Annotated in this window: 59 protein-coding genes, 1 tRNA gene and 1 pseudogene (2 of these 61 cut by a window edge); 34 read left to right on the forward strand and 27 right to left on the reverse strand. The window is 63.3% G+C overall.

The genetic code is table 11. From position 1 onward, the window contains the following. Positions 1-547: the final stretch of an N-acetyltransferase gene (locus KTQ36_RS10490; protein ID WP_218633602.1), read on the forward strand. The gene continues 584 nt to the left of window position 1, outside the view; only the last 547 of its 1,131 coding nucleotides appear in the window; the start codon falls outside the window, past its left edge; its stop codon occupies positions 545-547. Positions 548-550: 3 nt separating this feature from the next. Here KTQ36_RS10490 and xth read toward each other — a convergent pair whose 3' ends face one another. The 3 genes from xth to KTQ36_RS10505 all read right to left on the reverse strand — a co-directional run bounded on the left by xth (position 551) and on the right by KTQ36_RS10505 (position 2,667). Continuing rightward, positions 551-1,324 (reverse strand): exodeoxyribonuclease III, encoded by a 774-nt coding sequence (gene xth, locus KTQ36_RS10495; protein WP_218633603.1) that lies wholly within the window; start codon positions 1,322-1,324, stop codon positions 551-553. Beyond that, positions 1,324-1,650, reverse strand: coding sequence for a HesB/IscA family protein (locus KTQ36_RS10500; protein WP_218633604.1), 327 nt, complete (start codon positions 1,648-1,650; stop codon positions 1,324-1,326). Before KTQ36_RS10500 ends, xth begins: the two co-directional genes overlap by 1 nt. Positions 1,651-1,752: 102 nt before the next feature. Further along, positions 1,753-2,667 (reverse strand): M23 family metallopeptidase, encoded by a 915-nt coding sequence (locus tag KTQ36_RS10505; protein ID WP_255554552.1) that lies wholly within the window; start codon positions 2,665-2,667, stop codon positions 1,753-1,755. Positions 2,668-3,066: 399 nt separating this feature from the next. On the opposite strand from KTQ36_RS10505, the gene KTQ36_RS10510 reads away from it, so the two are divergent. From KTQ36_RS10510 to KTQ36_RS10525, 4 genes are read left to right on the forward strand one after another with little or no spacing between them, the layout of a single operon-like run. After that, positions 3,067-4,182: a phosphoserine transaminase gene (locus tag KTQ36_RS10510; protein ID WP_255554553.1), complete on the forward strand. Its 1,116-nt coding sequence runs from the start codon at positions 3,067-3,069 to the stop codon at positions 4,180-4,182. Next, the gene (gene serA / locus KTQ36_RS10515) at positions 4,179-5,759 is read left to right on the forward strand and encodes a phosphoglycerate dehydrogenase (protein ID WP_218633606.1); all 1,581 of its coding nucleotides are present in this window, start codon (positions 4,179-4,181) and stop codon (positions 5,757-5,759) included. The genes KTQ36_RS10510 and serA overlap by 4 nt, the downstream gene beginning before the upstream one ends. A gap of 54 nt (positions 5,760-5,813) precedes the next feature. Then, complete coding sequence (locus KTQ36_RS10520; protein ID WP_218633607.1) at positions 5,814-7,103, forward strand: adenylosuccinate synthase; 1,290 nt, start codon at positions 5,814-5,816, stop codon at positions 7,101-7,103. A 1-nt stretch (position 7,104) separates the two neighbouring features. Further along, positions 7,105-7,839, forward strand: a complete 735-nt coding sequence (locus tag KTQ36_RS10525; RefSeq protein ID WP_218633608.1) for a class I SAM-dependent methyltransferase — start codon at positions 7,105-7,107, stop codon at positions 7,837-7,839. On the opposite strand, the gene KTQ36_RS10530 is transcribed toward KTQ36_RS10525, so the two are convergent. The 6 genes from KTQ36_RS10530 to KTQ36_RS10555 are packed head-to-tail and all read right to left on the reverse strand — an operon-like array spanning position 7,826 to position 11,715. Then, the gene (locus KTQ36_RS10530; RefSeq protein WP_218633609.1) at positions 7,826-8,185 is read right to left on the reverse strand and encodes a YkvA family protein; all 360 of its coding nucleotides are present in this window, start codon (positions 8,183-8,185) and stop codon (positions 7,826-7,828) included. The two genes, KTQ36_RS10525 and KTQ36_RS10530, sit on opposite strands and share 14 nt — an antisense overlap. Beyond that, complete coding sequence (locus tag KTQ36_RS10535) at positions 8,182-8,469, reverse strand: acylphosphatase (protein WP_218633610.1); 288 nt, start codon at positions 8,467-8,469, stop codon at positions 8,182-8,184. The genes KTQ36_RS10530 and KTQ36_RS10535 overlap by 4 nt, the downstream gene beginning before the upstream one ends. A 12-nt stretch (positions 8,470-8,481) precedes the next feature. Beyond that, on the reverse strand, positions 8,482-8,880 hold the full coding sequence (locus tag KTQ36_RS10540; protein WP_218633611.1) for a hypothetical protein: 399 nt from the start codon (positions 8,878-8,880) through the stop codon (positions 8,482-8,484). Between the two features lie 29 nt (positions 8,881-8,909). Continuing rightward, complete coding sequence (gene fabI, locus KTQ36_RS10545) at positions 8,910-9,713, reverse strand: enoyl-ACP reductase FabI (protein WP_218633612.1); 804 nt, start codon at positions 9,711-9,713, stop codon at positions 8,910-8,912. Continuing rightward, a complete protein-coding gene (locus tag KTQ36_RS10550; protein ID WP_218633613.1) occupies positions 9,710-10,753 on the reverse strand; it encodes a YihY/virulence factor BrkB family protein in 1,044 nt (347 codons plus the stop codon). The genes fabI and KTQ36_RS10550 overlap by 4 nt, the downstream gene beginning before the upstream one ends. A 14-nt stretch (positions 10,754-10,767) precedes the next feature. Continuing rightward, a complete protein-coding gene (locus tag KTQ36_RS10555; RefSeq protein ID WP_218633614.1) occupies positions 10,768-11,715 on the reverse strand; it encodes a DnaJ C-terminal domain-containing protein in 948 nt (315 codons plus the stop codon). A gap of 93 nt (positions 11,716-11,808) precedes the next feature. Here KTQ36_RS10555 and pdxH point away from each other — a divergent pair, with 93 nt between their 5' ends. The 3 genes from pdxH to KTQ36_RS10570 are packed head-to-tail and all read left to right on the forward strand — an operon-like array spanning position 11,809 to position 14,107. Beyond that, positions 11,809-12,384 carry a pyridoxamine 5'-phosphate oxidase gene (gene pdxH, locus KTQ36_RS10560; RefSeq protein ID WP_218633615.1) on the forward strand — a complete coding sequence of 192 codons (576 nt, stop codon included), beginning with the start codon at positions 11,809-11,811 and terminating at the stop codon, positions 12,382-12,384. After that, entirely contained in the window at positions 12,381-13,319 is a 939-nt protein-coding gene (locus KTQ36_RS10565) for a cation diffusion facilitator family transporter (protein WP_425600731.1), read from the forward strand. Before pdxH ends, KTQ36_RS10565 begins: the two co-directional genes overlap by 4 nt. Continuing rightward, on the forward strand, positions 13,316-14,107 hold the full coding sequence (locus KTQ36_RS10570; RefSeq protein ID WP_218633616.1) for a PhzF family phenazine biosynthesis protein: 792 nt from the start codon (positions 13,316-13,318) through the stop codon (positions 14,105-14,107). The genes KTQ36_RS10565 and KTQ36_RS10570 overlap by 4 nt, the downstream gene beginning before the upstream one ends. Here the strand turns inward: KTQ36_RS10570 and mnmA are convergent. Further along, complete coding sequence (gene mnmA, locus KTQ36_RS10575; RefSeq protein WP_218633617.1) at positions 14,104-15,207, reverse strand: tRNA 2-thiouridine(34) synthase MnmA; 1,104 nt, start codon at positions 15,205-15,207, stop codon at positions 14,104-14,106. The two genes, KTQ36_RS10570 and mnmA, sit on opposite strands and share 4 nt — an antisense overlap. A gap of 76 nt (positions 15,208-15,283) precedes the next feature. Between mnmA and KTQ36_RS10580 the strand changes: the two genes are divergently transcribed. From KTQ36_RS10580 to KTQ36_RS10590, 3 genes are all read left to right on the forward strand, one after another. Further along, a complete protein-coding gene (locus tag KTQ36_RS10580; RefSeq protein WP_218633618.1) occupies positions 15,284-15,493 on the forward strand; it encodes a hypothetical protein in 210 nt (69 codons plus the stop codon). Positions 15,494-15,584: 91 nt separating this feature from the next. Then, a complete protein-coding gene (sciP, locus tag KTQ36_RS10585) occupies positions 15,585-15,884 on the forward strand; it encodes a CtrA inhibitor SciP (RefSeq protein WP_218633619.1) in 300 nt (99 codons plus the stop codon). A gap of 211 nt (positions 15,885-16,095) precedes the next feature. After that, complete coding sequence (locus KTQ36_RS10590; protein WP_218633620.1) at positions 16,096-16,350, forward strand: GlsB/YeaQ/YmgE family stress response membrane protein; 255 nt, start codon at positions 16,096-16,098, stop codon at positions 16,348-16,350. A 60-nt stretch (positions 16,351-16,410) separates the two neighbouring features. Here KTQ36_RS10590 and KTQ36_RS10595 read toward each other — a convergent pair whose 3' ends face one another. Together KTQ36_RS10595 and KTQ36_RS10600 are read right to left on the reverse strand one after the other, a co-directional pair. Beyond that, on the reverse strand, positions 16,411-17,145 hold the full coding sequence (locus KTQ36_RS10595; protein WP_218633621.1) for an SIMPL domain-containing protein: 735 nt from the start codon (positions 17,143-17,145) through the stop codon (positions 16,411-16,413). A gap of 89 nt (positions 17,146-17,234) precedes the next feature. After that, entirely contained in the window at positions 17,235-17,495 is a 261-nt protein-coding gene (locus KTQ36_RS10600) for a GlsB/YeaQ/YmgE family stress response membrane protein (protein WP_218633622.1), read from the reverse strand. Between the two features lie 225 nt (positions 17,496-17,720). On the opposite strand from KTQ36_RS10600, the gene KTQ36_RS10605 reads away from it, so the two are divergent. The 3 genes from KTQ36_RS10605 to KTQ36_RS10615 are packed head-to-tail and all read left to right on the forward strand — an operon-like array spanning position 17,721 to position 23,643. Next, a complete protein-coding gene (locus tag KTQ36_RS10605) occupies positions 17,721-18,911 on the forward strand; it encodes an efflux RND transporter periplasmic adaptor subunit (RefSeq protein ID WP_425600732.1) in 1,191 nt (396 codons plus the stop codon). A 4-nt stretch (positions 18,912-18,915) separates the two neighbouring features. Further along, positions 18,916-22,350 (forward strand): efflux RND transporter permease subunit, encoded by a 3,435-nt coding sequence (locus tag KTQ36_RS10610; protein ID WP_218633624.1) that lies wholly within the window; start codon positions 18,916-18,918, stop codon positions 22,348-22,350. A gap of 27 nt (positions 22,351-22,377) precedes the next feature. After that, entirely contained in the window at positions 22,378-23,643 is a 1,266-nt protein-coding gene (locus KTQ36_RS10615) for a DUF445 domain-containing protein (protein ID WP_255554559.1), read from the forward strand. Positions 23,644-23,730: 87 nt separating this feature from the next. Here KTQ36_RS10615 and murA read toward each other — a convergent pair whose 3' ends face one another. The 3 genes from murA to KTQ36_RS10630 form a co-directional block, all read right to left on the reverse strand. Then, positions 23,731-25,014: a UDP-N-acetylglucosamine 1-carboxyvinyltransferase gene (murA, locus tag KTQ36_RS10620; protein WP_218633625.1), complete on the reverse strand. Its 1,284-nt coding sequence runs from the start codon at positions 25,012-25,014 to the stop codon at positions 23,731-23,733. A gap of 38 nt (positions 25,015-25,052) precedes the next feature. Next, positions 25,053-25,403 carry an ATP-dependent Clp protease adapter ClpS gene (clpS, locus tag KTQ36_RS10625; protein WP_218633626.1) on the reverse strand — a complete coding sequence of 117 codons (351 nt, stop codon included), beginning with the start codon at positions 25,401-25,403 and terminating at the stop codon, positions 25,053-25,055. A gap of 158 nt (positions 25,404-25,561) precedes the next feature. Next, positions 25,562-26,281: a phasin family protein gene (locus tag KTQ36_RS10630; RefSeq protein WP_218633627.1), complete on the reverse strand. Its 720-nt coding sequence runs from the start codon at positions 26,279-26,281 to the stop codon at positions 25,562-25,564. Positions 26,282-26,426: 145 nt separating this feature from the next. On the opposite strand from KTQ36_RS10630, the gene gmk reads away from it, so the two are divergent. Next, a complete protein-coding gene (gene gmk / locus KTQ36_RS10635) occupies positions 26,427-27,065 on the forward strand; it encodes a guanylate kinase (protein WP_255554562.1) in 639 nt (212 codons plus the stop codon). On the opposite strand, the gene KTQ36_RS10640 is transcribed toward gmk, so the two are convergent. From KTQ36_RS10640 to KTQ36_RS10665, 6 genes are read right to left on the reverse strand one after another with little or no spacing between them, the layout of a single operon-like run. Continuing rightward, the gene (locus KTQ36_RS10640) at positions 27,062-27,751 is read right to left on the reverse strand and encodes an ATP12 family chaperone protein (RefSeq protein WP_218633629.1); all 690 of its coding nucleotides are present in this window, start codon (positions 27,749-27,751) and stop codon (positions 27,062-27,064) included. The genes gmk and KTQ36_RS10640 overlap by 4 nt on opposite strands. Further along, on the reverse strand, positions 27,748-27,975 hold the full coding sequence (locus KTQ36_RS10645; RefSeq protein WP_218633630.1) for a hypothetical protein: 228 nt from the start codon (positions 27,973-27,975) through the stop codon (positions 27,748-27,750). Before KTQ36_RS10645 ends, KTQ36_RS10640 begins: the two co-directional genes overlap by 4 nt. Beyond that, a complete protein-coding gene (locus KTQ36_RS10650) occupies positions 27,972-28,628 on the reverse strand; it encodes an HAD-IA family hydrolase (protein ID WP_218633631.1) in 657 nt (218 codons plus the stop codon). Before KTQ36_RS10650 ends, KTQ36_RS10645 begins: the two co-directional genes overlap by 4 nt. Further along, entirely contained in the window at positions 28,625-29,785 is a 1,161-nt protein-coding gene (locus KTQ36_RS10655; RefSeq protein ID WP_218633632.1) for an RluA family pseudouridine synthase, read from the reverse strand. The genes KTQ36_RS10650 and KTQ36_RS10655 overlap by 4 nt, the downstream gene beginning before the upstream one ends. A 10-nt stretch (positions 29,786-29,795) precedes the next feature. Further along, positions 29,796-30,149 (reverse strand): ribose-phosphate pyrophosphokinase, encoded by a 354-nt coding sequence (locus KTQ36_RS10660; RefSeq protein WP_218633633.1) that lies wholly within the window; start codon positions 30,147-30,149, stop codon positions 29,796-29,798. Beyond that, positions 30,146-30,832 carry a DUF4893 domain-containing protein gene (locus KTQ36_RS10665; protein WP_218633634.1) on the reverse strand — a complete coding sequence of 229 codons (687 nt, stop codon included), beginning with the start codon at positions 30,830-30,832 and terminating at the stop codon, positions 30,146-30,148. The genes KTQ36_RS10660 and KTQ36_RS10665 overlap by 4 nt, the downstream gene beginning before the upstream one ends. Before the next feature lie 108 nt (positions 30,833-30,940). Between KTQ36_RS10665 and rarD the strand changes: the two are divergent. The 4 genes and pseudogenes from rarD to KTQ36_RS10685 form a co-directional block, all read left to right on the forward strand. Then, a pseudogene (gene rarD, locus KTQ36_RS10670) lies at positions 30,941-31,732 on the forward strand (EamA family transporter RarD); the annotation flags it as partial. 136 nt (positions 31,733-31,868) lie between these two features. Next, positions 31,869-32,090, forward strand: coding sequence for a hypothetical protein (locus KTQ36_RS10675; protein WP_218633636.1), 222 nt, complete (start codon positions 31,869-31,871; stop codon positions 32,088-32,090). Between the two features lie 14 nt (positions 32,091-32,104). Then, positions 32,105-32,671 (forward strand): YdeI/OmpD-associated family protein, encoded by a 567-nt coding sequence (locus tag KTQ36_RS10680; RefSeq protein ID WP_345777718.1) that lies wholly within the window; start codon positions 32,105-32,107, stop codon positions 32,669-32,671. Continuing rightward, entirely contained in the window at positions 32,671-32,871 is a 201-nt protein-coding gene (locus KTQ36_RS10685) for a hypothetical protein (protein WP_218633637.1), read from the forward strand. Before KTQ36_RS10680 ends, KTQ36_RS10685 begins: the two co-directional genes overlap by 1 nt. Here KTQ36_RS10685 and KTQ36_RS10690 read toward each other — a convergent pair whose 3' ends face one another. Continuing rightward, entirely contained in the window at positions 32,872-34,560 is a 1,689-nt protein-coding gene (locus KTQ36_RS10690; protein WP_255554565.1) for a PHA/PHB synthase family protein, read from the reverse strand. 128 nt (positions 34,561-34,688) lie between these two features. Between KTQ36_RS10690 and KTQ36_RS10695 the strand changes: the two genes are divergently transcribed. The 4 genes from KTQ36_RS10695 (at position 34,689) to KTQ36_RS10710 (ending at position 37,687) form a co-directional block, all read left to right on the forward strand. Next, complete coding sequence (locus KTQ36_RS10695; RefSeq protein ID WP_218633639.1) at positions 34,689-35,309, forward strand: trimeric intracellular cation channel family protein; 621 nt, start codon at positions 34,689-34,691, stop codon at positions 35,307-35,309. A 5-nt stretch (positions 35,310-35,314) separates the two neighbouring features. Next, positions 35,315-36,493: an LL-diaminopimelate aminotransferase gene (locus tag KTQ36_RS10700; RefSeq protein ID WP_218633640.1), complete on the forward strand. Its 1,179-nt coding sequence runs from the start codon at positions 35,315-35,317 to the stop codon at positions 36,491-36,493. A 100-nt stretch (positions 36,494-36,593) separates the two neighbouring features. Beyond that, the gene (locus KTQ36_RS10705) at positions 36,594-37,181 is read left to right on the forward strand and encodes a L,D-transpeptidase family protein (protein ID WP_218633641.1); all 588 of its coding nucleotides are present in this window, start codon (positions 36,594-36,596) and stop codon (positions 37,179-37,181) included. 32 nt (positions 37,182-37,213) lie between these two features. After that, positions 37,214-37,687, forward strand: a complete 474-nt coding sequence (locus tag KTQ36_RS10710) for a DUF2721 domain-containing protein (protein ID WP_218633642.1) — start codon at positions 37,214-37,216, stop codon at positions 37,685-37,687. On the opposite strand, the gene KTQ36_RS10715 is transcribed toward KTQ36_RS10710, so the two are convergent. Next, a complete protein-coding gene (locus KTQ36_RS10715) occupies positions 37,684-37,932 on the reverse strand; it encodes a hypothetical protein (RefSeq protein ID WP_218633643.1) in 249 nt (82 codons plus the stop codon). The genes KTQ36_RS10710 and KTQ36_RS10715 overlap by 4 nt on opposite strands. Positions 37,933-38,096: 164 nt before the next feature. On the opposite strand from KTQ36_RS10715, the gene glpX reads away from it, so the two are divergent. The 5 genes from glpX to KTQ36_RS10740 all read left to right on the forward strand — a co-directional run bounded on the left by glpX (position 38,097) and on the right by KTQ36_RS10740 (position 43,072). Continuing rightward, a complete protein-coding gene (glpX, locus tag KTQ36_RS10720; RefSeq protein WP_218633644.1) occupies positions 38,097-39,083 on the forward strand; it encodes a class II fructose-bisphosphatase in 987 nt (328 codons plus the stop codon). A gap of 64 nt (positions 39,084-39,147) precedes the next feature. Next, entirely contained in the window at positions 39,148-39,690 is a 543-nt protein-coding gene (locus KTQ36_RS10725; protein WP_218633645.1) for a PH domain-containing protein, read from the forward strand. After that, entirely contained in the window at positions 39,687-41,192 is a 1,506-nt protein-coding gene (locus KTQ36_RS10730) for a PH domain-containing protein (protein ID WP_218633646.1), read from the forward strand. Before KTQ36_RS10725 ends, KTQ36_RS10730 begins: the two co-directional genes overlap by 4 nt. Continuing rightward, positions 41,189-42,946 (forward strand): single-stranded-DNA-specific exonuclease RecJ, encoded by a 1,758-nt coding sequence (gene recJ, locus KTQ36_RS10735; protein ID WP_218633647.1) that lies wholly within the window; start codon positions 41,189-41,191, stop codon positions 42,944-42,946. The genes KTQ36_RS10730 and recJ overlap by 4 nt, the downstream gene beginning before the upstream one ends. Positions 42,947-42,997: 51 nt before the next feature. Next, positions 42,998-43,072, forward strand: a tRNA-Glu gene (locus tag KTQ36_RS10740). A 191-nt stretch (positions 43,073-43,263) separates the two neighbouring features. Here the strand turns inward: KTQ36_RS10740 and KTQ36_RS10745 are convergent. The 3 genes from KTQ36_RS10745 to KTQ36_RS10755 are packed head-to-tail and all read right to left on the reverse strand — an operon-like array spanning position 43,264 to position 45,490. Further along, complete coding sequence (locus KTQ36_RS10745) at positions 43,264-44,844, reverse strand: recombinase family protein (protein WP_218633648.1); 1,581 nt, start codon at positions 44,842-44,844, stop codon at positions 43,264-43,266. Next, a complete protein-coding gene (locus tag KTQ36_RS10750) occupies positions 44,841-45,245 on the reverse strand; it encodes a DUF2924 domain-containing protein (protein WP_218633649.1) in 405 nt (134 codons plus the stop codon). The genes KTQ36_RS10745 and KTQ36_RS10750 overlap by 4 nt, the downstream gene beginning before the upstream one ends. After that, the gene (locus tag KTQ36_RS10755) at positions 45,242-45,490 is read right to left on the reverse strand and encodes a DUF3489 domain-containing protein (protein WP_255554568.1); all 249 of its coding nucleotides are present in this window, start codon (positions 45,488-45,490) and stop codon (positions 45,242-45,244) included. The genes KTQ36_RS10750 and KTQ36_RS10755 overlap by 4 nt, the downstream gene beginning before the upstream one ends. Positions 45,491-46,011: 521 nt before the next feature. On the opposite strand from KTQ36_RS10755, the gene KTQ36_RS10760 reads away from it, so the two are divergent. The 4 genes from KTQ36_RS10760 (at position 46,012) to KTQ36_RS10775 (ending at position 50,531) form a co-directional block, all read left to right on the forward strand. Then, positions 46,012-47,184: an XRE family transcriptional regulator gene (locus KTQ36_RS10760; protein ID WP_218633651.1), complete on the forward strand. Its 1,173-nt coding sequence runs from the start codon at positions 46,012-46,014 to the stop codon at positions 47,182-47,184. Then, a complete protein-coding gene (locus KTQ36_RS10765; RefSeq protein WP_218633652.1) occupies positions 47,184-47,678 on the forward strand; it encodes a DUF4411 family protein in 495 nt (164 codons plus the stop codon). The genes KTQ36_RS10760 and KTQ36_RS10765 overlap by 1 nt, the downstream gene beginning before the upstream one ends. Before the next feature lie 206 nt (positions 47,679-47,884). Next, positions 47,885-49,102, forward strand: coding sequence for a restriction endonuclease (locus KTQ36_RS10770; protein WP_218633653.1), 1,218 nt, complete (start codon positions 47,885-47,887; stop codon positions 49,100-49,102). A gap of 226 nt (positions 49,103-49,328) precedes the next feature. Further along, positions 49,329-50,531 (forward strand): hypothetical protein, encoded by a 1,203-nt coding sequence (locus tag KTQ36_RS10775; protein WP_218633654.1) that lies wholly within the window; start codon positions 49,329-49,331, stop codon positions 50,529-50,531. A gap of 148 nt (positions 50,532-50,679) precedes the next feature. On the opposite strand, the gene KTQ36_RS10780 is transcribed toward KTQ36_RS10775, so the two are convergent. Further along, positions 50,680-51,645 carry an HNH endonuclease gene (locus tag KTQ36_RS10780; protein ID WP_218633655.1) on the reverse strand — a complete coding sequence of 322 codons (966 nt, stop codon included), beginning with the start codon at positions 51,643-51,645 and terminating at the stop codon, positions 50,680-50,682. Positions 51,646-51,921: 276 nt separating this feature from the next. Between KTQ36_RS10780 and KTQ36_RS10785 the strand changes: the two genes are divergently transcribed. Next, positions 51,922-53,400 (forward strand): ATP-binding protein, encoded by a 1,479-nt coding sequence (locus KTQ36_RS10785; protein WP_218633656.1) that lies wholly within the window; start codon positions 51,922-51,924, stop codon positions 53,398-53,400. A gap of 13 nt (positions 53,401-53,413) precedes the next feature. Then, on the forward strand, positions 53,414-54,946 hold the 5' portion of the coding sequence (locus KTQ36_RS10790) for a Z1 domain-containing protein (RefSeq protein WP_218633657.1). Its footprint extends 1,296 nt past the window's final position; only the first 1,533 of its 2,829 coding nucleotides appear in the window; its start codon is at positions 53,414-53,416; its stop codon lies off the right edge, out of view.

Consider the following 54,946-nt stretch of genomic DNA (forward strand, 5'->3'; position numbering starts at 1 on the left):
ACGCATCGCCATCCGCGACGCCGAGAAGTCCAACTTCGATCGCGACGCCGCGATCATCATGGGTATCCTCAACGACGCCTGGTCGGACAATTGGGGCTTCACCCCGCTCACCGATCGCGAGATCGCCTATGGCGCGAAGAAGTTGAAGCCGCTGATCGTCGAGGATTGGACCAAGATCGTCGAGGTCGACGGTGAACCCGCCGCCTTCATGATCACCATCCCCGACGCCAACGAGATGATCAAGGACATGGACGGCCGGCTCTTCCCGTTCAATTGGATCAAGCTGCTCTGGCGCCTGCGCAATCCCGCGACCAGCCGCGTGCGCGTGCCGCTCATGGGTGTCGTGAAGAAGCATCAGGGCGGACGCCTCGCCTCGATGCTCGCCTTCCAAATGATCGAACATACCCGTCGGCTGTGCGTCGAGCGCGGCGTGGAATGGGGCGAGATCGGTTGGGTGCTCGAGGACAATCAGGGCATGAACAGCATCGCCGAGATCTCCAACTCGGAATGCAATCACACCTACCGGATTTATCAGAAAGCCCTGTAGGCGCTACTCGAAAGACGCCCAGGTCGGCGCGTGGTCCGAGGCTTTCTCCTCGCCGCGCGCCCATCGGTCGACGCCCGCGCCGGTCAGCCGGTCCGCAGCCTGCGGCGAGCAGAGCAAATGGTCGATCCGGAACCCCGCATCGCGCTGCCACGCCCCGCGCTGATAGTCCCAGAAGGTGTAGAGCCGCTTCTCGTCGGGGTGGAAGGTGCGCAGCGCATCGGTCCAGCCCTGCGCGACGATCCTTCGAAACGCCTGCTGGCTCTCGGGCTGGAACAGCGCGTCCTTGGCCATGGCCGAGCGTGAGTATGTGTCGCGGTCCTCGGGAATGACGTTGTAGTCCCCCACCAGCACTGTCGGCCGCTCAGCTGCCAGCAGTTCCGCTGCGTGCAGCCGCAATTGCTCCATCCAGTCGAGCTTGTACGTAAATTTCTCGGTCCCGATCGGGTTGCCATTGGGCAGGTAGATCGACGCCACGACCACGCCATGCGCTTCGGCCTCGATATAGCGTGACTGGTCGGGGTTCGGGTCGTCGGGCAGCCCCTTGCGGCGCAATTCGGGCTTTTCGCCCTTCGACAGGATCGCGACCCCATTGAAGCCCTTCTGGCCATGCCAGACGCCGTGATAGCCCTGGGCCTCGAAATGCTCGACCGGCAGCGCATCGTCCGCGCACTTCAATTCCTGCAAGCAGACGATCTCGGGCTGCTCTTTTTCCAGATATTCGGTCAGCCGGTCGTGACGCGCGCGAATGCCGTTGATGTTGAAGCTGACGATTTTCATCAGATGGAGAAGCTCGCGCCGCATCCGCAGCCCGACTGGGCATTGGGATTGGTCACCTGAAAGCTCTTGCCGCCGAGATTCTCGACGAAGTCCACCGCGCTACCCTCGATCAGGTCGATGCTGATCGGGTCGACCACCAGCTGCGCGCCCTGGCCTTCCGCGACGATATCGCCGTCTTCGACCTCGCCCAGCTCGAAGCGATAGGTGAAGCCGGCACAGCCGCCGCCATCGACGGCAAGGCGCAGCACGGCAGGCTTACCCTGCTTCTCGGCAATCGCGGCCACGCGCGAGGCGGCTGCGGCGGTCAGGAAAATTCGATCGGTCACGTCAGCCCAGATAGGAAGTGGCCCGCCGCCGGGCAAGCCGCAAAGCGAAACGCCCCGCGCCGGTGGGCACGAGGCGTTTCGAAAATCCGTGTTGGTCGGTTCTTAGCGATCGCCGCCAAGACCACCCAGCGCCAGCTCTTCCATCGCGGCGCCGTTTTCCTGCATCGCGACGATATAGTCGGTCGAGCGCATGAACGGGATCGGGTTGACCGCGCGTCCGTCGATGCGGACCTCATAGTGGAGGTGGCTGCCGGTCGAACGGCCGGTCGAGCCCATCGTGCCGATCTGCTGGCCACGCGTGATGACCTGGCCGGCGCTGACCTGGACCTTCGAAAGGTGAGCGTAGCGCGTGATGATGCCGCGACCATGGTCGACCTCGATCAGGTTGCCGTAGCCGCCGCGGTTCCAGCCCGCCCGCTTCACGACACCGTCGGCCGTCGAATAGATCGGCGTACCGATCGGACCCGCAAGATCGATCCCGGCATGGTTGGCGCGGCGACCGCGAAACGGGTCGTTACGCGTGCCATAGCCCGACGTCAGCGTGGCCATCTTGACCGGCTTGTCCGACGGAACGGCAATCGCGCCGTCCGACAGGTTGTCGAGCTTCTTCCAGCTCTTGAACAGCGCCTTGAACGTCGCATCGCCCTCGGCGACCGGCTGGTAAGGACCACCCGTGCCGGTGAACTCCTCGGTATCGACGCCCAGCTCTTCCAGCTCGGCGACGGCGCGATCGAACTGCTCGTCGGCAAGACGCGCGGCCATCGCGGCAAGCACCTGCTGGCGCTGCGCCAGCTCGGCGTCCTGATTGTGATGCTGTTCGAGCGCTGCGATATTACGCTCGGCCTCGACGAGGCGTGCGGTCGCCAGCGAAGTCCAGCCGATCAGCGCCACCAGCGCCAGCGCGAAGACGCCCAGCACCGCTCGTGAAACACCGATCCGCTTGACCGTGGCGCCATCGCGAACGAACAGTTCGCGGTCACGCAGCAATCCCTTGGCAAAAGCCTTGGTCGTCCCCATCAGAAACCCCGCTCCCAATATCTCTCCGTCCCGAACCCGTATTAAAGGCCGGAACGCCCAATTACTGTGACGAGGACTTCCCCATTCCCCGGTCGATCCCCGGCAGAAAATATCATGCCCCATCGACAAGCCTAGAATTGGGAGCAAAAGGTTAAGTAATTCAAGCGCCGGTTCCACGTTCCGAGACGAGTTGCGGATTTGTTGCGATGAACTGCACCCAAACCTTGCCAAGCGTTAACCCTTTTAACGAGAATTAAACAGGAAGCGCGATTTTCCGCGGTTGGGAACGTTCTCCGCGCGTGAAGAATTCTCGTTCCAAATGAGTCATTTCGGCGCTAGCCCTGTCATCGGGCCACGCCGTCCCAACGCGGCGCGAGCTCTCTGGAAGGAGAGAATATTTTGGATACCCCTACGAGCCGCCCCGCGCGGCCGCATTTTTCGTCCGGCCCGACGGCCAAGCCGCCCGGATGGAGCCCCGACAAGCTGAATACGGACGGCCTCGGCCGGTCGCACCGCAGCGCGCACAACAAGGCGCGTCTCGCCCATTGCATCGCGCAGATGCGCGAATTGCTCGATCTGCCTGACAGTCATCGCATCGGCATCGTGCCGGGCTCCGACACCGGCGCCTTCGAAATGGCGATGTGGACCATGCTGGGCCAGCGTCCCGTCACCGTCATGGCCTGGGAAAGCTTCGGCAAGGGCTGGGTCACCGACGCGGTCAAGCAGCTCAAGCTCGAGCCGACCGTGATGGAAGCCGACTATGGCGCGCTACCCGACCTTCACGCGGTCGACTGGTCGAACGACGTCACCTTCACCTGGAATGGAACCACCTCGGGCGTGCGCGTCCCCGATGGCGACTGGATCCCTGAAAACCGCGAAGGCCTCAGCTTCGCCGACGCGACCAGCACCGTGTTCGCCCACCGCCTCCCTTGGGACAAGATCGATGTCGCCACCTTCTCCTGGCAAAAGGTGCTGGGCGGAGAGGCGGCGCACGGCGTCCTGATCCTCGGCCCCCGCGCGGTCGAGCGGCTCGAAAGCTACACGCCCGACCGCCCGCTCCCCAAGCTCTTTCGCCTTACGAAAGATGGCAAGCTGATCGAGGGCATCTTCACCGGCGCCACGATCAACACGCCCTCCATGCTCGCGGTTGAAGACGCGATCGTCGCGCTGGACTGGGCGAAGTCGATCGGCGGGCTCGACGGAATGATCGACCGCGCCAAGGCCAATGCCGCCGCGGTGGATGCGCTCGTGCAGGGCCGTAGCTGGCTCCACCATCTGTGTGAGGATCCCGCCATCCGTTCGCGCACCGGCGTGTGTCTCACCATCAACGGCGCCGACCGCGACCGCATCACCGCGATGACCAAATTGCTCGAGGCCGAGGGCGTCGCCTACGACCTCGGTTCCTATCGCGATGCACCGCCGGGCCTGCGCATCTGGTGCGGCGCGACCGTCGAAACATCCGATATCGAGGCCCTCGGGCCCTGGCTCGACTACGCCCTGGAGAAAACCGCATGAGCATCAAGGTCCTGATTTCCGACAAGATGGACCCGCGCGCGGCGGAAATCTTCCGCGAGCGCGGCATCGAAGTCGACGAGCGTCCGGGCCGCTCGCCCGATGCGCTCAAGGCGATCATTGGCGACTATCACGGGCTCGCCATCCGCTCCTCGACGACGGTCACCGCCGACCTGCTCGAGGCTGCCGACAACCTCAAGGTCGTCGGCCGCGCCGGGATCGGTGTCGACAATATCGACATTCCCGCCGCCTCGGCGCGCGGAGTGGTCGTGATGAACACGCCGTTCGGCAACTCGATCACCACTGCCGAACATGCCATCGCATTGATGTTCGCGCTCGCTCGCCAGCTGCCCGAGGCCGACGCCTCGACGCAGGCAGGCAAGTGGGAAAAGTCCAAGTTTATGGGCGTCGAACTCACCGGCAAGACGCTCGGCCTGATCGGCGCGGGCAATATCGGCTCGATCGTCGCCGCGCGCGCGCTGGGGCTTAAGATGAAGGTTGTCGCCTTCGATCCCTTCCTCTCGCCCGAGCGCGCGCTCGAGATCGGGGTCGAGAAGGTCGACCTCGACACGCTGCTGGCGCGCGCCGATTTCATCACGCTCCACACCCCGCTGACCGACGAAACGCGAGGCATCCTTTCGCGCGACGCGCTCGCGCGCACGAAGAAGGGGGTGCGCATCATCAACTGCGCGCGCGGCGGCCTCATCGACGAAGCCGCGCTCAAGGACGCGCTCGACAGCGGTCAGGTCGCCGGCGCCGCCTTGGACGTGTTCGAGACCGAGCCCGCCAAGGAAAGCCCGCTTTTCGGCACCCCCGGCTTCATCTCGACGCCTCACTTGGGCGCCTCCACCCGCGAGGCGCAGGTCAACGTGGCCATCCAGGTCGCCGAGCAATTGTCCGACTACCTGCTCAACGGCGCAGTCTCCAACGCGCTCAACATGCCCTCGCTCACCGCCGAGGAAGCCCCGCGGGTGCGCCCCTATATGGGTCTCGCGGAAAATCTCGGGAAGCTGGTCGGGCAGGTCATCGGCGACCGCGTCAAGGCGATCGCGGTGGAGGTCGAGGGCGATGCCGCCGAGCTCAACATCAAGCCGATCACCGGCGCGGTACTCGCGGGGCTCATGGGCAGCTATTCCGACAGCGTGAACATGGTCAACGCGCCCGTGCTGGCCAAGGATCGCGGGCTCGACGTCAAGGAAGTGCGCCACAGCCACGAAGGCGACTATCACACGCTGGTGCGCGTCACCGCCACCACCGACGAGGGCAAGCGCCGCGTCGCGGGCACCTTGTTCGGCGCCGACAATCCCCGCCTCGTCCACATTTTCGACGTCGGGATCGAGGCCGAGCTCTCGGGCCCCATGCTCTACATCGTCAACCAGGACACGCCGGGCTTCATCGGCGCGCTCGGGACCACGCTTGGCGAAAACGACATCAACATCGCGACCTTCAACCTCGGCCGGCGCACGGTCGGAGGCGAGGCGGTCGCGCTGGTCGCGGTCGACAGCCAGCCTTCGAAGGACGTGGTCAAGAAGCTCTGCGCCATCGAGGGCGTCCGCCGCGTCGTCCCACTTCGCTTTTGACCTCGCAGGACCGCTCCCCTAGGGCGTCGAACGTAACGGCAAAGGGATTCGCAAGTGGGTAACGTCACCGTCATCGGCGCGCAGTGGGGCGACGAAGGCAAGGGCAAGATCGTCGACTGGCTCGCCAGCCGCGCCGACATCGTCGCCCGCTTTCAGGGCGGCCACAATGCCGGCCACACGCTCGTCATCGACGGCAATGTCTACAAGCTTTCGCTGCTGCCCTCGGGCATCGTGCGCGGCACGCCATCGGTCATCGGCAACGGCGTCGTCCTCGATCCCTGGGCGCTCAAGGCCGAGGTCGAGAAATTGCGCGGCCAGGGCGTCACCATCACCCCCGACATCCTCTGGGTCGCCGAGAACGCCCCGCTCATCCTGCCCATCCACCGCGACCTCGACGCACTGCGCGAAGACGCCAGCGGCAAGGGCAAGATCGGCACCACCCGCCGCGGCATCGGCCCCGCCTACGAGGACAAGGTCGGCCGCCGCGCCATCCGCGTCTGCGACCTTGCGCACTTGGACGAGCTCGGCCCGCTGATCGACCGGCTCTGCGCCCACCACGATCACCTCCGCGCAGGCTTCGGCGAACCCGTCGTCGACCGCGAGCGCCTGCTCGACGACCTCAAGGAAATCGCCGACTTCGTCACCCCCTTTGCCAAGCCCGTCTGGAAGCTGCTCGACGAGGGCCGCCGCGACGGCAAGCGCATCCTGTTCGAAGGCGCGCAGGGCGTGCTGCTCGACGTCGATCACGGCACCTACCCCTTCGTCACCAGCTCGAACACGGTCGCGGGCGCCACCGGCCCCGGCACCGGCATGGGCCCGGGCGCGGCAGGCTTCGTGCTCGGCATCGCCAAGGCCTACACCACCCGCGTGGGCTCGGGGCCCTTCCCGACCGAACAGCTCAACGACATCGGTCAGCGCCTCGGCGAGCGCGGCCACGAATTCGGCACCGTCACGGGTCGCCAGCGCCGCTGCGGCTGGTTCGACAGCGTGCTGGTGCGCCAGTCGGTCGCGGTCGCGGGCGTCAACGGCATCGCATTGACCAAGATCGACGTCATGGACGGCTTCGACACCGTCAAGATCTGCACCGGCTACAAGATCGGCGACACCCATTACGACTATCTCCCGCCGCACGCCTTCGACCAGGCGCGCGTGGAGCCGGTGTGGGAAGAAATGCCCGGCTGGTCCGAAAGCAGCGCCGGCGCGCGCAGCTGGGCCGACATGCCCGCCAACGCGATCAAATATGTCCGCCGCATCGAAGAGCTGATCCGCTGCCCGGTCACGCTCCTTTCGACCAGCCCCGAGCGCGAGGACACGATCCTCGTGCAGGATCCCTTCTCGAGCTAGGATGACCAGCCGCGAGCAGACCGGGCTGCTGTCCAAGGATCACGAGGCCGACGCGCACGTGACCTGGCGGGACCGGCTGACCGTCGCGCTGTTCGCGCCGCTGACCGCGCCCTTCCTCCTGAAGTCGCTGCGCGGCGGCTCGCACACGGAAAAGGCACGCCTGCTCGCCCGCCTCGACCTCCCCGAAGACGCGCTCCCGCATCTCGGCAGCTGGAAGGCCGACACCGGCCTCCTCCACCTCATCGTCGACACGATCGAGGACAAGCGCCCGCGCCACGTCGTCGAGTTCGGCTGCGGCGCCAGTTCGCTGATCATCGCCGCCGCGCTTAAGAAAGCCGGCCTGCCCCCGCATTTGAGCTTCGACCAGCACGCCGATTTCGTCGCCAGCACGAAGGAATGGCTGGGAACCCACGGACTCGATGCCGACATCCGTCATGCTGCACTGAAGCCCAATGACGACTGGCCCGGCCTGTTCTACGACACCGGCCCCGTCGCCGACAGCATCGACCTGCTGATCATCGACGGCCCGCCCTGGACACTCCACCCTCAGACGCGCGGCGCCGCCGATCGCCTCTTCGCGCAGCTCGCCCCCGGCGCCACTGTCCTGCTCGACGACGCCAGCCGCCCCGGCGAACGCCTCATCGCCCGACGCTGGACGCGCGAGAATCCGGACATCGATTTTCGTCTCTGGAAGGGCGGCGAAAAAGGCACGCTGATCGGCACTAAGCGGGGCTGACTTCGCTCCACGCCCACACCGCAATTGCGGCCCAAACCGCCAGCACCATCGCCAGCCCCGTCCGGCTCACCGGCTTAGCTGCCAGCGCCGCCGCCTTCTCGCGCAAATCCGCCACCAGATCGTCCGGGATCATCTTGAGCGTCACCCACAGCCCCAGCGGCACGATAATCAGATCATCGACTAGCCCCAGCACCGGGATGAAATCGGGAATGAGGTCGAGCGGCGAAAAGGCATAGGCCGCCGCCATCGCCGCCACCAGCTTGGGCGCCAGCTTAACCCGCCGGTCGCGCGCCGCGATCCACACGGTCAGCGCATCGCGCTTCAGCCGCGCCGCCCAGCGCTTCAATGCCTTATCTCGAAACCGGCCAGGTCGACGACCGTCGCCTCATTCACATCGACCGACTTCACCTGCGCCGTCGGCGGCCCGCCGCGCACGCGCTCGATCAGCCGTTCGACATTCGCCTTCTTGCCCTCGAAATGCGCCTCGACCGACCCGTCGGGCGCATTGAGCACCCAACCATTCACGTCCAGCTCGCGCGCATTGCGCTCGGTCCACCAGCGAAAGCCCACGCCCTGCACCTTGCCGCGAATTCTGAGCCAGCGTGCGGTTTTCTCTTGTCCCTCAGGCATAAGGCATACCCGTTATCGGTTATTGAGAGTGCGGGTCAGCGCCTCATCGAGTTGCTTGAACTTCAAAAAAATTTCGTCGCATGTCTCGCGAGAATAAAAGCAGTTCATCGTGCGCCGATTGTGCAGCGAACCGTCGTCGGTTTGGACGACGTCGCGGCATGTCGCCATGCCATGACGTGCTGGATCTCTCTCAACTACGACCTGTCGAATGCGCCCGTCGTCTTGTCGCAAAAAGACGCGATATTCCGCGTCGCCCTCTTTTTCATCAAAGGAGGAGTCCGATTCTAACTGTTCGACAAATTCCGGGACGCTGGGTGCATCGAGGTCGCAAACATTCACCCGTCCATTTCCGACTTTGTAGAATGGGTCAGTCGCGCTCGTATCTTGCTGACCCACGAACTGCCCCGACATGACGCACGTTATCAATAAGAACTTAAGCATCACTCAACCGTGATGTCCGGCGCATCCGGGTTTTTCATGCCCACGACATGATAGCCCGCATCGACGTGCAGCACTTCGCCCGTCACCCCGCCCGATAGTTCGGAACAAAGATACAGCCCCGCGCCGCCGACATCCTCGATGGTCACGTTGCGACGCAGCGGCGCATTATATTCGTTCCACTTCATTATGTAGCGGAAGTCGCCGATCCCGCTCGCTGCCAGCGTCTTGATCGGCCCCGCGCTGATCGCGTTGACGCGGATGCCCTCGGGGCCGAGGTCGGCGGCGAGATATTGCACGCTCGTCTCCAGCGCGGCCTTGGCGACGCCCATGACGTTGTAATGCGGGATCACCTTTTCGGCGCCATAATAGGTCAGCGTGACGATCGACCCGCCCTCGCTCATCATCTCCTTGGCGCGCTTGGCCACCGCGACCAGGCTGTAGGCCGAGATGTTCATGGTCATCAGGAAGTTGTCGAGGCTGGTGTCGACATAACCGCCGCGCAGCTCGCTCTTGTCCGAAAAGCCGATCGCGTGAACGACAAAATCGAGGCTGTCCCAGCGCTCCTTGAGCGTCTCGAACGCGCGGTCGAGATTTTCCATGTCGGCGACGTCGCACTCGATCAGGAAGTCGGACCCCAGTTCGCCCGCCAATGGCCGCACGCGCTTCTCCAGCGCTTCGCCCATATAGGAGAAAGCGAGCTCCGCGCCTTCGTCCGCCAGTTTCTTCGAAATGCCCCAGGCCAACGACTTGTTGTTGGCCAACCCCATGATCAGGCCGCGTTTACCCTTCATGATGCCGCTCATCGGCGATTCCCCTCTTCGTCGCAGTCTAACTCTTCATCAGGGTCCTCTTCGTCCTCGCCCAGATCCTCGATCTGGAGCTCGGAGACGTAGGGGCCCTCATAATGCTCGCCCTTTAGCGCGGTATCGCCCGAATCCGCCAGTGCCGCGTTCAACTCCGCGCCGATCACCACGCCAAAGCCGACAATGTAGAAGAAGATCAGCGTGATCATCACGCCCGCAATGCTGCCATAGGTGCGTTCATACCCGCCGAACAGCCCGATCGCATTGGGCAGCAATTCGACCGTGATCAGCCACCACACTGTCACCAGCGCCGCGCCCGGCCACTTCTTGCACTGGCGCTTGCGATAGCGCGTCGGCGTCAACAGGAAGAAGATCAGGTAGATCGTCCCGAACAAAGCCGCTGCGGGGATCAGGCGATAGAGGCCAAGGTCGGTCGCGACATCGTCGGTAAAGGGCACCGCCTCGTTGATCGCATGCTGCAACCCGGTCAGCGCCACCGTGGCCGCAAATGCTGCCATCAACAGCACCACCGCGCCCACGATCATTCCGATCGAACCCAGCCGATACTCCCAGAAGGGCGCCGAATATTTGACGCCATAGGCACGGCGTAAAATGTCGCGGATCGTCTCGATGAAGCTCGCCGCAGTCCAGAGCCCGACGAGCGCACCGAACCACAGAAGCAGGCCCGAGCGCGCATTGGCGACATCGAATAGCGGCCCGGCCAGCACTTCGGCGACGTTGGGCGGCAGCTGTGACAGGATGGTCAGGATCGCGCTATCGCTGCTCCCGTCACGGCCCAGCAGCTGAGCGACCGCGGTCGCCAGGATGATGAACGGAAACAGGGCGAGCAGAGAGATATAGGCAAGGTTGCCGGCATGGACGAACCCGTCCGAATAGACGCCCACGCCCACGCGCTTGAGCACGGTGAGCGTGTTTTCCTTGCTGAATTTCCGCTTGAGCGCCTCCTTGCCGAAACGCGCATGGATCGCGGCGCTGCGCTTGCGTCTCGCCTCGGGGCTCTCGGGGGAACGACCGGTCACACCGCCCTAACGCGCTAAAGGCCCATTTCGCTTCGTACGCCCGCGGGCTTGTCGAAATCCTTCACGAACTTGGCAAGATCCGGATCGTCCTTGGGGATCTTGATCTCCAGCGTGACCAGCTGGTCGCCGCGTCCGCCGCCCTTCTTCGACCAGCCTTTGCCTTTCAGCCGCAGCGTCGTGCCGCCGCTGGCGTTCTTCGGGACCGTTACCATCACCGGACCGTCGACCGTCGGCGCCTTCACCTTCGCGCCCTCGACCGCTTCTTTGAGCGTCACGGGCAAGTCGACGCGGATATCGTCGCCGTCGCGGCGGAAATATTTGTGGCCCTTGACGATAATCGTGACGATCGCGTCGCCCTTGCCGCCCGGGCCGTCCTGGCCCTGCCCCGCCAGCCGGATCTTGGTCCCGTCCTCGACGCCCTGGGGCAGCTTCATGTCGATCGTCTTGCCGCCCGCCAGCTTGACCCGCTGCGGCTCGAGGCTTGCGGCATCTTCGAACGGCACGGTCAACCGATAGGCGACGTCCGCGCCCTTGGGCCGCGGCGCGCTGCGCGTGCGGGTCTGGCCGCCGCCGAAGCCGCCGCCGCGCGGGCGGCTTCCGCCGAACAGGCCTTCGAACAGGTCGGACAGGTCTTCCATCCCGCCCGTGTCGAACCCGCCCGGGCCCGCGCCCGCCGCGCCGCCCTGGCCGGGACGAAACCCGCCAAATCCGCCGCCACCGCCCATGCCGAACGGCATCTTGGGGTTGCCCTCTTCGTCGATCTCGCCGCGGTCGTACTGCGCGCGTTTGTCCTTGTCCGACAGGATGTCGTACGCCTGCGTGACCTTGCCGAAGCGCTCGGCGGCCTTGGGATTGTCCTTGTTCCGGTCGGGGTGCAGCTGCTTGGCAAGGCTCCGATAGGCCTTCTTGATTTCGGCCTCGGAGGCTCCGCGCTTCACGCCCAGGTGCTGATATAGGTCCATAAGACGCCTCTTTAGTCACACCAAACGCCCGATGGCCAGAGGGGTTTCGGATTTTCGTTGCGGGTCCGGCGGCGCGGGCCTACCCCTGCGGCCATGAACCCGTTCGACCTATTTAATGAATGGTACGAGGAGGCCAAGGCCTCCGAACCCTCCGACCCCAACGCCATGGCCGTCGCCACCGCCACCGCCGAGGGGCGCCCGTCGGTGCGGATGGTGCTGTTCAAGGATCACGGCCCCGACGGGTGGGTGTTCTACACCAACACCCTCTCGCGAAAAGGGGAGGAATTGGCCGAAAACGACCGCGCCGCGCTCTGCATCCACTGGAAGAGCTCCTACAAGCAGGTCCGCATCGAAGGACCCGTCGAACAGGTAACCGACGCTGAAGCCGACGCCTATTTCGCCAGCCGCGAACGCTCCAAGCAACTCGCCGCCTCCGCCTCGCTCCAGAGCCAGGAACTCGAAAGCCGCGAGCTGTTCGAGGCCAAGGTCGACGAGCTCGACAAGCTCTATTGCGACAGCGACCTTCCCCGCCCGCCCCACTGGACCGGCTACCGCGTCATCCCGCGCTGCATCGAATTCTGGGAAGGCACGCAAGAACGCATGCACCACCGCCGCCTGTTCACAGACGAGGGGAACGGACGCTGGAGCGAGACATTGCTCTACCCGTGAGCGGATTTCACGGACATCATCACGGGCACGATCACGGCCCCTCCCGCGCGCAGCTGACCGGCCGCGCCGCGCTCGCGTCCATTTCGGTCGCGCTGTTCCTCGTCGGGCTCAAGGTTTGGGCCAGCTGGGGCACCGGCTCGGTTGCCATGCTCGGCAGCCTTGCCGACACTGCGCTCGACCTGCTCGCCAGCCTCGTCACCTTCTTCGGCGTCCGCTTCGCCGCCATGCCCGCGGACGAAGAGCACCGCTTCGGCCACGGCAAGGCCGAGGCACTCGCCGCGCTATTCCAGGTCGTGCTGATCAGCTTCTCCGCGCTCGGCATCGCCTATCGCGCCTTCCTCCAGTTCGGCGCTGACGAACCCACCCGGGAACTCGAGCTGGGCGTCGGCGTCTCGGTCGTCGCGATTCTCGTCACGCTCGGCCTCCTCGCCTACCAACGCTACGTGATCCGCAAGACCGGCTCGGTCGCGATCATGACCGACCATGTCCACTATCAATCGGACCTGCTGCTCAACCTCTCGGTCATCGCCGCGCTCGTGCTCGACCAGCTATTCGGCTTTCACTTCATCGACCCGCTCTTCGGTTTCGCCATCGCGGTCTGGCTGATGATCGGCGCCTGGCGTGGCGCGACCCATGCCATCGACCAGCTGATGGACCGCGAATGGGACGACGAAAAACGCGACCGCTTCCTCGACATGGTCAAGGCGCATCCCGAACTGCACGGCATTCACGAGCTGCGTACCCGCACCTCGGGCGGCCACGACTTCGCACAATTCCACATCTGGCTCGATCCCGACATGACGGTCGCCGAAGCCCATGACGTGATGGACGAGGTCGAGGCGATGATCCGCAAGGAATTTCCCGACACCGACATTCTCATCCATCCCGATCCCAAGGACTTGGAAGAGCGCGGACAGGATACCACCCCCGAATGACCGACATTCCTTTCACGCAGGTCGATGCCTTCGTCGTCGACGGCAAGCCGTTGACCGGCAATCCGGCCGCAGTGATGATCCTCGACGACTGGCTGCCCGACGAGACGATGCAGGCCGTCGCGGTCGAGAACAACCTGTCCGAAACCGCCTTCCTCGGGAAGGCCGACGGCGGCGAAGCCGACTGGCACCTGCGCTGGTTCACGCCTTCGTCGGAGGTCAACATGTGCGGGCACGCGACCATCGCGTCGGGTCATGTCGTCATCGACGATGCGCCAAGTGTCCGTTTCAAGACGAAGAGCGGTGTGCTCCCGGTGTCGCGCGACGGCGACACGCTGATCCTCGACCTGCCCGCAAACCCCGTCGCCGAAGTCGACCGCGCCGACCTCTGTCAGGCCCTCGGCATCGCACCGCGCCCCCTGCACTTCACCGACCGCTACGACGGCGCGGCGATAGTGTTGCTGGACAGCCAGGAGGACGTCGAAGCGGTCTCGCCCGATTTCGCGGCGCTACGCGATTACCCTTATCTCGTCATCGTCACCGCGCCCGGCCGCGACACCGATATCGCCAGCCGAGTCTTTGCAGGCGGGTTCGGGATCGACGAGGATCCGGTGACCGGCTCGGCCCACGCCGCACTCGGACCTTTCTGGGCCGACCGCCTCGGTCGCGACCGCTTTACCGCGCTGCAAGCCTCCGCGCGCGGCGGTCATCTCGACATCCATCTCGATGGCGACCGCGTCAAACTCGGCGGAATTTGCCTGACCGTGATCGAAGGGACTTTCCGGCTCTAGGCCGGCTCCAACGCCGCCGCCTGCGTCTCGGTGATCGTGCCACCACCGAGCAATCGCTCGCCATCATAAAACACCGCCGACTGTCCCGGCGCGACCCCATATTCGGGCTTGGCGAAGGTCACGCGGCTACCGTCCCACAGCGCGGGCGTCGGCGGCGCAAGGCTGCGTACCTTGGCCTCAACCTCGCGCTGGTCCTCGGCAAGCCAGTTGATATCCTCGACGCTGGCCGACGCGACCGCGAGCGCGCGGCGCGGTCCGACCCGCACAATTCGCGCATCGGGCTCGATCCCGACTACGTAAACCGGCTCCGCCAGCCCACCGATCTCGAGCCCGCGCCGCTGTCCGATCGTATAGTGGACCACACCCTCATGCTGTCCGAGCACCGTGCCGTCGACATGGACGATGTCGCCCGGTGCCGCCGTTTCGGGGCGCAGCTTCTTGACCAGCGAAGCATAGTCGCCGTCGGGCACGAAGCAGATATCCTGGCTGTCGGGCTTGCCCGCCACTTCCAGCCCCGCCCCTTCAGCGATCTGCCGGACTTCGGGCTTGGGCATGTCGCCCAGCGGGAAGCGCAGGAAGTCGAGCTGCTCTGCAGTCGTGCCATAAAGGAAATAGCTCTGGTCGCGGCGCGGGTCCTTGCCCTTCCACAGCTCCACCCGCCCCTCGCGCTCGACGCGGCGGACATAGTGGCCGGTGGCAAGGCAGGTCGCCCCCAGCTCCTTGGCGAAGCCGATCAGGTCGACAAACTTCACCCCCTGGTTGCACTGGGTGCAGGGAATGGGCGTGCGGCCCTTGGCATATTCGTCGGCAAACTGGTCGATCACGCCTTCGCGAAAGCGCGTTTCGTAATCGAGCACGTAATGCGGGATACCCAGATTGTCGCACACCACCTTGGCATCGTAGATGTCCTGTCCCGCACAGCAGCTGCCCGAGCGCGCTACCGCCTCGCCATGATCGTAAAGCTGCATCGTCACGCCGATCACCTCGGCCCCCGTCTGCGCCGCCAGCACGGCGACCACGGACGAGTCCACGCCGCCTGACATGGCGACGACGATACGCGCTTCGCTGGGCGCGACGGGAAGATCGAAGTTTCGGGACATTTCGGGCGCGTCTTTACCGGAAATTCACCCTGTTCGCATAGACCCAATGGCGAAACAGGTGGGGAAGGAGCGGTTTTTGGCCCGCTACGAGAAGGAATTGGAGGCAGCCGGAGAGGCTCCGCTCGATATTGTGGAGTGGATTTCGGCCCTCGCGAAGAAGGAAGGCGAAAAGGGTGCCGATTCGCATGGTGCACAGGTGGCACGGATGCTGTCGGGACTGGATTGCGGAGAGACGCTGGGGGGCGCTTTTGCGCCCTCACGGTTAACGGGACCAAAGGAAAAATAAGGACCCCGTTAACCTTGGGCGATGAGAATTTGTTGAATTGCGGGCCGTTAAAAGAGGTCCATCGAAGTTGAACAGGAACTGAGGCAAGAGAATGCTCGAGAATCAGAAAATCCGGCCAGCCCAGGTTGTCGGTCCGCTTGGCGAACCGCTGACCATGGAATCGCTGCCGCCCGCCAACACCACTCGTTGGGTGGTTCGCCGCAAGGCGGAGGTGGTCGCTGCGGTCGCCGGGGGCCTGCTCACCGTCGATGAGGCGTGCGAACGCTACGCCTTGAGCCTCGAAGAGTTTACCAGCTGGCAACGTGCTGTGGACCGGTCGGGCATGCCCGGCCTGCGGGTCACCCGCCTCAAGCAGTATCGCGACCAGTATGAGCGCCAACAGCGCTACTAGGTTCAACTCCCACAGGGTTCACCCTCGCTACGACTACGGCCCCGCCTTCCCCGGCGGGGCCTTTTTTTTGCGCCCGCGAAGGGTCGTGCCGCTTGCCAAACGATTTCGACTCCGGAACATTAGTCCCGCATCGGGGGTTCAAACGGTGCAACAGCAACTGGCCCGGGGCGTAAATTCCCAAAAAAACCCCGGGCGCAACAGGAGGGAATCTATGGGTTGGATTGTCGTTATTATCGTCGGTGGCCTGATCGGTTGGGTCGCAAGCATGATCATGCGGACCGACGCGCAGCAGGGAATCCTGCTCAACATCGTCGTCGGCATCGTCGGCGCGCTGCTCGCCGGCCTGCTCATCCCGGGTGCCTCGATCACCGCGGGTGTCAGCATTACCAGCATCCTCTGGTCGCTCTTGGGCGCCGTGGTCCTGCTGGGGATCGTCAACCTCGTGAAGCGAGGCTCGGTCCGCTAGCTTCGACAGAAGCCTGAACGGAACAGGCCGCCGGACACGTTCCGGCGGCCTTTTTCGTGCCTATTCGAGGTCGAAGCTCATCTGCAGCACGACCGCAACATCCTGCTCGCCGGGAACGATTTGGGTATCCGCGGCGTCTTCCATCGCCATCGAGCGCGCCGCGTTCATGACGATCGGCGGACGATTGGCCGCGCGGCCTTCGCTGACCATCACCACCCGCGTCACGCGCTTGCCCATCGCGGCCGCATAAAGCTCGGCCCGCTGGCGGCCCTCGGCGATCGCGTTCGCGCGCGCCTCGTCCATCGCCGCATCGACGTCGTCGATCGACAGCATCGGGCCGTTAATCTGGTTGGCCCCAACCGACACCAGCGCATCGATGATCTCGCCCGACTTCGCGATGTCGCGAAAGCGCACGCTGACCTGGTTGGTCGCGACATAGCCGGTCAACACCGGCCCTTCGCCGGATTCGCGGCGATAGTCATATTGCGGATTGAGGCTGAGCTGGCTGGTGCGGATGTCACGTTCCGCCACCCCCGCCTCGCGCAGCGCGGCCAGCACTTGCGACATGCGCTGTGCATTCTGGCGGATCGCCTCCTGCGCGGTGCGCGCGCGGGTCTGCACACCGGTGCTGATCGTCGCGATGTCTGGCACCCGGGTGGTCTTGCCCGTGACCGTCAGGTCGAGCCGCGTGGCGTCTTCGGCCAAGGCCGGCGCGGTCTGCACTTGCGCCATGGCGGTCGCGGGGTTGAGCGCCAGCGCGGCGGCGAGAATGGGAAGGATACGCGTGGAAGTCATGATCTGGCCTCTCTCAACAGCAAGGGGGCGTCCGACAATCGGCGCCTCCCCCTGCACTTGGCATGAACGCTATTCGACGAACGGCTGCCCTATTTGCGGCGCAGGAACAGGCGGTAGGCGAGCAGGATCAGGAAGGCCCCTGCGATGGCAGCGAAGAAGCCCGCGCCCTCGCCCGCCTCGTACCAGCCGACGGCCTTGCCGAGGAAACCGGCCAGCATCGCGCCCGCAATGCCAAGGAGAATCGTGATGAAACAGCCGCCCGGATCCTTGCCCGGCATCAGCAATTTGGCGATCGCGCCCGCGACCAACCCAATGAAAATCCAACCGATAAAACCATATTCCGGCGACATGACCGTCTCCTTACCCTTTGGCGGGCTCCCCCGCATTTGGCCTCGTTGCACCGTAGCAACCCTTTTCGACAAATGACCATGGGGGCACTTGGTTGCATTGCGCCACGCGTGTAGACGTGAAGGAAAGTCCGTTTTGTGGCGCAAGGCCGCGCTTGCGGACGGTGACTTAATAGCCTAATACAGTTGCTCGGACGAAGGAGCGGGCTGCGCCCGAGACAGGAAGACATGAACATGAACGAACAGAGCGCGACGCTGGCGATTGCCGCCGACGAAGAGCTGGAGGCACGTCGCAAGAAGCGCCGCATCCTGATGATCGTCGGGGCGGTGCTGGTGCTGGCACTGGTGGTGTTCGGCCTGTCGCGGATCGGCGGCAACGCCAGCGACAGCCCCGCCGCCGCAGGCGCGCAGCGCGCCGGACAGGCGGCGCGCGTGACGGTCATCGTGCCGGGCGCAAGCGACGTGGCGCGTACTATCACCGCATCGGGCTCGCTCGAGGCGCGCCGCGACCAGCCGGTCGGCGTGTCGGGACAGGGTGGCCGCGTGGTCAGCGTGCTGGCGGAGCCGGGCGACTGGGTCCGCCAGGGCCAGCTGCTCGCACAGATCGAACGCAGCGTGCAGAGCCAGGAAGCCGCGCAGATCCGCGCCAACGTCGCGGCCGCGCAGGCCGACGCCGCGCTCGCGAAGAACGAACTCGACCGCGCCAAGGCGCTCGAGGAACGCGGTTTCGTGTCCAAGGCCGATATCGATCGCAAGCAGGCGGCCTATGACGCTGCCAACGCGCGCGTTCGCGTCAACCAGGCGCAGCTGGGCGCGACCAACGCCCGCATCGCGCAGCTCGATGTGCGCGCGCCCACTTCGGGCCTGATCCTCGACCGCAATGTCGAGGTCGGCCAGGTCGTGTCTGCGGGCACGCCCATGCTGTTCCGCATGGCGCGTGGCGGTGAGATGGAAATGCGCGCCAAGCTGTCGCAGCAGGATCTTAACCGCGTCAGCGTCGGCATGCCCGTCGAGGTCACGCCGGTCGGCTCGGACAAGGTCTTCACCGGCACCATCTGGCAGGTCTCGCCCGTCATCGACCCGCAGAACCGCCAGGGCGAGGTGCGCATCGCCATTCCCTATGACGAAGCCATTCGCCCGGGCGGATTTGCCGAAGCGCGCATTTCGGGCGGCGTGACGAGCGCGCCGCTCCTGCCACAGTCGGCGGTGCTCGCCGATGCCGCGGGCAACTATGTCTACATCGTCAACGACAATGACGAGGTCGAACGTCGCAACGTGACGGTCGGCAGAGTGGATGACGAGGGCGTCACCATCGCTGCGGGGATCGACGGTACCGAACGTGTCGTCAGCCGCGCCGGCTCCTTCCTCGCCGAGGGTCGCAAGGTCGACCCCGTTCGCGAAGCGGCCGCCCAGGAGTAATCCCATGAACTTTCGCAATATCTCGGCCTGGAGCATCCGCAACCCGGTGCCGCCGATCGTATTGTTCACGATCCTGCTGGTCACCGGCATCATCTCGTTCGCGCGCATGGAAGTCACGGGCAATCCCGACATCGACTTTCCCGCCGCTTATGTGACGATCATCCAGCCGGGTGCTGCACCCGAGGAGATCGAGACCCAGATCACCCAGCGCGTCGAAGCCGCCGTGCGCGGGATCGAGGGCGTCGACGAGATCAACAGCTCGGTCAACGAGGGCAGCTCGGGCACGTTTGTGCAGTTCGAAATCGGGACCGATACCGACCGCGGCGTGAACGACGTGCGCGACGCCATTGCCCAGGTGCGTGGCAGCCTGCCCTCGGGCATTCTCGAACCGCGGGTCAGCCGCGTCGATATTTCGAACGATAGCCTGTCCTTCATCGCCGCGCGCACCACCGACATGACGCTCGAGGAACTGAGCTGGTTCATCGACAATGAAGTCAACCGCCGTCTGCTCGGCGTCGAAGGGATTGCCGAGGTCCGACGCTTCGGCGGCGTCGACCGCGAAATTCGCGTGGTGCTCGACCCCGCCGCGATGCAGGCGCAGGGCCTGACCGCCGCCTCGGTCAACAACCAGCTTCGCCAGCTCAACATCAACGCTGCCGGCGGCCGGACCGAAATCGCCGGCTCGCAGCAGTCGGTCCGCGTGCTCGGCAATGCCGCCACCGCCAATGCGCTTGCCGAGACGCAGATCTCGACCGGCTTCGGCCGCACCGTGCGCCTGCGCGACATTGCCGAGGTCAGCGACAGCGCGTCCGAACAGACCAGCTACGCCCGCATGAATGGCGAGGAAGTGGTCGTCTTCAACTTCAGCCGCGCCAAGGGTGCGTCCGACGTGACGTCTTACGAGGAAGGCTGGGTCGAACTCGAGAAGATCGAGCAGGACGACCCGCGCGTCGACTTCATCGAAATCTCGAACAACGTCAAATATACCAAGGTCCAGTACGCCAGCTCGATGCAGGCGCTGATCGAAGGCGCCCTGCTCGCGGTGCTCGTGGTCTTCCTCTTCCTGCGCGATTTCCGCGCCACGATCATCGCCGCGGTGGCCATCCCGCTCTCGGCCATCCCCGCCTTCTTCTTCATGGAGCTGATGGGCATCAACCTGAACTTCCTCAGCCTCCTCGCCTTGGCGTTGGTGGCAGGGGTGCTGGTCGATGACGCGATCGTGGAGATCGAGAATATCGTGCGCCACATGCGCATGGGCAAATCCGCCTACCAGGCGTCGATCGACGCCGCGGACGAGATCGGCCTCGCCGTGCTCGCGACCACCATGACCATCGTCGCGGTGTTCCTGCCCGTGGCGCTGATGCCCGGCATTTCGGGCCAGTTCTTCCGCAACTTCGGCTACACCGTCGTGCTCGCGGTGGTCATGAGCCTGTTCGTCGCGCGAATGATTACACCGCTCATGGCGGCCTATTTCCTCAAGGCTCATGGCGAGCAGGAGCATGCCAACGGCAAGTTCATGCAGTGGTATCTCAAGGTGCTGAGCTGGACCCTGTCCAAGGACAAGATGGTCGCTGCGCGCCAAGGCCTGGTCGAGCCGCCGAGCAAGCCCAAATATCACATCGTCCCCGCCGCGATTGCTGGCGTGGTCGCACTGGCGATGACCGTCATGGGGCAAATGCAGCCCGAGGCGCCCTCGCTCGTGATGGCGCTCGTCTCCTTCGTCTTCACCGCGCTCTTGCTGTGGGGCGTCTTCAGCATCCTCGCGATCCTAATCGGCCTCGTCGTCGCCAAGCTTCGCGGGACCGAAACCAACGGCTGGGCCGCGCGCTCGCAATATCGCTGGACCAAGTTCCGCACGCGCCTGAAGGACCATCGCATGGCCGCGGTCGGCGGCGGCATCACCACGCTGGTGCTCACCGTCGTCCTGTTCGCGACCCTGCCGATGCAGTTCAGCCCGCGCGAAGACCGCGACACGTCGACCGTCAATATCGGCCTTCCGCCGGGCGCGACGATCGAACAGACCGCCGAACTCACCGGGCGCGTCGCCGCCATTGTCGGCGAGCATCCGCAGGTCGAGAATGTCTTCCAGCGCATCTTCACCAATAGCGGCAACGTCAACGTCATCTGGAAAGACGACCGCCCGCGCCCGAGCTTCGAATATGAGCAGGAGCTTGCCCCCGCGCTCGCGCAGGTGCCCGACGCGCGCGTCAACTTCCAGTCGCAGGGTGGCGGCGGTCCGGGCGGCTCCGGGCAGGCGATCACCTTCTATCTCGGCTCGAGCGACCCCGAGCTTCTCGAGGAAACCGCCTACAAGATCGCCGACGAAATGGCGGCCACGACGCAGCTCGTCGGCCCGCGCGTGGTCGGCGACGATATCCGTCCCGAAATCACGATCACCCCGCGCTTCGACCTCGCCGCCGATCTCGGCGTCACCACGGTCGCGCTGTCGCAGACCATACGCATCGCGACGATCGGCGAGATCGAGCAGAACAGCGCCAAATTCTCGCTCTCCGACCGCCAGATCCCGGTCCGCGTCTCGCTCAGCGAGGAACAGCGCGAGGATATCGACACGCTCCTGAATCTGCCCGTGCCGACCGCCAACGGCGGCTCGGTGCCGCTCAAGTCGGTCGCCGACATCGGCTTCGGCGCCGGTCCGACCACGATCCAGCGCACCGACCAGATGCGCCGCATCGCGATCGGCGCAGACCTTGCGCCCGATGTCCCGGTCGGCGTCGGCTGGCAAACCGTCAACGAACTGCCCACGCTCGCCAACCTGCCGCGCGGCGTGCAGCGGCTCGAACTGGGCGAACAGAAGTGGCAGGCCGAACTGCTCCGCAACTTCGTCATCGCAGTCCTTGCCGGCGTCATGCTGGTGTTCGCGGTGCTCGTCCTGCTCTACCGCCGCTTCCTCGCGCCCTTCGTCAACATGGGTTCGCTCCTGCTGGCCCCGCTCGGTGCCGCCTTCGCGCTCCACCTTGCGGGCATGAGCATCTCGCTCCCGGTCTTCATCGGGTTGCTGATGCTGCTCGGCATCGTCGCCAAGAACTCGATCCTGCTGGTCGATTTCGCGCTCGAGATGATGAACCACGGCATGGAGAAGGACGAAGCCATCTACGAAGCCGGGCACAAGCGTGCGCAGCCGATCGTGATGACCACGGTCGCGATGGTCGCGGGCATGATCCCGATCGCGCTCTCGCTCCACGGCGACAGCAGCTGGCGCGCGCCGATGGGCTATGCGGTGATCGGCGGCCTGATCTTCTCGACCGTGCTCACCCTCCTCCTCGTCCCCGCCTATTTCAGCATGGCGATCGACGTGGAGAAGAAGCTCGCGAAGAAGTTCGGTCGCTTCGTCAATGATGACGGGCAGCGCCGCATCCCGGCCAACGAGACGCCGCGCCCGATCGCCGGACCCAACGATCCGCCGCTACCTGCGGAATAAATTGCGGACACGCGCGTTCGAGTAAGGATGGCAACGCCCGCACTCTCCCGCTTCAACCCGGCGCAGCCCGGCGCTGCGTCGATGAAGCTGGTCGCCACCGGCCTCCTGGTCGCGATGGCGGTCGCCTTCTTCACGGCGCGCGCTTATGTCGACACCTATCCGGTCCTCGGCTGGGCCAAGGCCTTCTCGGAGGCCGCGATGGTCGGCGGGCTTGCCGACTGGTTCGCGGTCACCGCCCTGTTCCGCCACCCGCTCGGCCTGCCCATTCCGCACACCGCGATCATCCCCAAGAACAAGGACCGGATCGGCGACACGCTCGCCAAGTTCATTCGCGAGAATTTCCTGATTCCCCAGGTCGTGGCGCGGCGGATGAACCGGCTCGACCTCGCCGGCGCTGCCGGTCGCTTCCTCAAGACCCCGCCCAAGGGTGAAGAGAACCGCATGCGCGAGGGCGCGAGCCGCCTGATCGCCGATCTCGCCGAAAGCCTCGACGACGAAAGGCTCGGCGGCATCGTAAAGGGCGCGATTTCCTCACGCCTCAAGAAGGCCGAGGTCTCACCGCTGATCGGCCGCGGGCTCGCCAAGGCGATCAACGAAGACCGCCACTTGCCCCTCATCGAGGCGAGCATCCGCTGGCTCGCGCGCGTGCTCGACGCCAACGAGAGTACCATCCGCGCGATGGTCAAGGACCGGGTCAGCTGGGTGCTGCGCGTCGCCAGTCTCGACGAGAAACTCGCCGACGCCATCATGGACGGACTGCGCAAGCTCGCGCTCGACATGGAGGCGGACCCCGCCCACCCGATGCGCATCCGCATCGAACAACAGATGGCGGACATCGCCAACGACTTGCAGACCGACCCCGCGCTGCGCGAAAAAGTCGAGGGCTGGAAACTACAGCTGATCGAGAATGACAGCGTCGCGCTATGGCTCGACGGCATATGGCAGCAATTCCGCGAGGGCGTCATCAAGGGCGCGCGCAACCCCGACGCGGCGATGGCGGGCAAGCTCGGCGAAGTGCTGATCAGCATGGGCGAGAGTCTCGAGAGCGATCCGCGGCTCAAGACCGCCATCAACCGCTTCGCGCGCCGCGCCGTCGTCGGCATGGCCTCGACCTACGGCCACAACATGGTGACGCTGGTCAGCGACACGGTGCGCAGCTGGGACGCCCGCACCATCACCGACCGCCTCGAAGCCGCTGTCGGCCGCGACCTCCAATACATCCGCATCAACGGAACGCTGGTCGGCGGGTTAGTGGGCGTGTGTATCCATGTGCTGGATGTCGTCGGGCTCTAATCCTTCGTCATTGCGAGGAGCGCAGCGACGCGGCAATCCACCGCACCGCTATAGATCGCCGCGCTTCGCTCGCGATGACCAGATGCCTTACCCGCCGCTACGTCTCTCGATCGTCGCACCCACGCCCGCGAGTTTCTCTTCCAGCCGCTCGTAGCCACGGTCGAGGTGATAGACGCGCAGCACTTCGGTCTCGCCTTCCGCGACCAGTCCGGCAAGCACCAGGCTCATCGAGGCGCGTAGGTCGGTCGCCATCACCTTGGCACCCGTCATCTTGTCGACGCCGTGGACGATCGCCGAGCGCGCGCGCGTATCGATATTGGCGCCCATGCGGCGCAGTTCGGGGACGTGCATGAAGCGGTTTTCGAAGATGGTTTCCTCGAAATAGCTTTCGCCGTCGGCCATGCACATCATCGACATGAATTGCGCCTGCATGTCGGTCGGGAAGCCCGGATAGGGCGCGGTCGATACTGCCAGCGGACGCAGCTTGTCGGTCGCGGTGATCTTGAGTCCATCGGTGGTGAATTCGGTTAGCATGCCCGTCGCGACCAGCGCGTTGGTGATCGCCAGCATGTCCTTCGCACGCGCACCGACTAGCTCGATCGAGCCGCCGGTGATGCCTGCCGCGCAGGCATAGCTGCCCGCCTCGATCCGGTCGGGCATGACCTCATATTCCGCCCCGTGCAGCGCCTCGACGCCCGTAATCTTGAGGTGCGAGGAGCCGATGCCCTCGATCTTGGCCCCCATCGCGACGAGGCAATTGCACAGGTCGACGATTTCGGGTTCGCGCGCGGCGTTGAACAGGTTGGTCTCGCCGGTGCACAGCGTCGCCGCCATCACCGCATTCTCGGTCGCGCCGACCGAGACGACGGGGAAGCTATATTCGCCGCCGGGCAGCTTGCCCTTGGGCGCCACCGCCTTGACGTAGCCTTCGGCCAGCTCGATCTCCGCGCCCATCGCTTCCAGCGCGCGCAAGTGCAGGTCGATGGGTCGGTCACCGATCGCGCAGCCGCCGGGCAGCGACACCGTGCTCTCGCCCATCCGCGCCAGCATCGGGCCAAGCACCAATATCGAGGCGCGCATCTTGCGCACCAGCTCGTAGGGCGCGACGGTCGAGGCGATCTCGGAGGCATCGAGCGTGATTTTGCGACTATGCTCGCCAGCCTTGCGCCCCGCGAACGCCGTGGCGACGCCCAGCTCGTTCATGAGATGCGAAAAACTGTCGACATCGGCGAGCCGAGGCAGATTGCCGAGCGTCAGCTTCTCCTCGGTCAGCAGTGCGCAGGGAATGAGCGTCAGAACCGCGTTCTTCGCTCCCGAAATGGGGATCTTGCCCTCGAGGCGTTTGCCGCCCTGTACCCAGATAGAATCCATGGGGCCTGGCTGTAACGCCTAGCCCGAGAAGCGCAAGCTTACGCCTTTTCCAGTGTACATTGCAGCGGGTGCTGGTTCTCGCGGGCGCTGTCCATCACCTGCTGCACCTTGGTTTCGGCAACTTCGTAGGTGAACACGCCGCACACCGCGACGCCCTGCTGGTGCACCTGGAGCATGACGCGGGTCGCGTCCTCGATGCCCATGTTGAAGAAGCGCTGGAGGACCATCACGACGAATTCCATCGGCGTATAGTCGTCGTTGAGCATCAGTACCTTGTAATTGCTCGGCTTTTTGGTCTTGGCACGAGTCTTGGTCGCGACGCCGGTATCGGCCTCGTCGATATCGTCGGGGCCGGTGGGGCCGCCAGTCAAGAATCGCCAGTCGGTCATGTGCTCGTGCTCATTATGGTATCGGGGGAACGCTCTTCAACCCTTGAGCGCTCCCGATCCGTCTCAAAAAGAGAAGCGGCCGCCGCCCCCCGGACGACGACCGCTTCCTGATACCGGGCTCCCGCCGGATACGCGGCGGAAACCGAAACGCTAAAGCGTTAGGCCATGAACGCCTTGATCTTCTCGGCGTTGAGGCTCGCGCGGTTCGAGACCGGCTGCATCGCTTCACCGGCCAGCTTGACCCACTGTTCGGTCAGGGCCGAGGTTTCGGCGATCATGTGGTCGACATTCTCGCGAACCATCTTGGCCTGGAGTTCCATGACTTCGGCCGGGCTCTTGGCTTCGGCAAACGCCTTCATGGCTTCCGAGGCCTTTTCGAAACCGTCGCGACCGTCTTCGACCAGCTCTTCACCGATCTGCTTGGCACCGGCAGTGGCAATCTTGCCCGCTTCGACCATCGCTTCGATGTTGGCCTTGGTCAGTTCGGCCAGTTCTTCGGTGGCCGACTTCGACTTGGCGATGAATTCTTCGCCCTTCTTGTTCGCATCGGCGACCAGCTCTTCCACCTTGTCGGCGGTCGGCAGTTCGAACGCGGCGAACCAGTTGTTGATGTCCATCTTACCCATGGTATTTTCCTTCTTCTTGGGGCTCGGGGCGGCCTTCTGGGCCGGCGCCTTCGCCTTGATTTTCTTCTGCACCGGGGCGCGCTTCGCCGCCGGTTTCTTCGCAATCTTCTTCTTCACCGGAGCCTTGGCCTTCGGGGCCGTCGCTTCGGCATTGACCTTCTGCACTGCCGCCTTCACTTCGGGTTCGACCTTGACCTCGGGCTTGTCGCCTTCGGTCTTTTCCACTTTCGAACCTTTGGTTTCGTCGGTCATGCTTTCGCTCCTCATCTTGTGCGTTGCAACATAGCAATTGCAGCAAGCCATTTCAAGGTTTTTGTTGCAGCGCACAATTAGCAGAATTCCGCAGTTTTCTGCCATGGGGGTTGACGAATCACCATGTCGCCCGCAAAGCCTCGACATGGAAAACCCCTCGCGCCGTGGCCTGTTGATCGTCCTTTCCTCGCCCTCGGGCGCGGGCAAGACGACGATCTCGCGAAAGCTGATGGAGGCCGACCCCACCATCACCATGTCGATTTCCGCCACCACGCGAGCGCCGCGCCCTGGCGAAGAGGACGGCAAGGACTATCACTTCGTCACCGACGAAGCCTTCCAGCACCTCGTCGACGAGGGCGAGCTGGCCGAGTGGGCCTATGTCTTCGACCATCGCTACGGCAGCCCGAAAGAGCCGATCAAGGAAGCGCTCAAGGCCGGGCGCGACATCCTCTTCGACATCGACTGGCAGGGCACGCAGCAGCTGCGCAGCGCCTTCGGCAACGACCTCGTCTCGATCTTCATCCTGCCCCCCTCGATGAAGGAGCTCGAGCGCCGCCTCCACGACCGCAAGACCGACAGCGAAGACGTCATCGCCGGTCGCATGCGCCGCGCCGCGGGCGAAATCGGGCACTGGGGCGAATATGATTATGTGCTGGTGAACGAGCAGGTGGAGGACTGCCTCTCCGAAGTGCAGGCGATCGTGACCGCCGAGCGGATGCGCCGCAACCGCCGCCCCTACCTCACCGACTTCACCCGCCAGCTGGTCGAGCGTCCCAACAATTAGAGCAGGCTGAGCAGCCGCGCGCCGTCGAGAAAGTCGCGCTTGCGCCCTTCGTCACGTGCTTCCGCCTCGGCATCGGCGCCCCATTGCTCGCGCTGGTGGAGACTGTCGACCTCCACCGCGTCCCACGCCGCCTCAGCGTCGATTTCACCCTCGAGCACCGCCAGCGCCGCGACCAGCGAGCCGCCGATCGTCACCATCGGCGACAACCCCGCAAGCCGGAACGGATCGAGCGCCATCACCGCCGCCTTGAGCCGCTCGACCGTCGCCTCGGGCTGGTCGACATGCATGATGCCGCTCGTCGTCTCGAACGACACGTCGTAGCGCTTCGCCGCCCAGTCGAGCAGCGGGTCCCACGCCGCGCATTGCACCTCGCACAGCGCATCGGGATAGTCGGCGCGGTAGCAGCACAGCTCCCCCGCGCCATATTTGGCGAGATCCGCCGCAAACGCCTCGCGCCCCGGCCCGATCCGGTCGATCGCTGCATTGGCAAAGCCGGTCATCGGCATCGCCTTGGGATCGACCTCTTCCTCGACCGCATCCCATTCCGCCGCAATCGCGGCCGCCAACGCCTCGCTCGGCACGACCAGGTCCGCGCGCGCCGGCGTCTTGATACCCCGCCCGTCGAGCTTGACCGTCCAGCCGTCCGCAACCCGCTCGACCGCGGCTTCCTTCCAGAACCGCTTCACCGCTTGCCGTCCTGCTGGTCGAAGATGCGCTTGAGGATTTTCGGGCTGAGGATGAAGTCGCCCAGCCCCATCACGATCAGGAAAGCGCCGAGCACCGGCCACGAATCCTCGGTGATGACCCCGCCCCGCGCGACCAGCAGCCCGACCAGTGCGATCAGGAACCCGCCGATGCGGACGGCCTGCATCGCCGCGAAGCGTTTCTTCCAGAGCTCTTCGTCGTTCATCGCGCGATCCATTCCTGCGCCGCGACCATGACATCGTTCGCAGTCTCGGCGACATGGTGCGCCCCCGCATCGGCCAGTTCGCCGCGCGCATGATAGCCCCATTCGACCCCGATCGCGCCTACGCCCGCATTGCGCGCCATCTGCATGTCGTAACTCGTATCGCCGATCAGCACGGTCTGCGCCGGCTCCGCCCCAGTATCGGCCATCCCTGCCAGCACCATCGAGGGATGCGGCTTGGACGGATGCCGGTCGCCCGTGTGAAGCGTCACGAACTTCTTCTCATAGCCATGATGCTCGAGAACTGCGCGCAGGCCCCGGTCACTCTTGCCCGTCGCCACGCCGAGCAGCCAGCCATCCTCCTCCAGCGCACCCAGCAACGCATCGATGCCCTCGTAGAGCGGCTCGTCGACCTCACCGCGCCCGCGCATATCGAAGAAGGCCTGCTTGTAGGTTTCGGACAGCGCATGATGGTTTTCGCCCGGCACCAGACGCTCGAACGCCTCGACCAGCGAAAGACCGATCACCTTCTTCGACTCCTCGGGCGGCGGACAGGCAAGGCCGTGCGCGGTCAGCGCCATGTCGAGCGCGCGGTGGATCGTCGCGCCGCTATCCACCAGCGTGCCGTCGCAATCGAAAATCGCGAGCTTGATCATCGTTTCTTCTTCGGACTCCCGCGCTTCACCGGACGCTTCTTGCCCTTGGTCGGCTGCCCGCCCCGCGCCCGTCGCTCGCCCTTACGTTCCTTGCGGAAATTCTTGGCGTACTGCTTCTTGCGCTTGACCTTGGCTTCCAAACTCTGGGTCGGGTCGGGCAGGCTCAGCGGCAGGCTGTCGCCGTCCATCTCCTCGAACCCCAGCGTCGCCAGCGTCTCGGCGAAATGCGGCGGCAATTCCGCCTTACGGTCGATCGTCTTGCCGCCCGGCGCATCGATGCGCAGCCGCCGCGCGTGCAGGTGCAGCTTTCGGCTGATCCCGCCGGTCAGCATCGCATCGGGCCCGCCATATTTGGCGTCGCCGACGATCGGATGGCCGACCGCGGCCATATGCGCGCGCAGCTGGTGCGTGCGTCCGGTCAGCGGTTGCAGCTCGACCCATGCCGCGCGCGTACCTGCGCGATCGATCACGCGGATCTTGGTTTTGGCGTTCTGCCCGTTCTCCATGTCGACGTGCATCTTCTCGCCGCCCGTCCCGGGCTGCTTGGCCAGCGGCAGGTCGATCAGCCCTTCCTCGCCATGCACTTCGGGGATGCCGGTGACGATTGCCCAATAGACCTTGCGCGCCGTGCGCCCCTGGAAGGCGCGCGAGAAATGCGCCGCCGCACTCGCGGTGCGGGCGACAAGGATCACCCCGCTCGTATCCTTGTCGAGCCGGTGGACCAGCTTGGGCCGGCCTTCTGCGCCCTCGACCAGCCCGGGCAGCAACTTGTCGAGATGCTTGGTGGTCTTGGTCCCGCCCTGCGTGGCGAGCCCCGGCGGCTTGTTGAGCACGAAGGCGTCGGGCGTCTTCGCGACGACCATGTCCTGCACCGCCGACACTTCCTCGTCTGACAGCGGCGCTTCCTCGCGCATTTTCTTGTCGGCCGTTACCGCGCTTTCGAGCGGGGGCACGCGGATTTCCTGGCCTGCCACCAGCCGGTCGCCCGGCTGCACACGACCGCCATCGACGCGCAGCTGGCCGGTTCGCGCCCAGCGCGAAATCGCCCCGAAGGCGATCTGCGGAAGGTGACGCTTGAACCAGCGATCCACGCGGATGCCGTCATCCTCTGCGGACACGGTGTAGCTGCTGACATTATTGGTATCGGGCTTGGCCATGCGGGGCGCCTTAGCGATCCGCGCTCCAATAGTCGAAAACTTCCTGCTGCAGCCCGGCGATGAATTTCTGCGCACGCGGTCCTTCCCACGGCCCTTTATAGCCCCGCAGGTCGGTCGACACCCACCAGCCCTGTCCCGGCAGCCCATCTGACGCGCGCACCACTAGTACCGCCATCTCCGGCTCGCCGCGCCCTCGTGCCTCGGCATCGACATCGCCGAGTGTCGCGCACAAAGCGCGCATCTTGGGCCGCGAAAAGGCGTAGCCCAGATTGTTGAGGATTTCGGAGTAGGTCACCGACTGGCCGGCCTGCGCCGCGCCCACGAGATGCGCGCGCACGTCGGCGGCGTCCCACAAGTCGCTCATTCGGGCTGGTCGATGGTCGGCGTCAGCTCGAAAATGTCGAGCGTCCCGCCATTACGTGGATAGGGAATGACCAGCCGCCAGCGGAACGGACCGATCCGCTCGAACCGCCCCGCCATGTCGCGGGTCGGATCGTCGCCATAGGCTACGGGATCGCGCTCGTTGCCAAGCGACAGGCTGCCAAGGAATACGAGCGCTTCGTCATCGAGCGGATAGAGACGACCCGAGGGGCGCTGCGTGCCCGTCTGCTTCACGATGGTGAAGTTTTCGTCCTCAAATTCGATGTAGCAGAAGAAGGGTTGATAGGCGATGAACTCGGGGTCGCCCGCTTCCGCCGCGCCCAGTTTGACCAGTCGACACCGATAGCTGCCCGGCGTCGGCGTGACCCGCGGCAGCGCTGCGCCCGGATTGAGCAATTCGCCCTCATTCTCGATGGCCGAGGTGAAGCTGTTTTGCCGCGCGACCGCCAACCCCACGTCCCAGGCGTCGCCGACATTGGAAAGCCGCTCACGATCCTCGACCGACACGATCGCGTCCCAGCCATCATTCTCGGGCACCGGGTCGTCGGCCTCGACCGTCACCACCGGCGCGCCGGCGCGGACATAGCCGAGATCCTCGAAAAATGGCGCGCAACCGCCAAGAAACGCCATCCCGCACAGCAGGCACGCCACGTGAGAGAATCGCATTCCCCCCTGATGATCGGTCCGGGTCATCGTCCCTAACAAACCCACGAATGGAGCCGCAGTTCAAGAGCGCGATTGACTTTCCCGCCTTGGGACAGCAGCGCTTCGCCGATGACCAGCCCCGACCCGTCGCGCCGCATCGGCTATGCCTGCGCGCTCGCCGCCTTCGGGCTGTGGGGCGTCATCCCCTTGTTCTTCAAGGCACTGATCCCGGTCGAATCGATGCATATCGTCTCGTTCCGCGTCGTCATCGCTGTGCCGACGCTTGCGCTGCTCATCTGGGGCATGAGCCGCTGGCACGAGGTCAAGGCGGCGCTGTCGAACCGCCGGGTCATGCTGACGCTGCTAGCCAGCGCCGTGCTGATCGCGATCAACTGGGTAATTTACGTCGTCGGTGTGAATGGCGGACGCGTGCTCGCCACCAGCCTCGGCTATTATCTCAACCCGCTGTTCAACATCCTGATCGGCCGCTTCCTGCTGGCCGAACGCCTCAATCGCCTGCAATGGGCGGCGCTCGGCATTGCGGCGGTGGGCGTCGCGGCACTCGCCTTCGGCGCGCTCGGCGACCTCTGGATCACGCTCAGCCTCGCCTTCAGCTTCGCCTTTTACGGTTATCTTCGGAAACAGGTCGCGGTCGGCTCGGCCCCCGGCTTGTTCGTCGAGACCGTCCTCCTTTCGCCGCTCTTCCTGCTCTGGCTCGCGCTCTACAAGGACCCGGCGATGCCGCTCTTCGGCCCAAGCGACCTGCACATGTGGCTGCTGCTCGCCTCGGGCGCGGTCACTGCCTTGCCCTTGCTGCTGTTCACCGAGGGCGCGCGCCGCCTGCCTTACTCCACCGTCGGCATCCTCCAGTTCATCGCGCCGACCATCCAGTTCTTCCTGGGCGTGCTGCTGTTCGGCGAGGCGTTCACGCCCGTGCGCATGTTCGCCTTCGCCGCGATCTGGCTGGCGATGATCCTCTATATCGGCGGGCTGGTACGCGAGGATCGGCGGGCGTCTTAGCCTTGCAAAACACCCGCTTCGCCACCATATTCAGGTCATGCTGAACATCATCTCCATCATCATCGGCCTGATCGGCGCTGTGCTTGCCGTCATCGGCCTTGTTCCCCTGCTTGGCTGGACCAACTGGATCTGGCTGATCGTGCCGGTCATCGGCGCGGTGCTCGGCCAACTGTCGTCGAGCGACAAGGGGCGTAACCTCAACCTTATCGTGCTTGCGATCATGGCCGTGCGGCTGATGATCGGCGGCGGCGTCATCTGACGCCCGACCCGCGGATCGACGCCTATCTCGCGAAGTCCGCCGATTTCGCGAGGCCCATCCTCGTCCACCTGCGCGAACGCGCGCACGCCGCCGCGCCCGAGGCTGCCGAGGATATCAAGTGGGGCGCACCGGCGTTCGTCGCCAACGGGCAGATCCTGTTCATCATGGCGGCCTTCAAGGCCCACGTCGCGGTCAATTTCTGGCGCGGGCAGGAATTGCTCGGTGACAAGGCATTGGACGGCGCCATGGGGCAGCTCGGCAAGATCGCGACGCTCGACGACCTGCCCGATGACGACGCGCTCGATGCGCTGATCGTCGCTGCGCTCGACCTCACGACCACCCCGCCCAAGAAAAAGGCGAACCCCAAGCCCGAAAAACTGCACCCCGATTTCGCGGCCGCGCTCGACAAGGCGCCTAAGGCCAAAGCGGTTTACGAGGGCTTTCCCCCCGGCGCGCGGCGCGAATATTGCGACTGGGTCAACGACGCCAAGCGCGACGCCACCCGCGACAAGCGCATCGCGCAGGCGGTCGAATGGCTCGCCGAGGGCAAGAAACGAAACTGGAAATATCAGGACTGCTGATGAACGCGCTTTCCCCCGAAGAGAAGATTCCCGACATTTTCGCGCAGGCGCTGGCGATGAACCCGCGCGCCGCCGCGACCTATCGCGCGCTCGACCTCGAGACCCGCCGCGCGCTGTGCGACACGATCGCCCGCGCCCCCGGCTGCGGCGCGCGTAACATCCTCGTCAACGGCGCGATCCGCGAATTGCTCGCCGACTAGTCAGCGCGTCTTGACGTAGCGCCCCGGCGCATCCTCGATCGGCTTCAGCTTGCCCTTGCCGGGCACACGCGCGCCCTTGGCGTCGACCGTCTCGTCGTCGATTCCCTTGAGCCATTCGATCCAGTCGGGCCACCAGCTTCCTTCGCGCCGCGTCGCCTTCTCGCGAAACTCCTCAAGGCTCCCCGCTTCGCCCTTCTCGAGCACGCTATAATGATATTTCTTAGCCGAGGGCGGGTTCACCACCCCCGCAATATGCCCCGAACCAGCCAGCACGAAGCGCTTCTCGCCGCGCGCATGGTCCATCCATTTCCACACGCTCGCGGCCGGCGCGATATGATCCTGCTCACCCGCCTGGATGTAGAGCGGCGTCTCGATCGCAGTCAGGTCGACCGGATGCCCCAGCACAGAGATCGCTCCCGGCTCGACCATCAAATTCTTGCGGTAAAGCCGGTCGAGATAGTCGCGATGCCATGCGCCCGGCAGGTTGGTCACGTCCCCGTTCCAGTGGAGCAGGTCGAACGGCCGCGGATCCTTGCCCATCCAGTAATTGTTGACGACATAGCTCCACACCAGATCGCGCCCGCGCAGCATGTTGAAGGTCGCCGCCAGCACGCGCCCGTCGAGCACGCCCGTGTCCGCGGTCAGCTGCTCGAGCGTCGCCATCGTATCGTCGCCGGTGAACAGCTGGAGGTCGCCCGCCTCGCTAAAATCGATCTGCGCGGTGAACAGGGTCGCGCTCGCCACCTTGTCCGCCTCTCCTTTGGCCGCAAGCATCGCCAGCGTCATCGCCAGCACGCTGCCCGCCACGCAATATCCGATCGTGTGCGCCTGCTTCACCTCGAGCAGGTCGCACACCACGTCGATCGCCTCTTCCTGCGCGCCGACATAATCGTCCATCGTGATGTCGGCGATGCTCTCGTCCGCCGATTTCCAGCTCACCATGAACAGGCTCACCCCCTGCTCCACCGCCCAGCGCACGAAGCTCTTCTCGGGCGTCAGGTCGAGGATATAGAATCGGTTGATCCACGGCGGGAAGATAACCAGCGGCGTCTTCAGCACCTTCTCGGTAGTCGGCGCATAATGGATCAGCTGGTAGAGCGGCGTCTCGAACACCACCTTGCCCGGCGTCGTCGCCAGGTTGCGCCCCAGCTCGAACGCACCCTCGGGGCTTTGCGTGATCTGCCCCTTGGCGATGTCGCCCAGCAGGTTCGCCATGCCATGCGCCAGGCTTTCGCCCTGCGTCTCGACCGCCTCGGCGATCACCTGCGGGTTGGTTAGCGGGAAGTTGGCCGGGCTCATCGCGTCGACGAATTCGCGGGTCGAAAAGCGCAGCTGTTCGCGCTGTTCCTCGTCCAGCCCCTCAATCTTCTCGACCGTCTCCAGCATGCCCTTCGACAGCGCCAGATAATGCGCCTTCATCGCCGCAAAAGCCGGATTTTCCTCCCATTGCGGGTCGGCAAAGCGGCGATCCTTGGCCTGCCCCGCCGCCTCGTAGTCGGACAGCATGTCGCGCCACGCGTCGAGCCCCTTGGCCCAGGCCTGCGCCCCCGCCTGCATCCACTCCATCGGGTCGGCATCGGCAGCGGTGGGCGGCACCGCGCCCAGTCCCGGCGCCTTGGCGCTCTCGTTGAACTGCTCGGCCCAGGCCTTCATCCACGCCTGCTGCGCCTTGCCCATTATCTGAGCCATGTCGGTGAAATCGTTGCTGTCAGCCATACACACGTTCGTCTTGAGCTTGTCGAAGGACCGTCCTTGCTTCAAAGCGCACCTAACAGGAAAAACGCTCCTTCGACAGGCTCAGGACGAACGAACGAAACATGGACGCCGCCATCATCCCTCCCGGCCCGCTGGTCGCGCTCGATTATCTCGGCATCGCCGTGTTCGCGATTTCGGGCGCCCTGGTCGCGGCCGAAAAGAAGCAGACGCTCGTCACCTTCATCTTTTTCGCGGTCATCACCGGGGTCGGCGGCGGAACGCTGCGCGACCTGATGATCGGCGCGCCCGTTTTCTGGGTGAACCACAACATGACCCTGCTCGTGTGCGTCGCCTGCGCGCTGCTCGTGTGGATCTTCAGCAAGGCGCGCCTCGCCGAGCGTGCGATCCTCTGGTTCGACGCGATCGGGCTCGCTGCCTACTCGGTCTACGGCGCGGCCAAGGCACTGCGCTACGACGTCGCCCCTGTCCCCGCCCTCGCGATGGGCGTGATGACCGCCTGCGTCGGCGGGATCATCCGCGACGTGCTTGCGGGCGAACCCTCCATCCTCATGCGCCCCGAGCTCTACGTGACCGCCGCCGCGCTCGCCTCGGCGCTCTACGTCACGCTCGTCATGTTCGGCGCGCCGCCGCTGCTCGCTGCCCTGGTCGCGGGGCTGCTCGGCTTCTCGCTCCGCGCCGCCGCGATCGTGCGCGGCCTCTCGCTTCCCAGCTACAAGGGCTGACCCCGGTGTCCGACGACTATTACCGCATCCGCCGTCTCCCGCCTTACGTCTTCGCCGAGGTGAACGCGATGAAGGCCGCCGCGCGAGCGGAGGGCAAGGACATTATCGACCTCGGCATGGGCAATCCGGACGGCAAGCCGCCCGAGCATGTCATCGAAAAGCTCTGCGAAGTCGCGCACAGCCCGACCGCCCACCGCTACAGCGCCAGCGCGGGGATCAAGGGGCTGCGCAAGGCCAAGGCCGACTATTACCAGCGCCGTTTCGGAGTCGAGCTCGATCCCGAAACCGAGGTCTGCGTCACGCTCGGCTCGAAGGAAGGCTTCGCAAACCTTGCGCAGGCGATCACCGCGCCGGGCGATGTCGCGCTGACCCCCAACCCCAGCTACCCGATCCACCATTTCGGCTTCATCATCGCGGGCGCCGCGATCCGTTCGATCCCCGCCGCGCCCGGCCCGCTCTTCTTCGAGAAGCTCGAACTGGCGATGCGCTACACCGTGCCGCGCCCCAAGGTGCTGGTCGTCGGCTACCCGTCCAACCCGACCGCCTACACCGCCGACCTCGCTTTCTACGAACAGTTGGTCGCGTTCGCGAAGGAGGCCGGGCTCACCATCATCTCCGACCTTGCCTATTCGGAAATCTATTTCGACGGCAATCCGACCCCCTCGCTGCTCCAGGTCGAGGGCGCGAAGGATATCGCGGTCGAATTCACCTCGCTGTCCAAGACCTATTCGATGGCCGGCTGGCGCATGGGGTTCGCGGTCGGCAATGCGAAGATGATCGGCGCCCTGAAGCGCGTGAAATCCTATCTCGATTATGGCGCCTTCACCCCGATCCAGGCCGCCGCGGTCGCCGCGCTGAACGGCCCGCAGGACTGTGTCGAGGCCAACCGGCAGCTCTACAAGGCACGCCGCGACGTGATGGTCGAAGCCTTCGGCCGCGCGGGCTGGGACGTCCCCCCGCCCGCCGCCTCGATGTTCGTCTGGGCGCCCATCCCCGAACCCTATCGCGACATGGGCAGCATGGCATTCGCCAAGCGGCTGATCACCGAGGCCGGCGTCGCCGTCGCACCCGGCATCGGCTTTGGCGAGGAAGGCGAAGGCTATGTCCGCCTCGCCCTCGTCGAGAACGAGCAACGCATCCGCCAGGCCGCACGCGGCATCAAGGCGATGCTCGACAAGGGTTAACCGTTATCGCCGAACCGAGCGGCGTAGCTTGACGAGCCGACGCGCCGTTAACTAGAGGCTGCGCTAAGCCTGAAACGGGAACAATTGCTTGGAAACCAACATGATTCGCCGCCTCTCCCTCGTCGCGCTCGGCGCGCTTGCCATCGGTGCCTGCACCACCGCGCCGGCGCCCGCGCCCGAAATCGTCGAAGTCGTGCCCGAAAAGCCCAAGGGGTTCGTGATGCCCGAGGGGTATCGCTGGAGCCACGGTCACGGACCCGAGGCGATCGAGGCGATGAAAGCGACCTTCGGCATCACCGAGCTCGGCCCCAACGAATTTCGCTGGGCCGACGAGCTCCCGACCGAGGGCGAGCCGCGCGTCATCGTCGATCTCAAGACGCAGATGAGCTTCGCTTATGTCGGCGACACGCTGGTCGGCGCGACCTCGGTTTCGACGGGCAAAGCGGGCAAGGAGACCCAGCTGGGTTTCTGGCCGATCCTCTCGAAGCACAAGAAATATCGCAGCCGCAAATATGACAATGCGCCCATGCCCTATTTCCAGCGCATGGACCGCTTTGGGATCGGGCTGCACGGCGGGCACAATCCGGGCTATCCCGCCAGCCACGGCTGCATCCGCTTGCCCGAGGAATATGCCGCCAAGCTGTTCGCGCTGACCAAGATCGGCACCGAGGTCGTCGTCGAAGGCTAGCGCGCCGCGCCGCGCCGTGGCAGGAGCCTGCCATGGCCAGCCCCTTCCTTCCCTCGCTCGCGCAGGTCGCCGCGACTGTCGAACTGGCGGTCGCGCCCGTTTTCCTGCTCGCGGGAATCGGCGCCTTCCTCAACGTCTGCACCGGCCGTCTCGCGCGGATCGTCGATCGTGCGCGCGGGCTCGAACCGCGTGTCCTCGCCTCGCGGGGTAGCGAACATGACCGGCTGCGTGACGAGGCGCGATTGCTCGACCGCCGCATGCGCGTGTGCAACCGCGCCATCTTCCTCGCCGTGCTCGGCGCGGTGCTAATCTCGCTATTGGTGATCCTGCTGTTTGTTGCGGCGCTGTCCGACCTCGACCTCGGCACCTGGGTCGCCCTCTTGTTCATTGCCGCGATGCTCGCGACGGGCCTCAGTTTCGCGACCTTCCTCGTCGAAACGCGGCTCGCCACCGCGGCCATTCGCGTCAGCGAGGAAGTCCTCTTCCACGAGGACCAGCGCGACTAGCGGTTGTTGGGCTTGGCCAGATAGGTGAGCAGGATCAGGATGCCGAGCGTGACGAGCGGCGCGGCGATCATGTTGGTCTGTTCCTCGAACCAGGTCGACCAGGGCTGACTGAGCGGCTCGAGCAGCACTTCGCCCCCGACCTGCATCGGCCCGAACAGCTGCCATTGCTGGATCACCTCGAGCCCGACGCCCACTACCCAGACCAGCGCGAACAGGATCGCCGCGATCTTGAAGATCAGATGCATTTCACCCCCGGTTTTTGCGTCGCGTAACGCGGGCCACCATACAGCCAAGCCTTGATCCACATCAACCGCCTGCGCCAACCGCCGCCGAGATCGCTCACACGGCTCGACAAGCTAGCGCCCCTGCCTTATCGCCCGCTGCAACCAGTTCCAGGGAGCCTTTTTACGTGTCCAACACCGCCAACACGCTCGACCGCGTCCTCGTCCTCGAAATGGTCCGCGTGACCGAAGCTGCCGCCATCGCCGCCTCCAAGTGGATCGGGCGCGGCGACAATGATGCGGCCGACGCCGCAGCGGTCGAGGCGATGCGCGAACAATTGAACAAGCTGCCGATGGACGGCACGGTTGTGATCGGCGAGGGCGAGCGCGACGAGGCGCCCATGCTCTATATCGGCGAGAAAGTGGGCTCCAATCCGCGCGACGAGGACGTGCCGGGCATCGACATCGCGCTCGACCCGCTCGAAGGCACCACCATCACCGCCAAGGCCGGACCCAACGCGCTCGCGGTGCTTGCCATCGCCGAGGCCGGACACCTGCTCAACGCGCCCGACGTCTACATGCAGAAGATCGCGATCGGGCCGGGCTATCCGGACGGCACGATCGATCTTGCCGATAGCGTCACCAACAACGTCAAGCGCCTCGCGGCGGCCAAGGGGGTCGAGCCGGGCGATATCAACGCCTGCGTACTCGACCGCGACCGCCACGCCGACATCATCGCCGAGCTGCGATCGATCGGCTGCGGCGTGATGCTGATCCCCGACGGCGACGTAGCGGGTGTCATTGCCACCACCGATCCCGATACGCAGGTCGACATCTACATCGGCACCGGCGGCGCGCCCGAGGGCGTGCTCGCGGCTGCTGCGCTGCGCTGCGTCGGCGGGCAGATCCAGGGCAAGCTGCTGTTCCGCGACGATGACGAGCGCGGCCGCGCCGAGCGTTGGGGGATCACCGATCTAGACCGCATCTACACCCTCGACGACATGGCCAAGGGCGACTGCATCTTCGCCGCGACCGGCGTCACCGACGGTTCGCTGCTCGACGGCGTCAAGCGCCGCAAGGGCGGCTGCATCGAGACCGAGAGCATCGTCATGCGCGCCTCCTCGGGCACCGTGCGCTACGTCAAGGGCGAACACCGCAAGGGCGCGCCCGCCTGAGGCCGCGCCGCCCTCGCTGTAGGATTTCCCTTCCCAAGGCGTATTAGTCGAGTAATATGGTCGAATGACCATTCAGCAAACCGACGCTGCATCCGAAGCGCCGCTTCCCGAGACCATCGACCCGATCGCCCCGCGCCTCCCCGCCGGCATGCACCCGGTCGAGCCCGCCTATCGCTGGGTCCTGCGCATCCAGTTCATCCTGCTTTGGGCGCCCTTCCTCGTTGGCGCGCTGGTGCTCGACAATTTCGTGCTCTCCGAACAGGGCTATCCCGCCTACCTCTCGCTCGCCGTTGCCGTGCTGGCGCTCGCGGTCATCGTAATCGTCCCGCAGCGCATCTGGCGGCGCCTCGGCTATCGCCTGTCCGACCGCAGCCTGCGCGTGGTGCGCGGGTGGCTATTCCACACCGACACGATCGTCCCCTTCGTCCGCGTCCAGCACCTCGACGTGACCCGCGGTCCGCTCGAAAAGCTGCTCGGTACCGCCAGCCTGATCGTCCACACCGCAGGCACGCATAACAGCGTCGTTACCCTCCCCGGCCTCGACCCCGAAAAAGCCGAAGAGATGCGCGCCGCGATCCGCGCCGAAATCCGGACCGACTGGCAGTGAACGACGCCGCGCCCGTCATCCTGCAAACCGGAGAGCCTCAGCGCCTCCATCCGCTGACCATGGTCACCCGGCTGGGCGACGTGCTCAAACAGGCGTGGGGCGCGGCCATTGCGGCGGTCTTCATCGGCTATCAGGGTCAGTGGCTCATGGCGGCAGGTCTGGTCGGCATCGTCTTCCTTGCCAACCTCGTCAATCCGCTCGTCCAGTGGCTGAGTTTCACCTACATGGTCGGCGACGACGGGATCGAGATGAAGAGCGGCGTGCTCTCACGCAACCACCGCACTATCCCCTTCGACCGTGTGCAGGACGTCAATCTCGAGCAGAATGTGCTCCACCGCCTGTTCGGCATGGCCAAGGTCAAGCTGGAAACGGGCGGCAGCGCGGGGGGCAATAGCGAGGACGGGGTGATCGATTCGATCAAGCTCGACGATGCGGCGCGCCTGCGCGACACGATCCGCGTCCACCGCGCCGGTGCGCAGCCTGTGGTCGCGTCCGAGGACAAGACCGAGATCGAAGAGGCGGCCCCGATCTATGCCATGGACCAGAAGCGCGTGCTGCTGGCCGGCATCTTCAATTTCTCGCTCGCCGTGCTCGGCGTGCTGTTCGGCGCCGCGCAGACGGTCGGGGACGTCATCGGCATCAACCCGTTCAGCGGGTCATTCTGGCGCAATCTCGCGGCCGACAGCGCGCCCTTCATGGACTTCATCCTCGCCAACCAAATCGTCACAGGGCTTTTCGGATTCATCTCGCTGGTGGCGATCGGGCTGGCTACCGGAATCATCCAGACCGCGCTGCGCGAATGGAATTTCCGCCTCTCGCGCACCGAGAGCGGGCTGCGCCGCCGCCGCGGCTTCTTCACGCTCACCGATGTCGTATTGCCGCTGAAGCGCGTGCAGGCGACGATCCTGGCGACCGGCCCCATCCGGCGCTATTTAGGCTGGCGGGCGATGAAGCTGCAAAGCCTCGCGCAGGATAGCGGTCATGGCGGCGACCACGTCATCGCCCCGCTCGCCCGAAACGGGGAAATCGACCGCATCTTCGACGCAATGGACTGGCGGCAGGTCGACCCGACGACCAAGGGCTGGACGCGCCCAACCTTCGCCTATGTCGCCATGTTCATGCTGATCATGGTTCCCGCGCTCGTCATCGGCTTCGCGATTTCGGCGGTCGAGAGCGTCTGGGCCCCGGCAGTCGCAGCGCTTGCGGTTGCAGCCGTGCTGATGGCGCTGCGGCTGGTCGGCTGGATGCACCATCGCTATCGCCGCGATGGTGACCGGGTACTGATCCATTCGGGCGCGTGGAACCAGCGGCTCGTGATCCTCCCGCTCGACCGCATCCAGTCCGTCGACGTCCATCGCGGCCCGATCGACAAGATTTTCGGTGTCTCGTCGATGGTGTTCGGTGTCGCGGGCGGCAAGGGCTTCCAGCACCACCAGATCGTCTCCATCCCCTCGGCCACCGCCTACGCGCTGCGCGACGACCTGCTCGGCGACCTTCAATGAGCGCGCCCTTCGAGGCTGCGACAAGCCTCACCGGACTTCCCTGGGAATGGCGCTATCGCGGCGGCGACGACCTCAGCCGCGACCTCGTCGATCAGCTGTTGCTGGCGCGTGGGGTCGCCGAGGAAGACCTGCCGCGCGAACGCGATCCGCGCATCCGCGACTTTCTCCCCGACCCCTCGGTCTTCGCCGACATGGACAAGGCGGCAAAGCGTGTCGCCGACGCCATCGAGAATGACGAGACCATCGCGGTCTTCGGCGATTATGACGTCGACGGGGCGACCTCCGCTGCGCTGCTGACGCATCTTTTCCGCCGTCTCGGCATCGAGCCGATGATCTACATTCCGGACCGTCTGCTCGAAGGCTACGGCCCTAGTGCCGAGGCGCTGGTCAAGCTCAAGGAGCAGGGCGCCGACCTCGCCATCACCGTCGATTGCGGCGCGCAGGGATTCGAGGCGCTGCAGGCCGCCGCCGATGCCGGCCTCGAAGTCATCGTGTGCGATCATCACCAATGCGCCACCGACCTCCCGGTCGCCCACGCGCTGATCAATCCCAACCGGCTCGACGAAAGCGACGAGGGCGCCGCGCACGGCCATCTCGCTGCAGTCGGCATGGCGTTCCTGCTCGGCGTGGCCCTGCTCCGCGAACTGCGCGCGCGTGGCCGTTTCGTGGGTGACCGGCCCGAGCCGCAGATCATCGACCTGCTCGATCTCGTCGCGCTGGGCACGGTGGCCGACGTCGCGCGGCTGCGCACGCTCAATCGCGCCTTCGTGACGCAGGGGCTCAAGGTGATGGCGCAGGGGCGCAATACCGGGCTCGTCGCGCTCGCGCAGGCATCGCGGCTTACGCGAGCGCCTGTCTCGCGCGATCTCGGCTTTGCGCTCGGACCGCGGATCAATGCCGGGGGGCGTGTCGGCCAGGCGGACCTCGGCGTTCGCCTCCTCACCACCGACGATCCCGACGAGGCACAGCGCATCGCTGCCGAACTCGATCGCTTCAACGAGGAACGCCGCGCCATCGAGGCGGCGGTGCAAGAACAGGCGATGGAAGCTGCCGAGGCGCAGGCCGACGATCCGGTCGTGCTGGTCGCGGGCGAAGGCTGGCACCCGGGCGTGGTTGGCATCGTCGCTAGCCGGCTCAAGGAAAAATTCCACCGCCCCGCCTTCGTCGTCGCGCTCGACGAGGACGGTACGGGCAAGGGATCGGGCCGCTCCATCTCGGGCGTCGATCTCGGTGCGGCCGTGCTTGCGGCCAAGGATGAAGGTCATCTCGTTGCCGGCGGCGGCCATGCCATGGCGGCAGGCATCACCGTCGCGCCGGGCGGCATCGACGCGCTTAAGGCCTATCTCGACGCTCGCCTCGCCGACAATGTCGAGCAGGCACGCGCGGGCCGCAAGCTGATCATCGATGCGATGCTCTCGCCCGGCGGGGTCGCGGGCGAGCTGTGCGACCAGATCGAGCAGGCCGGCCCCTACGGCGCGGGCTGGCCCGCTCCGCGCATGGCGGTTGGCCCCGTCAGGCTCCACAAGACCGGCATCGTCGGACAGGGTCACGTCCGCACCATCGCGATCGGCGATGACGGGCGCAGCTTCAAGGCCATCGCATTCCGCGCCGCCGACGGCGCGCTCGGCCAGGCCATGTTGTCGGCGACCCCCGATTCCCGCTTCTGGCTGGCCGGGACGATCAAGCGCGACGAGTGGACCGGAGGCAATGCGGCCGAGATGCATATCGAAGATATTGCAACTTGCAGGCCATAAGGGTGTTGACGAGGGGAGCAGGCTCTTCTAACAGCCCGCCCAGCCACTTATGGCCCCTTCGTCTAGCGGTTAGGACGCGGCCCTTTCACGGCTGAAACACGGGTTCGATTCCCGTAGGGGTCACCATTCATACTGTCTCCGCACGCGTGTCTCGCGTGCGGCAGACAGCACCTCTAGAAAATCGCGTGAATACGGCGTTTCTCCGCCTTAGGGTCTCTGCATTTTTTCGCCGGAGACTTGCGCGGCCAGCCGATCCGTCGATTATCAGACCTTTTTCTCTCAGACGAAAAAACTGTGTCTCGAGATAGATAGACGAGTCAGCCGAGAAAGATTTGTTCTTGCTCAATCCAGCTGAGCGGAATGCCATTCAGGTTCTGAATGTCGCGAGCTTTCAATGCCGTCGCAGCGCGCCCCTCAATGATCGCAGATACTATTTCTGGCGACAGGTAGCTCAGCCGAACGAGTCTCTTGAAACGTTCGGTCGACCGTCCGAACTTTTTGGCAAGCTTGTCGATCGGGGTCATTGGCTTCGTTAGTGCCAGTTCGCGAGCCTGGTAGGCATCCTGCATAAGCTTGACGAGTTGCGGGTCCGCGGCCGCCCCTACTGACTGCTCCGGCTCGCTAACAATCAATTGGGCATCGTTGCCGTGCCGCAGTTTCTTGACCGTCCGTTCGAGCCTCGAGCCGTCATTGAGCGTGAGCATAAGTTTGCCATCACCGATGAGGACCTTCAGGACATGGTGTAGAAAGAGCTTGCGACGTTCTTCGGCTGTGCCTTTTAGCAACAATTCTGCCGGGGTCTGGACGGCTTCGGCGTCATCGATGCTTCCGACTTTACTGTTCCAGTGTTCAGCGAGGAGCTTGCCGCATAGCGCTTCCAGTTTGTCCGCTGGCATGCGGAGTGGTGCAGGGTCGCCTGTGGCGACGCCTTTCGGATGCGTGACGTAATAGCGATGGCGTTGGCCATTTCGCACCGTGTGTACCGGACCCATTGGCCGATCGAGATGATCTTTGATCAGGCCCTGAAGCATGCTGTTCGACCGCAGCTTGGGACCGCACATGGCCTCCGAACAACGCGTCGCGAGGATCGCCTGAACCTTCTCGAACAATGGTCGCTCTACGATTGCGTCGTGGAGCCCTTCATAGACTTTGCCCTTGTGCTTGACCTGCCCGGCGTAAAGTCGGTTGGATAAGAGGCAGCGCAACGCCCCATAAGTGAACGCAGTCCCGCCACTGGGCTTGCCTTTGCGCATTCGCTGCTTCGTCTTGAGCCCTTTCTCACGTGCCCAATCGAGCAACGCGGGGACAGACTGCAGTTCGGCAAACTTTGCCATGAGCAACTGGACGCTGCCCGCTTCCTCCTCGTTGATGACGAGCTTTCGATCCTCGACATCGAACCCGAGCGGTACCACTCCTCCCATCCACATGCCCTTCGCCTTGGACGCGGCAATCTTGTCTCGCACTCGCTCCGCTCCGACCTCTCGCTCGAACTGGGCAAAAGACAGCAGAACGTGGAGCATCAGCCTGCCCATGCTGGTCTTGGTGTTGAACGACTGGGTAACACTTACAAACGATACGCCCGAATTCTCGAAACGCTCGACGATCCGCGCAAAATCGGCAAGGCTGCGGGTCAGGCGGTCAATCTTGTAGATGACCACGATATCGACCTTGCCGACCTCGACGTCGGCAAGCAGCGCCTTGAGACCAGGGCGCTCCATGCTGCCGCCCGAAAAGCCACCGTCGTCATAGCTCGCTCGCACCGAGCTCCATCCCTCGTGACGCTGGCTGTCAATGTACGACCGACACGCGTCTCGCTGCGCATCGAGGCTGTTGAATTCCTGGTCGAGGCCTTCGTCGCTCGACTTGCGGGTGTAGATGGCACAGCGAAGCTTTTTCATCTCCGAAGCCCGAAGAAGCGCGGACCCGACCAACGAGTGCCGGTAATATGGGTCGCGATCTCGCTCAGCGAGCCAAAGCGCTCACCGTCGTAAACCAGTCCCCGCTCGGTGACATCGACCACGTAGTTCACACCACGCCAGCGGCGCACGAGCCGATTGCCGGGACGTAACTCAGAGCCTCTTTTCGAACTGCCATGAATCCTCGACGCGAGCTGCGTCTTGATCGATTGAGGCAGCCCTCCAACCGATTGCTCCTGCAACCGGTAGGCGAGCCCCCGAGCCAGCAAGTCAGGCGTGAACGCCACCGGCGGCGGCGTCTTGTAGAGGCTCCGCCACCGATCCTTGAGTTCGCTGCGGCTCAACTGCCCGAATTCGGTCAGGTGGGCGTCGATCTGGCTCATTCAGGTGCGACCGCACGGTAAGTACGAAGACCATCGACCTTGTCACTATCGATCGCATAGCCCTGCTTGCGCAGACCCGTCATCGCGGCACGCACCGTGTGCGGCAGCCATGACGTAGCTTTGGTCATCTGAACAATTGTAGCGCCCTCCTCGCGCACCAGCAGGGCAGCGAGCTTGTCACGCTTGGTCACCTTTTTTGGCTCGGGCGCCGGTGAATTCTTGGTTCCAGTTTTCTTCTTGCTCAATTGGGAGGCCTCCTGTCCGGAGCGCAGAATTGCGCTTCCACCAACCCAAGCCCGACCCATTCAAGGATCAGGCGGCGACGCCAGGACAAGGTCCATTGTCGACTTCTCCAGCAATGCTCGCGTTTTGACCGAAGTCGAATGGTTTCCGACCATTTACGAAGGTGTGCCTGGCGGCCAAAGTCGGTCATTTGAAAGAGCGCGATGTTAATTGGTAACGATAGAGTCCAAGAAATTCAGGAGAAATCTCAGGGATTTCGTAGGTGCAGCAAAATTGGGGATTGCAGCCTCAAAAACTGCCCCCGGTATCGCGCGGCGGAATAGTATCTAAGTTGGTAGAGCATTCGACCCTTACTCAAACCTTCCAGAATTCGAACCATTGCTGCTCCGCCATTCCCCTCGAATGAAATGTCTGCTTGGACTGGAAACAATGAGATGTTTCGGGCAAGCTGGTTCTTGGTCGATGAAACACTCGGCACAGGGGGTGATGTTAATCGTAAATGCCACAGGTTAATCCGGACATATTGCGCTGGGCGCGTGAGACGGCAGGATTAGGTGCCGCCGAAGCTGCGCACAAAATTGGCCTCAACGCCGCGTACGGACTTGATCCCGTAGACCGGCTGCACCAGCTAGAGACTGGCGAAAAGCAACCTAGCGAAGCCCAACTAGCGAAGATGGCGTCACAATATCGCCGTCCGTTACTTACCTTTTATCTGCCCGAGCCGCCGCGTAAGGATGAGGTGGGTGAAGACTTTAGGACGCTTCCCGAAAAATCTGAGCCGGGGAACACAAATCTCCAAGTTCTTCTTCGTCAGGTAAGAGCAAGGCAGCGCCTCGCTCGTGAGCTACTTGAAGACGAGGAAGATTCCGAGCAGTTCGCGCACCTCGGGGCGGCCTCTTCAAAGGACAGCGTTCGAGGGCTGGCAACTAAGATTGTCAAAGCCATCAATTTCGACTTGGAACAGTTCCGCGGCCAGCGGACAATTGAAGACGCTTTCGCCTACCTTCGAACGAGGACCGAAGACGCAGGTGTTTACGTCCTTTTGGCCGGAGACCTAGGTAGCTGGCAAACAGCAATTAGCGTAGACGTCTTTCGTGGATTTGCGCTCACCGACGACCTTGCCCCATTCGTCGTCATTAATGACCAAGACGCCAAGTCCGCATGGGCGTTCACTCTGCTGCATGAGTTATGCCATCTTTGGCTAGGACAAAGCGCCATTAGTGGGTCGAGCAATGAAATTGCGATTGAGAAATTTTGCAACGATGTAGCTTCCGAGATACTCATCCCAGCAGACGAATTAACAGCGTTTGTCTCGAAAACCCCCTCTGAAGTCTTAACAAGTGAGCTAATCACTTCCTTCGCCGCTGCTAGAAACATCAGCCGCTCGATGGTTGCCTATCGATTGCACTTAGAAGACGGTATTTCTTACGCCGAGTGGATTGAGCTCAAAGATCAATTCCACGCCGAATGGCTCGCGATGAAAAGCCGATTGAAGGCGGATTCGAGACGCAGGGACGGAGGGCCAAACTGGTATATCGTGAGGCGTCACCGCATTGGAGATGGCTTACTACAAATTGTCCGCCGAGCCATGTCGGAAGGATCGCTCACGCCATCGCGCGCTGCGCGCGTCCTCGGCGTAAAGCCTATGAACGTCTATCCTCTCGTCTTCGGCGATCCTGGCGCGAAGGTGGCTTAATGATCTACCTTGTCGACGCGAGCGCGCTGATCACCGCGCATAACACTTATCTCGCAATACCTCGTGTCCCAGAATATTGGGATTGGCTTATCCACCACGGACAAGCGGGAAACATCAAAATACCCAAGCTGATCTATAAAGAGGTCACTGATGGACATGACGACCTTGCGGATTGGATGAAAGAAGACGCCACTAAAGCAGCTCTTCAATTGAAAGAAGAGCCGGACCCTGCGCATGTGCAAGCCGCACTGGCCTGTTACGGAAAAGGTCTCTCCGAGGCAGACTTGGTCATAATCGGCAAAGACCCTTTTCTAGTTGCAGCAGCGATGAGTGATCCTGTGGGTCGTTGTGTCGTTACGTCGGAAGTCTCAAAACCAACCAGAACTGGTGCTAGGCGCCACGTTCCCAACGTGTGCAGCGATTGTAGCATCGTATGCAAGACACCAATCCAGCTTCTCAATGAGTTGAATTTCTCTACCAAGTGGGATGGTTAAACCCTGCTATTTCAGGGTGCAGCTACATCAACGCAAGAGCGGCGATCTTGTCGACTGGGGGTAACGACAGGCCACGGACTGGAAATGTGCTATCCGGTCCGAGTTTAAGCTGGCAGAAGCGGTCATTGACATCGAACGTTGGCTTCATTCCAATGCGACCGAGATCGGGTAGGGGAGCGTCTTCTGGGCCCGAGTAGGGGACTGGAATGAGCAAGCGTAGCTGGCGGGTGGGTCATGAATATCGCGACCGGGCCGGGTTTCCGGATGACGAATTTCTTAGCTGGCTCAGAACCGACAAGGGGTCGATCGGCAACGCCGGGGGGATCAGATTCAAGGACCGGTTTGGAGATACAGCTACCGATGCGGAAACAGGTCGCCAGATCCCCGCGTACATGATCCTGACCACGCGTGACCTTCCCGGACAGTATCACAATCCGTGGGATGATCTTGTCGACGACATCAGCGGAAACATCCACTACTGGGGAGACGCGAAGTTCTCGAAGCGCGAGCGCTACTACGACAGCTTTGCGGGCAATGCGCGATTGGAAGCGATAAACAACCTTCGACTCGCAGGCAGGCTGAAGGACATGCCACCCATCCTTCATTTTTCCCGGAAGCGGCCGGGCTATCTCCGTTTCAATGGACTGTGCGCGCTTTCGGACCTGCGGCACGCCTGGTTCGAGGACAAGGGCAAGCCGGTCAAAAACCTGCGCGCACTGCTTTCCATCCTCGATGAGGAAGAGGTTTGCACCGTATGGTTGAACGCGAGGGTCACAGAGGCTTCGGTGACGAAAGTCGATAGTGCGCACGCACCGACAGCATGGAAAAAGGCGATCCGTGGACAGATTAAACGGCGTCACGTCTGGGCCGCCAAAATCAGGTCGAAGTCCCAGCAGCTGCCGCCTGAAGGAAGCGAGGATGCAGCGATCTTGGCCGAGGTGCGGGCGTTATTGCCAGACGCTTTCGAGGCTTTTGTGGTCGCACTCGTCGACCGAATCCCCAACATCGTCCCCGGGCTCGATCACATGGTGACGCGCACGAGGAGAGCTGGAGACCACGGGCTCGACTTCTTTGGACGTTTTCGACTGCCGCATCCAATTGGTTACGAAATCGATTTCCTTGGTGAAGCCAAACGCCACGCCTCTGCCATCACGCCGGACCAAGTGTCTCGGCTGGTGGCGCGGCTCGGCCGGGGTCAGTACGGGCTTTATTTCACAACGTCGTGGTTTAGTGAGCAGACCCAGCGCGAGATCGAGTCGGACCGGTATCCGGTAAGGCTGTTTTCGGGAAGCGACATTGTGGACTTTCTGCGTGAAGGCGGCTGCCTGTCGAACGCCAGAATCCGCAAGGACTGGCTGGACGCAGCTCTCAGCGGAGCGGCAATGCCGCTGGCGGACGGACTCAAGCCCCTCACCATCTGGTAGATGTGGGACCTAACCGGCCGGCGGCGCAAACATGGCAAATCACTCGCCGCTCGCTGCCGGACAGCTTTTGGATCGTTGAGGGTCATCGGCACTAGCGCGTGGAATGTCGATTTTCCCAGCTCGCCAGCTTGGATGCGGACGATCTGCCACCTGCCCAATTGGAGCATTGCAGTTCGTCTGTTAAGCCGACACCTCAAAACTGGATCGAGGTTAGTCAATGCGAGTTATGTTGCTCGGTGCGGGGGCGTCAAAAAGCTACGATCAAAGCCCTACCGGACAACGCATGCCAATCGCGCGTGACTTTTTCGATACATTCAATCAGCTCGAGCTTTCAACAAACCCTTGGGTGCTGATCGGGTCGATCATCGCCTACTTAGAAGATGACTTGGGCATGGGGCGCGGAAGCGCATTCGACTACCTTCGCTCGGGCATCGACATCGAGGACCTTCATTCGCAGATCGAGGTAGCGCGTGATAAGCAACTCAAGAGCGAAGGCTTGGTCGCCGCGATGACGCCATACAAAGCATTCAACGAACTGCTGTTCCTTTTCGCAGCGGTAATCAATGACATCCAGAATGGTCCCCCGTCGCAGGCTCATATGAATCTAATCGACGATTTAGGCCCCGATGATGTGCTCATCACATTCAATTGGGACACACTCCTTGACCGGGCTCTCGCAGAACGGACGGGATGGCGACCGGATTGGGGATATGGTGTTACGCCGAAGGCTATATTCGCCGATGGATGGCGCCCACCAGCATCGACAGGGGAGGACGGCAACCCAGGAAGTCTGCTATTGAAATTGCACGGCTCGACAAATTGGCTGACCGCCTATTCGGTTACCGATGGGAACGGAACGATTGTGTCCGGCCAAGATCTCGAACCTGACGCCTTTGGTGTGTTCGAGCGGGCGACCGAGCCCTATGCCTGTTTCAAAGGGCGTTACATGCCGGGCTATGAACCGTGGGCATATGGCTACTATCCGCCCAATCTAGATTTCCCCGGTCGTGCGCCGCCTGAAGGGTATGCCATAGTTAGAACGACGCTCAACTTTCCTTGGACGAAGCCTGGCAACGCCCCGGATGCGGGGCTCACATCAATGCCTCTCATTATTCCGCCGGTGAAGAACAAGAGCTACGAATTCTTCGGTGATCTATTCAGTACTCTCTGGTTAAAAGCAGAGGATGCGCTCGCGGCGGCGGACGAAATAGTGATTATCGGATACTCTTTTCCCAGAACCGACGTCCAGAGCGATAAGCTTTTTCGCCGCGCCTTCTCACGCCGCTTTGCCATCCCAAAGATCACGATTATCGATCCCAACCCTTCCCCGGTCGCAGACAGGATGATTAGTGACCTCGGCATTCCGGGCTCGCATCTCAGAATAGTTCCAGACTATTTCACGGCGGACTTCGATCTTAAGGCTTTCTAGCTTAGCGCAGCCCGCCCGAGCTACAGACGTGCGGCGGGATGAAACGTGGCCGCTGTTTCGTGGCAATTTCGTCGAACTACGCTCCGCTTTCGGCCCAAAACCTACCTTCTGCGTACCGTCAGATTGTGTCGCACTCCCCGCGCAAAATTTAAGCTGAACGGGTGGGACTGGCTGGAGAACGACGGCACGGATGAATCTTATTGCGCAAGTGTTCCCTAATGATTTTGTGCCTCCGAAAACTCAGGTGGTTAGTTTCGAAAAACTTTCTGAAGACTTCGCGACGGTGGAATCTGATCGCCTCTAATGAAGGCGTTGCTACAGAGCTCTTCGGAAGGTGCATTTGGCTTCCATCAAGTTCACGGTACGGAATGGCCGTGAGGCTGGGAGCAACCTCAAACCTGTAATCTTCCCGCAGCGTGATCAGGCCTGCGTCGAACAGTGAATGGACATCGCGGCGGAGCGGGATGCCATTCTGTATGTGGTTACTGGCGAAATTAACGAAAGGCTGAATATGAGCGGCATTTAGGACCTGCTCAAACCTTGTGCCTGTCGCCGCACAAATGCCTCCATAAGCCTCCAGCACATCGCGCCTGAACAGGCTCTGTGACAAACGCTTTTTTCGCTTTGTCACTTCCCAAGACCCGGCATCCGGATCGACTAATCGAAACGGACGATCTGCTCTGGGGATGGCCTCTTCAAACTTGAGGCGCAAATCTCCCTCGAAGCCTTTCCATTTGACGATTTGCGAGGGGAAGCTGACTCCGATCTCCTCTGGAGTCTGAAAGTCTTCGGGCGGCAAAAACACGCAAGCATCAAGAAGAAGACAACCGATGGTCGGGTCATCTCCATCAATTGGTGCGCTCGATCGCCTCGCGGCGAAGCCCGCTATTCGGGAGTGAAAATCCGCCGACGTACGTACACCGTTTGCCAGTCCCCAACGACGCCAGGCTTCGGTAACAGTCACTTCTTCGTAAGAGACTACCGATCCGAAGCCGCCAATCTGCCGGATAGGCGATTTCAACATGAAGCCCCAGCGTGTCTGGATGGGTAGACGAATTTTCCAAGGTGTCGGTGTCCAGAAGTTGACCAGGCCCTCGGGGGGATCCTCCAGCATCTGGGCATGCCATCGCGGATCCGTCACAGCCAAAGCAAACATAAGAGATCCTGTCATACTTCGTGTTTCGGCGCATGTTCTTGGCCGACATATCGACCGGAATGAACAGCTATTTCCGCAGCGTCGCAATTCTTCTGTCCGGCATTTGGCGGATTGCCATCTGCGGCAGCAGTTGCTTAACCTCGATCAAGCAGAGTGAAATCTGCCACGCAGCTTAATAGTAAAGGTTGTCGCGCCACATCGCAGGCGCGTCGCTATACGCGTACTGGGGGCAAAATGTCTGAGTTTGAATGCGCGCCGCCGCCGGCCGACGCATTATCTGAGTCGCTGCGAGGCTTTGGTTATTCCATCGAGACTGCGATCGCCGACATCATCGACAACAGCATCACGGCGCACGCTGATAATGTCTGGCTCAAGGTATCGCTTTCCGGAGGCGACCAATTCGTCCGGATTCTTGATGACGGCGATGGCATGGGTGAGGATGAGCTTCGGGCGGCCATGCGCTTGGGGTCTCAGAATCCCCTGATCGAACGCCGTGAAGACGATCTTGGACGATTTGGTCTTGGATTGAAGACCGCCTCTTTCTCGCAGGCGAGGAGCCTGACAGTAGCCTCTCGCAAGGACGGCGCTACGCACGTGAGGCGGTGGGACCTTGATTATCTTGCGGATGCTAAGGGCGAGTGGCGTCTCCTGACTACTGCCGATGACAGCGCCGCCCAGCACATTGCCGAGCTGGACGAGCTGGACCACGGCACCATGGTTCTGTGGCAAAAGCTCGACCGCGTGCGCCCGCGTGGTTCGGAAAGCGCCGGTGCGCGACCGACCGCAATCATCATGGAGCAGATTGAACGCCATCTGGGCATGGTCTTCCAGCGCTATCTTGCGGCGCCGAGCCCCAGACTGAAAATACATGTGAATGAGGCGAGGGTACGAGCTTGGGACCCGTTTCTCGAGAAGCATTCCGCCACACGCATATCGCCCACGCAGAAGATCGGATCGGGGCCTGAAGAGATCGGGGTCAAGGGCTTCATCCTGCCGAACAAGGACATGATGACCGCGGACGAATTCGACGATGCCGGAGGGGTCGAAGGCTGGGTATCACAGCAGGGTTTCTATATTTACCGAAACGACAGGCTGCTCGTTGCCGGGGGTTGGCTCGGTCTGGGTCTCGGCCGGCCTTGGGTGAAGGACGAAACGCACAAACTTGCTCGCATCCGGCTCGACCTGCCCAATTCAGTTGACGAAGCATGGCAGATCGACGTGAAGAAGTCGGACGCCAGTCCTCCGGCCGCCATCCGCAATCAGCTGCGCGACCTTGCGCTGAAAGTTCGTACCGACGCACGGTCAATTTTCGTACACCGCGGCAACTATGGGAAAAGACCTCCTGCGCCTGATCTTAAGCGCCCTTGGAAGTCGGTAAAGATTGGGGGCCATGCTGCCTATCGAGTGGACCGTTCCCACCCGGTTGCGGAGTATATTCTTGCATCGCTCGACGATGATGATCGATCAATCGAGAGCTTCTTCAAGATGCTCGAGCAGACGGTGCCCGTGGAAAAAATCTGGATCGACACGGTAGAACAAGGAGAGCTGCCCGCCTCGCCGATGTCCGGAGAAACGCGCGAGAACATTCGCTCGCTCGCGAGAGATCTGCTGGGAACGCTCGCCCGAGGCGGAAACGATGAGGCTTCAGCGCGAGAGAAGCTGAAGCGACTTTCGCCATTCGATCAATTCCCCGACATCATCGACGAAATCTAAGAAGGAGTTTCCTGTGGCGCCCAATCCGGAAACAGCGCTGCGGTCCGCAGTAACGAACATTCTGGACCAGGTCAGGCAGAGCGAGCCCGTCACACGTGATCGGATTGCTTCCACTCTCGACGGGCTCATCAGCACCGGGCTCTACCCTCTCCCCGACGACTTCGATCGCGACAAGCTGCTTGGCTCGATCGAAGAGCGGATCAGCATCTGGATTGGCGAGTCGAAGGAACTGGTCAACAACGAGGGGCACATACCCTGGCTGACGGGGCGCAAGCCTGAGATCGAATGGAACTATTGGGAGCGATACCGTTCGCATATCCGTCCTAAGATCGGTCAGGATCCAGCAGACAAACTCGACGAAATCACTGATCGAATCCTGTCCCACCTCGAAGACCCGCAGCGACAAGGTCCATGGGATCGACGGGGCCTGGTTGTCGGCCACGTCCAGTCCGGCAAGACGTCCAACTACATTGGTTTGATCTCGAAGGCGGCTGATGCGGGCTACAAGATCATCATCGTTCTGGCGGGGCTGCACAAGAACCTGCGGTCGCAGACGCAGATCCGCGTCGAGGAAGGTTTTCTCGGCTACGACAATTCCCGGCGGGCCGACGAAGGCTATCGAGCGGTCGGTGTCGGACTGGAGGACCCTCGGCCATCGCTACGACCGGACTCCGTGACAACTCGAGCAGACGACGGCGACTTCAATACCAACCGTGCTCGCAATTTTGCGATCAATCCCGGAGGTCGCCCTCTGGTCTTCGTGATCAAGAAGCAGAAGAGCGTCCTCCAGAACCTCATTGACTGGGTGCGCTGGGCGCAGAACGACAGTGAAGGCAAGGTAGCGGGAATACCTCTGCTGCTCATCGACGATGAAGCAGATCATGCCTCGGTCAACACGAAGGACGGCGCTTTCGACGAGAATGGAGAGCCCGATCCGGAGCACGATCCCTCCACAATCAATGGTCTCATCCGCAAGCTTCTGAACTCCTTTCAGCAGAAAGCGTATGTCGGATATACCGCCACCCCCTTCGCGAATATCTTCATTCACGAACAGGCCGAAACCGAGGAAGCCGGACCGGATCTCTTCCCGAGCAGCTTCATCATCAGCCTCCCCGCACCTTCGAACTACTTCGGACCTTCACACGTCTTTTCGGTCGACGATGATGCAGACGGATCAGATGAGCACAGATATGTCCGCGAAGTATGGGATCACGCGGATTCACTCGCGCCTGATGAGGATTCAGGGTGGATCCCTCCCAAACACCGGAATGGCTGGGTCCCGCGCTATCATGGTGAGCTGCGCCTGCCCCCATCCGTGAGACGAGCGGTTCATTCCTTTGTGCTGGCCACAGCCATACGAAGGGTGAGAGGGCAGACGTCGGAGCATAACTCCATGCTGGTACATGTCTCCCGATTTACCAGCGTGCAGAACATGGTGAAGGAGCAGATCGCGGATGAGGTCCGATCGCTCAAACGCGAATTGCGCTATGGAGAGATCGAGGGCGAGCAATCCTCCTATGCTGAACTCCGCGACCTGTTCGCTTCG

Origin of the sequence: Sphingomicrobium clamense (assembly GCF_019264355.1) — a bacterium.
Taxonomy (GTDB): Bacteria; Pseudomonadota; Alphaproteobacteria; order Sphingomonadales; family Sphingomonadaceae; genus Sphingomicrobium; species Sphingomicrobium clamense.

Bases quoted from the DNA above. Each gene is read 5' to 3' on its own strand.
- xth (WP_218633603.1), bottom strand. From the start codon at position 1,324: ATGAAAATCGTCAGCTTCAACATCAACGGCATTCGCGCGCGTCACGAC.
- KTQ36_RS10505 (WP_255554552.1), bottom strand. From the start codon at position 2,667: ATGGGGACGACCAAGGCTTTTGCCAAGGGATTGCTGCGTGACCGCGAA.
- serA (WP_218633606.1), top strand. From the start codon at position 4,179: ATGAGCATCAAGGTCCTGATTTCCGACAAGATGGACCCGCGCGCGGCG.
- KTQ36_RS10525 (WP_218633608.1), top strand. From the start codon at position 7,105: ATGACCAGCCGCGAGCAGACCGGGCTGCTGTCCAAGGATCACGAGGCC.
- KTQ36_RS10535 (WP_218633610.1), bottom strand. From the start codon at position 8,469: ATGCCTGAGGGACAAGAGAAAACCGCACGCTGGCTCAGAATTCGCGGC.
- KTQ36_RS10540 (WP_218633611.1), bottom strand. From the start codon at position 8,880: ATGTCGGGGCAGTTCGTGGGTCAGCAAGATACGAGCGCGACTGACCCA.
- fabI (WP_218633612.1), bottom strand. From the start codon at position 9,713: ATGAGCGGCATCATGAAGGGTAAACGCGGCCTGATCATGGGGTTGGCC.
- KTQ36_RS10555 (WP_218633614.1), bottom strand. From the start codon at position 11,715: ATGGACCTATATCAGCACCTGGGCGTGAAGCGCGGAGCCTCCGAGGCC.
- pdxH (WP_218633615.1), top strand. From the start codon at position 11,809: ATGAACCCGTTCGACCTATTTAATGAATGGTACGAGGAGGCCAAGGCC.
- KTQ36_RS10570 (WP_218633616.1), top strand. From the start codon at position 13,316: ATGACCGACATTCCTTTCACGCAGGTCGATGCCTTCGTCGTCGACGGC.
- mnmA (WP_218633617.1), bottom strand. From the start codon at position 15,207: ATGTCCCGAAACTTCGATCTTCCCGTCGCGCCCAGCGAAGCGCGTATC.
- sciP (WP_218633619.1), top strand. From the start codon at position 15,585: ATGCTCGAGAATCAGAAAATCCGGCCAGCCCAGGTTGTCGGTCCGCTT.
- KTQ36_RS10590 (WP_218633620.1), top strand. From the start codon at position 16,096: ATGGGTTGGATTGTCGTTATTATCGTCGGTGGCCTGATCGGTTGGGTC.
- KTQ36_RS10595 (WP_218633621.1), bottom strand. From the start codon at position 17,145: ATGACTTCCACGCGTATCCTTCCCATTCTCGCCGCCGCGCTGGCGCTC.
- KTQ36_RS10600 (WP_218633622.1), bottom strand. From the start codon at position 17,495: ATGTCGCCGGAATATGGTTTTATCGGTTGGATTTTCATTGGGTTGGTC.
- KTQ36_RS10605 (WP_425600732.1), top strand. From the start codon at position 17,721: ATGAACATGAACGAACAGAGCGCGACGCTGGCGATTGCCGCCGACGAA.
- KTQ36_RS10610 (WP_218633624.1), top strand. From the start codon at position 18,916: ATGAACTTTCGCAATATCTCGGCCTGGAGCATCCGCAACCCGGTGCCG.
- KTQ36_RS10615 (WP_255554559.1), top strand. From the start codon at position 22,378: ATGGCAACGCCCGCACTCTCCCGCTTCAACCCGGCGCAGCCCGGCGCT.
- murA (WP_218633625.1), bottom strand. From the start codon at position 25,014: ATGGATTCTATCTGGGTACAGGGCGGCAAACGCCTCGAGGGCAAGATC.
- clpS (WP_218633626.1), bottom strand. From the start codon at position 25,403: ATGACCGACTGGCGATTCTTGACTGGCGGCCCCACCGGCCCCGACGAT.
- KTQ36_RS10630 (WP_218633627.1), bottom strand. From the start codon at position 26,281: ATGACCGACGAAACCAAAGGTTCGAAAGTGGAAAAGACCGAAGGCGAC.
- gmk (WP_255554562.1), top strand. From the start codon at position 26,427: ATGGAAAACCCCTCGCGCCGTGGCCTGTTGATCGTCCTTTCCTCGCCC.
- KTQ36_RS10645 (WP_218633630.1), bottom strand. From the start codon at position 27,975: ATGAACGACGAAGAGCTCTGGAAGAAACGCTTCGCGGCGATGCAGGCC.
- KTQ36_RS10650 (WP_218633631.1), bottom strand. From the start codon at position 28,628: ATGATCAAGCTCGCGATTTTCGATTGCGACGGCACGCTGGTGGATAGC.
- KTQ36_RS10655 (WP_218633632.1), bottom strand. From the start codon at position 29,785: ATGGCCAAGCCCGATACCAATAATGTCAGCAGCTACACCGTGTCCGCA.
- KTQ36_RS10660 (WP_218633633.1), bottom strand. From the start codon at position 30,149: ATGAGCGACTTGTGGGACGCCGCCGACGTGCGCGCGCATCTCGTGGGC.
- KTQ36_RS10665 (WP_218633634.1), bottom strand. From the start codon at position 30,832: ATGCGATTCTCTCACGTGGCGTGCCTGCTGTGCGGGATGGCGTTTCTT.
- KTQ36_RS10675 (WP_218633636.1), top strand. From the start codon at position 31,869: ATGCTGAACATCATCTCCATCATCATCGGCCTGATCGGCGCTGTGCTT.
- KTQ36_RS10685 (WP_218633637.1), top strand. From the start codon at position 32,671: ATGAACGCGCTTTCCCCCGAAGAGAAGATTCCCGACATTTTCGCGCAG.
- KTQ36_RS10690 (WP_255554565.1), bottom strand. From the start codon at position 34,560: ATGGCTCAGATAATGGGCAAGGCGCAGCAGGCGTGGATGAAGGCCTGG.
- KTQ36_RS10695 (WP_218633639.1), top strand. From the start codon at position 34,689: ATGGACGCCGCCATCATCCCTCCCGGCCCGCTGGTCGCGCTCGATTAT.
- KTQ36_RS10705 (WP_218633641.1), top strand. From the start codon at position 36,594: ATGATTCGCCGCCTCTCCCTCGTCGCGCTCGGCGCGCTTGCCATCGGT.
- KTQ36_RS10710 (WP_218633642.1), top strand. From the start codon at position 37,214: ATGGCCAGCCCCTTCCTTCCCTCGCTCGCGCAGGTCGCCGCGACTGTC.
- KTQ36_RS10715 (WP_218633643.1), bottom strand. From the start codon at position 37,932: ATGCATCTGATCTTCAAGATCGCGGCGATCCTGTTCGCGCTGGTCTGG.
- KTQ36_RS10725 (WP_218633645.1), top strand. From the start codon at position 39,148: ATGACCATTCAGCAAACCGACGCTGCATCCGAAGCGCCGCTTCCCGAG.
- recJ (WP_218633647.1), top strand. From the start codon at position 41,189: ATGAGCGCGCCCTTCGAGGCTGCGACAAGCCTCACCGGACTTCCCTGG.
- KTQ36_RS10745 (WP_218633648.1), bottom strand. From the start codon at position 44,844: ATGAAAAAGCTTCGCTGTGCCATCTACACCCGCAAGTCGAGCGACGAA.
- KTQ36_RS10750 (WP_218633649.1), bottom strand. From the start codon at position 45,245: ATGAGCCAGATCGACGCCCACCTGACCGAATTCGGGCAGTTGAGCCGC.
- KTQ36_RS10765 (WP_218633652.1), top strand. From the start codon at position 47,184: ATGATCTACCTTGTCGACGCGAGCGCGCTGATCACCGCGCATAACACT.
- KTQ36_RS10770 (WP_218633653.1), top strand. From the start codon at position 47,885: ATGAGCAAGCGTAGCTGGCGGGTGGGTCATGAATATCGCGACCGGGCC.
- KTQ36_RS10775 (WP_218633654.1), top strand. From the start codon at position 49,329: ATGTTGCTCGGTGCGGGGGCGTCAAAAAGCTACGATCAAAGCCCTACC.
- KTQ36_RS10780 (WP_218633655.1), bottom strand. From the start codon at position 51,645: ATGCTGGAGGATCCCCCCGAGGGCCTGGTCAACTTCTGGACACCGACA.
- KTQ36_RS10785 (WP_218633656.1), top strand. From the start codon at position 51,922: ATGTCTGAGTTTGAATGCGCGCCGCCGCCGGCCGACGCATTATCTGAG.